We start from the raw sequence: 57,080 nt of genomic DNA, 5'->3' as shown, positions 1-57,080 counted from the left end.
GGACGTGCAGGTGCTGCTGTCGATCACTCGGCTGGATTCGGGCAAGGATCAGCCGGCCATTCTGGATGCACAGTGGCGCCTGCTGGATCGCCGCGGCAACGTGCGTGACAACCGCATAGTGCACCTTGAGCAACCGCATGAGGGCAGCGAGTCTTCCCAGGTGCAGGCGCAAGGGCAGTTGTTGCAGAAGCTGGCCGAGCAGTTGAGCAACGCGGTCAAGCCGCTGGCCAATCAGCCGGCCCTGGCTGAAGAAACCCGCAAGAAGCCGGCGGCGCCGGTGCAGGTCAAGAAGACCCCAGAGAAGTCGAAGATCCCGATTGCTTCGCCGGTGCGTACCGATATGGAAGTGTTCAGGTTCTGAGTTTGAATCGAGGCGCTTGCAAAGGCCGCCCCTGCAGATATCTGTGGGGGCGGCCTTTTTGTTTGTGCGGTTTATGGGAGCGGGTTCATCCGCTCCCACAGGGTGGACCAATCCTCAGGCCCGGCGCTCGTGCATGCGCGCCAGTTGCCGCTCCAGCATCGATGGGTACGGCTCCATCAACCGCTCGACACAGCATGCACCCTCAGGGCTGGCAATCGGGCGGATGCGGGCGCGTTGGCGGACCAGCGCATCATCGGTGATCTTGCGCTCGACCAACAGCAGGTTGCGGCTGTGCTGCGACAGGGCCAGGGCATCCTGGGCTTTTTCGGTCATCAGCAGATCGACCTGCTCGAGTCCTTGCAGGTCATCACCCACGGTCAGCCCCAGTTGCAGCTGCAAGGTGATGCCGCTATCGGCCACTTCGATCTGCAGGGCATGGCCCAGGGCGCGCAGCAGCTCGCCGCAGCAGATGGCATTGGTCAGGTAGTCTTCACCCGTCTCGCGGCTGTGGAACAGCAGCAAGGTGCTGCCGTCGGTCAGGGTGAAGGTTTCACCTTCATACAGCGAAGCAGCCTGCTCGAGGCAGTCGCGATAACGTTCGAGCAGCTCGGTCAGGCGCGTGCGCGGCAGGCGGCGCAGTTGCTCCTGCGAACCCAGCTGTACGGCCAGTACGGCGCTGTACTGCGGTTCGGTCGAGACGGGCGCGGCCACAACCGGCTTGGCGCTGCTTTGCTCGACGTCGATCAGGCCGGCAAAGGCTTCATCGTCTTCCTCATCCTGCTGGGCAATAGCCCGGCTGCGGGCAGCGACACTGGTGGTTGCCGGGGCGTGATCAAGGTCGGCGAAGTCATGCTCGTCGTCGTGCTCTTCCTCTTCTTCCGGCTCAGGCGGCGGCGGTGGCGCGAGGCGGGCATGCAACTGACGGGCAAGGTCGCCGATCTCGTCCTGACGATCGATGGCCGGGGTGTACGGGTGCGGATCACGCAGCCAGACCCGCAGCTGCAGCAGCGGCGTGGAGATGTAGCGGCCCAGGCGCAGGCTCAGGGTCAGGGCCAAGACCAGCAGTATCCCCGCCAGAATACCCATGCTCTGCAAGCTGATCAGCATCGGTTGCTGGAACTCGCTCATGTCCAGGCTGATGCGCAGTTGCCCGGCGGTCACGTCCTGAAAGGTGATCTTGGTCTGGTACAGGCCTTCGGCTTCACCCAGCAGGGTGTTTTTCGGGCGCTGACCGGCCTCGGCGAGGATGCGGTTGTCGACGCTGTAGATGGCGGCGTGGGCCACCAGCGGGTTCTTCACCAGATTGCCCAGCAGCACGTTGAGGCTGAGGATGTCGTTGGACACCAGCAGCTCGGTCGCCGAGGTGGCCGTCTGGATGGTCAGGCTCTGCCCCAGGGCGTCCGCCTGCTCATGCATGGCCTGCTTGAACTGCAGGCCCATCACGCAGGCATAGATCACCAGCGCCATGGCCACCAGGAAAATATTGGTGCTGGCGATACGCAATGCCAAGGGTACGCGGCGTTGGCGCAGAGCATGGAACAGCATCAGGAAGAAGTTATCGGATTTAACTGGCGTGGGCCGGTTCACAGAGCGCGGCTCTTTATGACGAGAAAGTGCTGCGCAGTATAGCGACCCGGCATTTGTCGGCAAAGTGCAAGTGGCGCCCGATAGTTACCGAAAGTCGGTAGAATGCGCATTTTTCATCGAAGTCGGAGCCAGGTTGTGCGCGAAATCGTTCTGATCAACATCACCGGTGAAGACCGCCCAGGTCTCACTGCCGCCATCACCGGCGTCCTGCTCCAGGGCGGTGTGAACATTCTCGACATCGGCCTGGCCGTGATGCACGGCACTTTGTCGTTCGGCATCCTCGTCGATATCCCGGATAACGAAGTCGCCACGCAGTTGCTGCACAGCGTGCAGATCAAGGCCCACGAGCTCAATCTGCAGGCACGCTACACACCGATTTCCGAGGCTGACTACCAGCACTGGGCCGATGGCCAGGGCGACGCCCGGCAGATTGTCACCTTGCTCAGCCGCAAGGTCACCCCCGAGCAGCTGCAGCGGGTCAGTGCGATCATCAGCCAGTATGGCCTGACCATCGAGCGCATCGAACGCCTGTCGGCGCGGGTGGCGCTGAACGCCGACAGCGACCACGGCAAAGCGTGTCTGGAGATTTCTGTGCGCGGCGAGCCGAGTGATGCTCAGGCCCTGCGTGCCGCGTTCTTCACGTTGTCTGAAGAGCTGGCCGTGGATATCGCCTTCCAGAAGGATGACCTGTTCCGCCGCAACCGCCGGCTGGCGGTGTTCGACATGGATTCCACGCTGATCGAAGCCGAAGTCATCGACGAGCTGGCCAAGGCCGCCGGCGTCGGCGAGCAGGTTTCCGCCATTACCGAGCGGGCCATGCGCGGCGAGCTGGATTTTCGCGCCAGCTTCAAGGAGCGCATGGCGTTGCTCAAAGGCCTGGACGTCAAGGTACTGGACGAGATCGGCGCATCGCTGCGCTTGACCGAGGGCGCCGAAAACCTGTTCGCCGAGCTCAAGCGCCTGGGTTACAAGACCGCCATCCTGTCCGGTGGCTTTACCTACTTCGCCAAGCAGGTACAGGCGCGGCTGGGTATCGACTATGTGTTCGCCAACGAGCTGGAAGTGGTCGACGGCAAGGTCACAGGCGTGGCCATCGAGCCAATTGTCGATGCCCAGCGTAAAGCTGACCTGTTGCAGGAGCTGGCCAGCAAGGAAGGCCTGCAACTGGCACAGACCATCGCTGTAGGCGACGGCGCCAACGATCTGCCCATGCTGTCGCTGGCAGGGCTGGGCGTGGCCTTCCGCGCCAAACCACTGGTGCGCCAGTCGGCCAAACAGGCGATCTCGACCCTTGGTCTGGATGGTGTGCTGTATCTGCTCGGCTTGCGCGACCGCGACGCTCGCGGCTGATCTGAGCCCGTAAGGGGCCGCAGAGCGGTCCCGACAAACGAAAAGGCCCCGCATGGTTGCGCCATGCGGGGCCTTTTCGTAGGCGGCGGATCAGACTGCGGTCGGTACCGCCAGCAGTTCACCCATGCGCACGGCAGAGCCGGCACCGAGGCTTTCAGCCCACTTCACCTGCTCCGGGCCAAACAGCACGATGGCAGTGGAGCCGAGCTTGAAACGGCCCAGTTCGGCGCCTTTTTCCAGGTGGATCGGTGTGCGGCTGGCTTCGTCGTAGCGGAAGGTCTTCAGCTCACGCTTGGGCGGCGTGACCAGTCCCGCCCAGACGGTTTCGATCGAAGCCACGATCATCGCCCCGACCAGCACCACGGCCATCGGCCCGCGCTCGGTATCGAACAGGCAGACCACGCGCTCGTTGCGGGCAAACAGCTCCGGTACGTTTTCGGCAGTGGTCTGGTTGACCGAGAACAGCCGGCCTGGCACGTAGACCATCTCGCGCAGGGTGCCGGCTAGCGGCATGTGCACGCGGTGGTAATCCTTCGGCGACAGGTAGATGGTGGCGAACTCGCCGCCCATGAACGGTGCGGCCAGCGCCGGATCGCCGCCGAGCAGCTCCAGTGCGCTGTAACCATGGCCCTTGGCCTGGAAGATGCGGCCGTGCTCGATCGGGCCGAGTTGGCTGACGGCACCATCGGCCGGGCACAGAATGGCCCCTGGAGTTTCATCCAGCGGGCGCGCACCTGGCTTCAGGGCGCGGGTGAAGAAGGCGTTGAAGTGCTCATAGGCGCTGAGGTCTTCGACCAGCGCTTCGGACATGTCGACCTGATAACGCTTGGCGAACCAGGCGGTGAAGGCATTCTTGAACCAGCGCGCGCGGCACTCGGCAACGCAACCGGCCAGGCGTGACAGCAGATGGTGCGGCAGCAGGTACTGACTGATGATGAACAAACGCGATTTCATTGAATTTCCTTAAACCTCTACGGGCGTGTCCGGATGGTTGCCCCATTCGCCCCACGAGCCGGCGTACGCCTTGACCCGGGGGTAGCCGAGGGACTTGGCCACCAGATAGGTAAAGCCTGAACGGTGATGGGTCTGGCAATGGGTGATCACTTCCTTGTCGGGAGTGATACCCAGATTTTGCAGGATCTCGGCCATGTCCTTGCGGATGCGCAGGTGGTCATTCATGTCCATGCCTGCGGTCCACTCAAAGTTGACGGCGCCGGGGATGTGCCCGCCTTTGGCCGCGAGCACTTTCTCGCCCCGGTATTCACCCGGCGCGCGAGCGTCCCAGATGGCCAGGTCGGCAGCGCCGAGGCGGCTCTGCAGGTATTCGCGGGTGGCGGTCGGCTCGTCGTTTATGGTCAGGCTGACCGAGCCGGTGGCGCTGGCGGGCGTCTCGGTCGACAGCTGATCAGCCGGCCAGGCCTGGATACCACCGTTGAGGTAGTGATACTGCGCATGACCGATGACATCCAGAAGCCAGATGAAACGCCCGGCCCAGCCACCGCCTTCGTCGTCGTAAACCACATAGACGGCATCGTCACGATGGCCGAGTTCGGCGAACAGCTTTTCCAGGTCGGCGCGCGCCGGCAGTAGCCCAGGCGCCGGCGGTTGGCCCAGCTGGGTACGCTTGGGGTCGACGAAGCGCGCACCGGGTACGTGGCCACTGCCATAGCGGTTGGCGCTGGTCAGGTCGACCACGATCAGCGCGGGCGAGCCCAGGCGTGGCAACAGGTCTTGCGCTTCGATAACCAGCGGCAAGCCGGAAAAATCAGTCATCCACAGTCTCCAGGTGGAACGCGAGGGGGCGATTGTAGCGTAAGGCTCAGCTACTGCGGGTGGCGAAGGTAGCCAGAGCGCGCTCGATACACTGTGCAGTCTTGCCCAGTGCCTGCACGCTGACGTCGGCCAGCGGGCGGCCCGCCTGATCGGCAAGCAGCAGCATGATTACCTGGCCATTGACCGCCAGCGAGCGCAGCAGCAGGTGCTCGCTGGGGAACAGGGCATTGATCGGCGCTGGCAGCAGGGCGGCGAACTGGGCGTGGTTGTCCGGCGTCAGGCGCAATTGCCCGGCCTGACTGGTCAAGCGTTGTAACAGTTTGTTCTGTTTGACTGCCAGGTTCAGTGCAGCTGCTTCCTTGGGCAGGCCAGCAGTCTGCTGCACGCGCAAGGCATCAGTGGCCTTGTCGTAGGTCAGCAGCAGTACCCGCTGCATGCCGCAGGCGAGCAGTGCATCGCGGGCGTGGGTAGCCAGGTGCACGGCATTGCTGAAGCGGCTGGGCTGGGCCAGCATTTCGGCGCACAGCGAGCGCCAGCGCTCCAGGTTTTCTGCAGGCGGCGGCGGTGGTGTGAGCATGTCCGGGTGCGGGCGGCGCTGCTGCCATGGCCAGATCAACGCTTCGGCCGGGTGGAACAGGGCGTGGCGGGCGTGATGGCGGGCACTCGCTGCGGCTTGCTGGTGAACCTGCTGCTGGACGTCGTCCAGCGAGGTCTGCAAATACAGCGCGGTCAGCAGTTGCCAGCGCAGCAGGTGCGGGTTGTCCCAGCCGACTTGCGCCGCCAGTGCCAGGCCGTTGGCCAGCAATACGGTGTTGGCCGGTTGGTTGAACCAGCGGCGCAGGCCTGGTTCTTCATCCAGCCGATGCTGCTGCTCGAGGCTGTCCGTCTCGCGGGCAATGTTGAATACCTGAGCCAATTGTTCGCGTTCGCTGGTAAGCAGGCGGTAGCCCTGGGTTACCCACTCCGGCAGGCGCCAGTGCAGGGCGACCGCCTGGCACAGCTCCATCAGGCGTACGCCAAACAGCTCGATCTCGACCTCGGCAGCGTTTTCGCCCTTGTGGATAACCCGCAGCTCCCAGGTGTCGAGCAGCTTGGGGTAGGTCACGGCCATCGGCCACAGCGGCGACAGGAACAGCAGGCTGCCCCAGTGAATCTCCTGCCACAGCCGCGCCAGGCGGCTGGCGAACAGGCCACTGGCCTGCTGCGCGGCATGCTGGCTGATCAACAGAAACTGGCGCAGTACCGGCGGGATGTCATCGCCGGGCAAGGCCGGCAGGCGCGCCAGCAGCTGTGCGCTGCGCTCAAGTCCGAGGCGATTGAGGGCAACTTCGAGGCTCTCGGCCGGCTCGGCCTGGCTGGCGTTGGCCGAGTGATTGGCCTCACGCATGACCGACAGTACCAAGGCGGGGCTGTCCTGCATCAGTTCGGCGATGTCGCGCAATGATCGACGGTTGTCATTGATGGCCGCCAGTACCCGGTCGTGGCTTTCCTTGGGCACGGGCAGGCGCACGTCATCCAGCAGTTTTATCCAGCGGTCTAAAGTGCGTGGCGTCTGACTTGGTACCTTGGTTTCAATTGGCATTTTGACATCAGTCCGAACTGGCTTTTCACTTGGAGTGGCTATAGTCTGGCGCAGTTCTGCCGATAAGTAGAAGAAGAGTTTTCAAGCTCCCGTCCCCGACCCTGACCTCGACTTCAAGTGCTTTGAACCTATGGCTAAAATTATCGGCATCATCGTCGTCTTCGCGAGCGTGATCGCAGGCTACGTGCTTTCCCACGGCAAGATTGCGGCGCTGATCCAGCCGTTCGAAGTGCTCATCATTGGCGGGGCTGCGTTTGGCGCGTTCCTGCAGGCCAACCCTGGCTACATGACCATGCACGTGATCAAGAAGTCGATGAAGATGTTCGGCTCGCGCTTCACCCATACCTTCTACCTGGAGGTGTTGGGCCTGGTCTACGAGATCCTCAACAAGAGCCGCCGCGAAGGCATGATGGCGATCGAAGGCGATATCGAAGACGCCTCGGCCAGCCCGATCTTCGCCAAGTACCCGGCAGTGCTGGGTGATGAGCGCATGACTGCGTTCATCTGTGACTACCTGCGCATCATGTCCACCGGCAACATGGCTCCGCACGAGCTCGAAGGCCTGTTCGACATGGAGCTGCTGAGCCTCAAGGAAGAACTCGACCACCCTTCGCACGCGGTCACCGGGATCGCCGACGGCATGCCTGGCTTTGGTATCGTTGCGGCGGTACTGGGTATCGTCGTCACCATGGCCTCGTTGGGTGAGGGCGACCAGGCTGCCATCGGCATGCACGTAGGTGCGGCGCTGGTGGGTACCTTCTTCGGTATTCTTGCTGCGTACGGCTTCTTCGGCCCACTGGCTACCTGCCTGGCTCACGATGCCAAGGAAGAGGTCAATCTGTACGAGTCGATCAAGGCGTCGCTGGTGGCTTCGGCCTCGGGCATGCCGCCGTCACTGGCCGTGGAATTCGGGCGCAAGGTGCTGTACCCCAAGCACCGTCCGAGCTTCGCCGAGCTGGAACAAGCAGTTCGCGGTCGCTGATTCATGGAAAACAATCAGCCGATAATCATCAAGCGCGTCAAGCGCTTTGGCGGCGGTCACCATGGCGGCGCCTGGAAGATCGCCTTTGCCGACTTCGCGACGGCGATGATGGCGTTCTTCCTGGTGCTGTGGCTGATGTCGACGGCCACCCCAGAGCAGAAGATCGCCATCGCCGGCTACTTCAAGGACCCGATCGGCTTCTCCGAAAGCGGTACGCCCTATGTGATTGACCTGGGTGGCTCGCCGGAGCTGGCGCCGGACAAGACCATCAACCCTGAGGTGAAGTCCGAGCCGACGCCCGACACCAGCGTGCAGCTGGACAAGGATCAGGTCGAGACCATGGCCGAGCAGGTTGAAAAGGAACGCCTGAACCTGCTCTTGCAGGAGCTGCAGAACAAGGTCGAAGAAAACCCGCAACTGCAGAAGTTCAAGGATCAGATCCTGTTCGAGATCACCCAGGACGGCCTGCGTATCCAGATCATGGATGCCGAGAACCGGCCGATGTTCGACATCGGCAGCGCGCGTTTGCAGCCGTACTTCGAGGACATTCTGCTGGCCATGGCCGACACCATCAAGGCGGTGCCGAACAAGATCAGCGTCAGCGGCCACACCGATGCCAAGGCCTATGCCGGCAGCGGTGACTACGGCAACTGGGAGCTGTCGGCCAACCGTGCCAACGCTGCGCGACGTGCGCTGGTGGCGGGTGGCTATCCGGATGATCAGGTGGCGCGGGTGGTGGGTTATGCCTCGTCGTCGCTGTTCGATCGCAAGAACCCGTTCAACCCGGTCAACCGGCGCATCGATATCATCGTCCTGACCAAGAAGGCCCAGCGCAATATCGAGGGCGAGCAGGGCACTCCGGATGCACCGCCGGCATCTGACGCACCCGCGGCGCCAGGCTCGGCAGCGCCAGGTGCAGCAGCGCCCGCTGGTGCCGGCGAGGCGCCGATGCAGCCGCGTGAGCTACGGCAGAAGCTCAATATCTTCGAGGACGGTACCTTGAAGATGGACGAGCCGAAGGAATAACCGCCTGCGGCACAGCAAAAAAGGGCTGCAATGCGGTAATGCCAGTCAGTTAGGCCGATTGGGGCTGCAAAGCAGCCCCGACTTACCTGCCCCAGCTGTTAATAGCTGTCTTCGGTCAGGCTGGCGATGATCGAGCGGTAGCTGTGCATACGCTGTGGCTTGATCCGGCCTTCGTCCAGCGCCTTGAGCAAGGCGCAGCCTGGCTCGCGGTCGTGCTTGCAGTCGCGAAAGCGACAGGTGCCGAACAGTTCGCTGAACTCGATGAAGCCGGCTTCGACATCATCGCGGCTGACGTGCACCAGGCCGAATTCACGGATACCGGGGGAGTCGATCAGGTCACCGCCGTTGGGGAAGTGATAAAGCCGCGCCGTGGTGGTGGTATGGGTACCCTGGCCAGACCACTCGGACAGATCACCCACCCGCGTGTGCGCCTGCGGCAGCAGGCTGTTGACCAGCGACGACTTGCCGACACCGGACTGGCCGACAAACACGCTGACGTGGCCATCGAGCATTTTCTGCAGCTGCTGCATGCCGTCGCCGTGGTGCGCCGACACCTCCAGCAGGGGGTAGCCCAGGTCGCGGTAGACCTCGAGCAAGGCATTCAGCGCCGGTGCATTTTGCTCGTTGATCAGGTCGGCCTTGTTCAGCAACAGCAACGGGCGAATGCCGGCGTGCTCGGCGGCGACCAGGTAGCGGTCGATCAGGTTGGCGTGGGGCTCAGGGGCGGGGGCAAAGACGATCACGATCAGATCGACGTTGGCGGCTACCGGCTTGAGCACGCCCTGGTTGTTGGGGCGGGTCAGCTCGGTCGAGCGCGGTAGTTGCGCGACGATTACGCCGATGCCCTGGTTGCCTGCTCGCCATACCACGCGGTCACCGGTGACCAGTGCAGGCAGGTTGGCGCGCAGGTGGCAGCGGAAGATCTGGCCAACTGTGTCGCCGTCCTGGGCTTCGACTTCGACTTGGACGCCAAAGTGGGCGATGACCAGGCCGAATTGCTCGGGTCCGAGGTCGCCGCCTTCCAGTTCCTGCAAGACGTGCTGCTCGCGTTTGGCGGCGCGTTCGGCGCGTTCGCCCTGGATTTTTTCGATGCGCCAGTTTTGGCGGCGGTTGAGCTGGCGTTTGGCCATGAATGTTCCGTGGTGGCTTGCGGTTGGAAAACGGCTGACAGTTTAGCATGCTCCTGTTGTGGCCTATTCGTTAACCTTGGTTGGGGAGGTGCCTGTGGAATCGTTGAACACAGTGAATTAGCGAGCAAAGCCAATTACCCGGTCGGGCCACTAAGCTACTATGACGGCCTATCTCAGGAGCCCTTCATGGACAACACACAGAACCTGATCTGGATCGATCTGGAAATGACCGGTCTGGATCCGGACAGCGACGTCATCATCGAGATGGCGACCATCGTCACCGACAGCAACCTCAACACCCTGGCCGAAGGCCCGGTGATCGCCATTCACCACAGCGATGAAGTGCTGGCGCGCATGGATGAGTGGAACACCCGAACCCACGGCGGCTCGGGCTTGACCCAGCGTGTGCGTGACAGCCGTATCAGCATGGCCGAAGCCGAGGCCCAGACCATCGCGTTTCTGCAGCAGTGGGTGCCGAAGGGCAAGTCGCCGATCTGTGGCAACAGCATCTGCCAGGACCGGCGCTTCCTGTACCGCCACATGAAGTCGCTGGAAAGCTACTTCCACTACCGCAACCTCGACGTTTCTACCCTCAAGGAACTGGCTGCACGCTGGGCCCCTGAGGTGCGCGACAGCTTCCAGAAGGGTGGCACCCACCTGGCGCTGGACGATATTCGCGAGTCGATTGCCGAACTGCGCCACTACCGCGAACACTTCATCAAGTTTTAAGCCTGCTGCGCCGGCTGACGATAGTCGGTGCGCCCCCTTCTGGTGCGGGGTGCAACTGGGTAGACTGCGCGCCTTTCTCGCACGGACTCGCACCATGTTGCTGATGCTCTACCTCGTCGCTATCACCGCCGAAGCCATGACCGGGGCCTTGTCCGCCGGCCGTCGCGGCATGGACTGGTTCGGTGTGGTGCTGATCGCCTGCGTGACGGCGCTGGGTGGTGGCTCGGTGCGCGACGTGCTGCTGGGGCACTATCCGCTGACCTGGGTGAAACACCCCGAGTACCTGGTGCTGACCAGCTTTGCCGCACTGCTGACGATCTTTATCGCGCCACTGATGCGCCATCTGCGCTCGCTGTTTCTGGTGCTCGATGCGCTGGGGCTGGTGGCGTTTACCCTGATTGGCTGCATGACTGCGCTGGAGATGGGCCAAGGCCTGCTGGTGGCGTCGATCAGTGGGGTGATCACCGGGGTCTTCGGCGGGATTCTGCGCGATATCTTCTGCAACGACATCCCGCTGGTGTTTCGCCGCGAGCTGTATGCCAGCGTGTCGTTTGCGGCGGCGTGGTTCTATCTGGGCTGCGTGCACTTCAATCTGCCGGCCGAGCAGGCCACGCTGCTGACTCTGTTTGGTGGTTTTCTGGTGCGTTTGCTGGCGATCCGCTTTCACTGGGAAATGCCCAAGTTTCACTATAACGACCAGCAGTAGTCACCAGCTCGCTGGCTGCGCCTGCCGTTCTGCGTGCTGGGCCAGCGCCCACTCGACATGCTCGCGGACCAGTTCGGACGGGTGCTCGCGGCGTGCCTGCAGCGCCTCCAGCACCGGAATGGTCGACGGTGCGTTGCCCAGCCCGACGGCCAGATTGCGTAGCCAGCGTTCGTAGCCGGCGCGGCGCAGCGGCGAGCCTTCAGTATTGCCCAGAAAGGTCGCCTCATCCCACATGAACAGTTCGGCCAGGCCGGCATTGTCCAGGCCGTGACGCGGCTTGAAGTCGTTTTCCTGGGTGGGGCGGGCGAAGCGGTTCCACGGGCAGACGATCTGGCAGTCATCGCAGCCAAACACCCGATTGCCGATCATCGCGCGCAGCTCGACCGGGATCGCCTGCTTCAGCTCGATGGTCAGGTAGGAAATGCAGCGCCGTGCGTCGAGTACATACGGGCCGACGAAAGCATTGGTCGGGCACACGTCCAGGCACGCCTGACAGCGGCCGCAGTGCTCGCTGGTCTGGGCTTCATCCACCGGCAGCGGCAGGTCGACGAACAACTCAGCCAGAAAGAAGTAGCTGCCGGCCTTGCGGTTGAGCAGCAGGGTGTTCTTGCCGATCCAGCCCAGCCCGGCCTCCTGCGCGATGGCTTTCTCCAGCACCGGCGCGCTGTCGACAAAGGCACGAAAGCCGAACGGGCCGATGTCTGCCTGAATGCGGTCGGCCAGGTGCTGCACGCGTTTGCGCACCAGCTTGTGGTAGTCGCGGCCCAGCGCGTAGCGCGACACGTAGGCTTTTTCCGGCTGTGCGAGCACCTGCGCCATGCGCGTATCGCCGGGCAGGTAGTCCATGCGCAGCGAGATCACCCGCAGTGTCCCCGGGATCAACTGCTCGGGGTGGGAACGTTTGCTGCCATGCGCGGCCATATAGTCCAGCTCGCCGTGATAGCCGGCGGCAAGCCAGCGCTCCAGGTGCTGTTCATGCTCGCCCAGGTCTACACCAGCGATACCGACGTGGGCGAAGCCGAGTTCGCGGCCCCAATCCTTGATCGATTGGGCCAGCGCGGCGAGGTCAGGAATACAAACGGACATGGATGGGCAAGGCATTACAGGCTCAGGTGCGTATAATTCTGCCAGACATCGGAGCCTTTGACCCCATGCCCCAGACCAAACACCCCGACAACGCGGTAAAAACCCTCAGCCGAGCCAACCTCGCCCGGCTGCCGGCGCGCCGTGCAGACTCGCACAAGACCGACTTCGGCCATGTGCTGGTGGTCGGTGGCGACCTCGGCACCGGCGGCGCCGCGCTGCTCAGTGGCGAGGCCGCGCTGCGCTGTGGTGCTGGCCTGGTCAGCATCGCCACGCGCCCTGAGCATGTTTCAGCGGCGCTGACCCGGCTGCCTGAGACCATGTGCCTGGGCGTGTCATCGGCCAATCAGTTGATCGAGGTGCTGGCCCGCGCTTCCGTGCTGGTGGTCGGCCCCGGGCTTGGCCAGGCCGCATGGGGGCGCAGCCTGCTGTCGGCTGTGGCCAACAGCGATGTGCCGCAGGTGTGGGATGCCGATGCGTTGAACATGCTCGCCAGCAGCCCGTTGGCCGTGCCCGGCGCGAGCATCCTCACCCCGCACCCAGGGGAGGCGGCGCGCTTGTTGGGGATTTCCACCGAGGCGGTGCAGGCTGACCGTGCCGGCGCTGCGCGCAAGCTGGCGCGCAGGTACGCCAGCATCTGCGTGCTTAAAGGCGCGGGTACTCTGGTGGCTGATCCGGACGGACAGTTGGCGTTGTGCCAGCGAGGCCACCCGGCGATGGCCGGTGCAGGGCTGGGCGATGTGCTCACTGGTGTGCTTGGCGCATTGCTGGCGCAGGGTCTGGATGGCTGGTCGGCGGCATGCCTGGGCGTGTGGCTGCATGCCTGCGCTGGCGAGCGCCTGGGCGTGAAGGGCAGGGGCCTGGCAGCCAGTGATCTGCTGCCGGTCATTCGTGAATTATTGGAGGAGCATTCAGCGTGTCAGGTGTAACCCTGTTTCTGCCCGACGAAGAAGCCACTGTGGCCTTCGGCGCGCGACTGGCCGAAGTGACCGGCGGTCATGGCGTGATATTTCTCGAGGGTGACCTCGGCGCCGGCAAGACCACCCTGTCGCGTGGCCTGATCCGTGGCCTGGGCCATACCGGGCCGGTCAAGAGCCCGACCTTTACCGTGGTCGAACCCTACGAAATCGGCGATGTGCGGGCGTTTCACTTCGACCTGTACCGGCTGGTCGATCCGGAAGAGCTGGAGTACCTGGGCATTCGCGATTACTTCGAAGGCGACGCCCTGTGCCTGTTCGAATGGCCCGATAAAGGTGCGGGCGTTTTGCCAAAGCCCGACCTGACCATTACCATAAGCCCGCAAGCGGGCGGACGCTCGCTTAACCTGTTGCCGCAGGGCGCTCGTGGCCAAGCCTGGTGCACCGCGCTGGCCAACAAAATTCAACAGTAAATGGGGTTAGGTATGCGCATACGCGCACTGGTCGTCGTTGTCGGTCTGCTGCTCAGCGCAGTGACTGTCAACGCTCTGGCCGCCACACAAGTAAAAAGCATGCGTCTGTGGCGCGCGCCGGACAACACACGACTGGTGTTCGACCTCTCCGGGCCCGTGCAGCACAGCGTGTTTACGCTGAGCGCACCGGATCGGCTGGTTATCGATATCAATGGTGCGACCCTCGGCGCGCCGCTCAACGTGGCCACCTCCAACACCCCGATCAGCAGTGTCCGCTCGGCGCAACGCACGCCGACCGACCTGCGCGTGGTCATCGACCTGAAAAAGGCCGTCACCCCGAAAAGCTTCGTTCTGGCGCCCAATGCCCAGTACGGTAACCGCTTGGTGGTCGACCTGTACGATCAGGAAGCCGACGCCATCGCGGCCACTACGCCGACGCCCGCGCCGACGCCGGTGCAGCCGCCGGCCAACACGCCGGCCATCCCGGTAACGCCGACCCAGCCCGCGATCAAGCTGCCGCCAGCACCGAGCGGCAAGCGCGATATCGTGGTTGCCATCGACGCCGGTCACGGCGGCGAAGACCCGGGCGCTTCCGGCTCGCGCGGTCAGCACGAAAAAACCATCGTGTTGCAGATCGCTCAAGAGTTGCAGCGCCAGATCAACAGCGAGAAAGGCTACCGCGCCGAGCTGACCCGTACCGGCGACTACTTCATCCCGCTGCGCAAACGCACCGAGATCGCCCGCAAGAAGGGTGCAGACCTGTTCGTTTCGATCCATGCCGACGCCGCGCCGTCGAAGGCCGCCTTTGGTGCTTCGGTGTTCGCCTTGTCTGACCGCGGCGCTACCTCGGAAACCGCGCGCTGGCTGGCCGACACGGAAAACCGCTCCGACCTGATCGGCGGTGCCGGCAACGTCAGCCTCGACGACAAGGACCGCATGCTCGCCGGGGTTCTGCTCGACCTGTCGATGACCGCTACGCTCAGCTCCAGTCTGGATGTCGGGCAAAAAGTGCTGGGCAACATGGGCCGCATCACCTCGCTGCACAAGCGCCGGGTCGAGCAAGCGGGCTTCATGGTGCTGAAATCGCCGGATATTCCGTCGATCCTGGTCGAAACCGGATTTATCTCCAACGCCAACGAAGCCGCCAAGCTGGCTACCAAGAGCCACCAGCAGGCGCTGGCGCGCTCGATCCACACCGGCTTGCGCCAGTACTTCCAACAGAGCCCGCCGCCTGGCACCTACATCGCCTGGCTGCGTGACAGCGGCAAGATTGCCCAAGGCCCGCGTGACCATACCGTGCGTCCGGGTGAAACCCTGGCGATGATCGCTGTGCGTTACCAGGTCAGCGTGGCTGCCCTGCGCAGCAGCAACAGCCTGAAAACCGATGAGCTGAAGGTCGGCCAGCATCTGGATATTCCGGGTACCACCCTGGCGTCGCAGCAATGACCGGTGGTTCGCGCATCGAGCTGCTCAGCCCGCGGCTGGCCAACCAGATTGCCGCCGGCGAAGTAGTCGAGCGACCTGCGTCGGTAGCCAAGGAGCTGCTGGAAAACAGCCTCGACTCCGGTGCCCGGCGCATCGATGTCGAGGTCGAGCTGGGTGGCACCAAGCTGCTGCGTGTGCGTGACGACGGCAGCGGCATCTCCCCGGATGACCTGCCGCTGGCCCTGGCCCGGCACGCCACCAGCAAGATTCGCGAGCTGGAAGACCTTGAAGGCGTACTCAGCCTGGGCTTTCGGGGTGAAGCACTGGCGTCGATCAGTTCGGTTGCACGGCTGACCCTGACCTCGCGCACCGCCGATGCCAGCGAAGCTTGGCAGGTCGAGACCGAAGGCCGCGACATGACCCCGCGGGTACAGCCTGCGGCGCACCCGGTCGGCACCTCGGTAGAAGTGCGCGACCTGTTCTTCAATACCCCGGCCCGGCGCAAGTTCCTCAAGGCCGAGAAAACCGAATTCGATCACCTGCAGGAAGTCATCCGTCGCCTGGCACTGGCACGCTTCGATGTCGGCTTTCACCTGCGTCACAACGGCAAGAGCATCCTCAGCCTGCACGAGGCCGCCGATGATGTGTCGCGGGCGCGGCGAGTCGGCGCGATCTGTGGCCCGGGCTTTCTTGAGCAGGCGCTGCCGATCGACGTCGAGCGCAACGGCCTGCGCCTATGGGGTTGGGTCGGCTTGCCGACCTTCTCGCGCAGCCAGGCTGACCTGCAGTATTTCTTCGTCAACGGCCGGGCGGTGCGCGACAAGCTGGTGGCCCATGCGGTACGCCAGGCGTATCGCGACGTGCTGTTCAACGGCCGCCATCCGACCTTTGTGTTGTTCCTTGAGCTGGAGCCGAATGGCGTCGACGTCAACGTGCACCCGACCAAGCACGAAGTACGCTTCCGTGAAGGGCGTACGGTTCACGATTTTCTCTACGGCACCCTGCATCGCGCGCTGGCCGATGTGCGCCCGGAAGGTCAGGTGGCCGCCCCTGCCGCAGCCGCCGAGCTGGTGCGTGCTGGTGGCCAGCTGGCTGGCGAGTTCGGCCCTCAGGGCGAGATGCGCCTGGCCACGCCTGTGCTCGAACAGCAGCAGCCTGCTCCAGCCGGCTCCGGCTCCGGCTCCGGCGCTGGTGCGGGTTACCAGTACCAGTACACGCCGCGCCCCTCGCAGCCACTGCCGGTGGCCGAAGCGCAGGCCGCTTACCGCGAATTCTATGCGCCGCTGAACAGCGCCGCGCCGGTCGCGCTGCCCGAAGGCCAGGGCGATATACCGCCGCTGGGCTACGCCATGGCGCAGCTCAAGGGCATCTACATCCTTGCGGAAAACGCCCAAGGCCTGGTGCTGGTCGACATGCATGCCGCCCACGAGCGGATCATGTACGAGCGGCTCAAGGTGGCCATGGCCAGCGAAGGCCTCAGTGGCCAGCCGCTGCTGGTGCCGGAAACCCTGGCGATGAGCCAGCGTGAAGCCGATTGCGCCGAAGAGCATGCACAGTGGTTCCAGCGCCTCGGCTTCGAGCTGCAGCGGCTAGGCCCGGAGACGGTCGCGATTCGCCAGATCCCGGCGTTGCTGAAACAGGCCGAAGCCAATCGGCTGGTGCAGGACGTGCTTGCTGACCTGATGGAATACGGCACCAGCGACCGCATCCAGGCGCACCTCAACGAGCTGCTCGGGACCATGGCCTGCCACGGCGCCGTGCGCGCCAACCGGCGCCTGGCGATCCCCGAGATGAACGCCTTGCTTCGCGACATGGAAAACACCGAGCGCAGCGGCCAGTGCAACCACGGCCGACCGACCTGGACCCAGATGGGCCTGGACGATCTGGACAAACTCTTCCTGCGCGGTCGGTGACATGAGCAGCAAACCTCCAGCGATCTTCCTCATGGGCCCGACTGCGGCGGGCAAGACCGATCTCGCCATTGAGTTGAGCAAAGTGCTGCCCTGCGAGCTGGTCAGCGTCGATTCGGCGCTGGTCTATCGCGGCATGGACATCGGCACTGCGAAACCGTCGAAAGACATCCTGGCGGCGTACCCGCACCGCTTGATCGATATCATCGACCCCGCCGAGAGCTATTCCGCGGCGCAGTTTCGCAGCGATGCCCTGGCGGCCATGGCCGAGATTACCGCACGCGGCAAGATCCCGCTGCTGGTCGGCGGCACCATGCTCTACTACAAGGCTTTGCTTGAAGGCCTGGCCGACATGCCGGCGGCTGACCCGGCCGTGCGCGCCGAGCTGGAAGCCCAGGCCAGCGCACTGGGCCTTGGCGAATTGCACCGGCAGTTGGCCGAGGTCGATCCGGTGTCGGCGGCGCGCATCCACCCCAACGACCCGCAGCGCTTGATCCGAGCGCTGGAGGTGTATCGAGTGAGTGGTGAGAGCATGACTGCCCACCGCCAGCGCCAATCAGCCGAAAGTAGCGGCGCAGACGCAGGCGCGGCCGGCCATTTGCCCTATACTGTGGCCAGTCTGGCGATCGCTCCTGCAGATCGTCACATTCTGCATGAGCGAATTGCGTTACGATTTTCACAGATGCTGGAACAGGGCTTCATCGATGAGGTCCGAGAGCTGCGAGCCAGAAGTGACTTGCACGCCGGGCTGCCGTCTATACGGGCAGTGGGCTATCGGCAGGTCTGGGATTTCCTAGACGGCAAGCTAGATGAGAATGAGATGCGAGAACGCGGTATCATTGCGACTCGCCAGCTGGCCAAGCGGCAGTTCACCTGGTTGCGCGGTTGGTCCGACGTGCACTGGCTGGACAGCCTGGCCTGCGACAATCTGTCCCGCACCTTGAAATACCTTGGGGCCATCTCCATATTGAGCTGAGTCCCTGCTAATTGCCGTCTACTCTTGCGAGTGGGCGGCGTAATCATAGAATTTTCTCGTTTTTTATTATTTATCCTTACAGGAGTGCGGCATATGTCAAAAGGGCATTCGCTACAAGACCCTTACTTGAACACCTTGAGAAAAGAAAAGGTCCCGGTTTCGATCTATCTGGTCAACGGGATCAAGCTGCAGGGCTCGATCGAATCTTTCGACCAGTTTGTAGTTCTACTGAAAAACACCGTCAGCCAAATGGTCTACAAACACGCCATTTCGACTGTCGTACCTGCACGTCCGGTTCGTCTGCCAAGCCCGTCCGATTCCGAGAACGGTGACAGCGAGCCAGGCAACGCCTGATTAGGAGCCTGCATTGTTCTTTGAGCGCCACGGTGGTGGTGAACGAGCGTTGCTCGTTCACTTGGAAGGTCAGAACCCTGAGGCGCGCGAAGACCCGCAGGAGTTCCAGGAGCTGGCCCTGTCGGCCGGTGCTGAAATCGTCTTGCTGTCTACGGTGACACGGCATCAGCCCAGCGCCAAATTCCTGATTGGCAGTGGCAAGGTCGAGGAGTTACGCGACCTGGTCAGTGCCGAGCATGTCGATCTGGTGATTTTCAATCACACCCTCACGCCCAGTCAGGAGCGTAACCTCGAACGTGTGTTCGAGTGTCGCGTGCTTGACCGTACCGGGCTGATCCTCGATATCTTCGCCCAACGGGCGCGTACCCATGAAGGCAAGCTGCAGGTCGAACTGGCCCAGCTTGAGCACATGAGCACGCGGCTGGTGCGCGGCTGGACTCACCTTGAGCGGCAAAAAGGTGGTATCGGCCTGCGCGGTCCGGGGGAGACCCAGCTTGAAACCGACCGGCGCCTGTTGCGGGTCCGCCTGCGGCAGATCAAGGCGCGTCTGGAAAAGGTCCGCAGCCAGCGTGAGCAAGCGCGGCGCGGGCGCAGACGTGCGGACATCCCGTCGGTGTCGCTGGTGGGTTATACCAACGCCGGCAAGTCGACCCTGTTCAACGCCCTGACCCAATCCGACGTGTACGCGGCCGACCAGCTGTTCGCCACCCTCGACCCGACCCTGCGCCGTCTGCAACTCGACGACCTGGGGCCGATCGTGCTGGCCGATACCGTGGGCTTCATTCGCCATCTGCCGCACAAGCTGGTCGAGGCATTTCGGGCTACGCTCGAAGAGTCGAGCAACTCCGACCTGCTGCTGCACGTGATCGACGCCCATGAGCCAGAGCGCATGGAGCAGATCGAGCAGGTGCTGGCGGTATTGGGCGAGATCGGCGCAGAAGGCTTGCCGATCCTCGAGGTCTATAACAAACTCGACCTGCTTGAAGATGTCGAGCCACAGATCCAGCGCGATGCCGATGGCAAGCCGGAACGGGTCTGGGTGTCGGCACGTGATGGACGTGGCCTGGAGCTGGTTGGCCAGGCAATTGCCGAGTTGCTGGGGGATGATCTGTTTGTCGCCACCCTGCGCCTTGATCAGCGTTTCGCTCGCTTGCGCGCGCAGCTGTTCGAACTGGGTGCGGTGCAGAGCGAGGAACATGATGAAGAGGGCAGCAGCCTGCTAAGCGTGCGCCTGCCGATGATCGAGCTTAATCGCCTGGTCAGTCGTGCCGGGATCGAGCCGCAGACGTTTATCGCGCAACACACTTTGCAATAAATGCCCGTCGAGGTCGCCGGGCAGCCGTGACAGGCATTCTGTAGCATTGGACGGCGCGCCGTGGGCGCGTCTTTGCTTTATCAGATGGAGAGCGCTATGGCTTGGAATGAGCCGGGTGGCAACTCGAAAGACCAGGATCCCTGGGGCGGTCGCCGTGGCGGCGGCGGCAGTGGTGGCGGTGGCGACAAAAAAGGCCCACCTGATCTCGACGAGGCCTTCCGCAAGCTGCAGGACAGCCTGAACGGCATGTTCGGTGGCGGCAAGAAACGCGGCGGTGGTGACCGCAATATCGGCAAGGGTGGCGGTTACGGCCTGCTGGGCATAGGCCTGGCGGTGTTGGCTGCGATCTGGCTGTACAGTGCCGTGTACGTGGTCGACGAGCAGGAGCAGGCGGTTGTGCTGCGCTTCGGCAAGTACTACGAGACCGTGGGTCCAGGCCTGAATATCTATTTCCCGCCGATCGATCGCAAGTACATGGAAAACGTGACGCGTGAGCGTGCGTACACCAAGCAGGGGCAGATGCTCACCGAAGACGAGAACATCGTCGAAGTGCCGCTGACCGTGCAGTACAAGATCACCAACCTGCAGGACTTCGTGCTCAACGTCGACCAGCCGGAAGTGAGCTTGCAGCATGCGACCGACAGTGCCCTGCGTCACGTGGTCGGCTCGACCTCGATGGACCAGGTGCTGACCGAAGGTCGTGAGCAGATGGCCGTGGACATCCGCGAGCGTCTGCAGCGTTTCCTCGACACTTACCGTACCGGTATCACCGTGACTCAGGTCAACGTACAGAGCGCGGCAGCCCCGCGTGAAGTGCAGGAAGCCTTCGACGACGTGATCCGTGCCCGTGAAGACGAGCAGCGTGCGCGCAACCAGGCCGAGTCCTACGCCAACGGCGTGGTGCCAGAGGCCCGTGGTCAGGCGCAGCGCATCATCGAAGACGCCAACGGCTACCGCGATGAAGTCATTGCCCGCGCCAAGGGTGAAGCCGATCGCTTCACCAAGCTGGTCACCGAGTACCGCAAGGCGCCGGACGTAACCCGTCAGCGTCTGTACCTGGAGACCATGCAAGAGGTCTACAGCAATTCGAGCAAGGTCATGGTGGCAACCAAGGACGGGCAGAACAACCTGCTCTACCTGCCGCTGGACAAGATGGTTGAAGGCGGTCGCAACACGTCGGCTTCTGCCGGCAGCAGCAGCGCGTCGCCGTCGGTCAACGACGCAGCCGTGCGCGCAGCGCAGGACCTGCAACAGCAACAACAGGCACTGCGTACTAGGGAGAGCCGCTGATGAGCAATAAATCGCTGATCGCCCTGATCGCCGCAGTCGTGCTGGCTGTCGTGGCCTGGAACAGCTTCTACATCGTGTCCCAGACCGAACGTGCGGTACTGCTGCAATTCGGTCGTGTGGTTCAGGCTGATGTTCAGCCCGGCCTGCATGTGAAGATCCCGTACGTCAACCAGGTGCGCAAGTTCGACGCGCGGCTGATGACCCTGGACGCACCGACGCAACGCTTCCTGACCCTGGAAAAGAAAGCGGTAATGGTCGACGCCTATGCCAAATGGCGGGTGAAAGATTCCGACCGTTTCTACACCGCAACCTCGGGCATGAAGCAGATCGCCGACGAGCGTCTGTCGCGACGTCTGGAAAGCGGCCTGCGTGACCAGTTCGGTAAACGCACCCTGCACGAAGTGGTATCCGGTGAGCGTGACGCACTGATGGCTGACATCACTGCATCGCTGAACCGCATGGCCAACAAGGAGCTGGGTATCGAAGTGGTCGACGTTCGCGTCAAGGCCATCGACCTGCCGAAGGAAGTCAACCGCAGCGTGTTCGATCGTATGAGCACCGAGCGTGAGCGTGAGGCCCGTGAGCATCGCGCCAAAGGTAACGAGCTGGCCGAGGGTATCCGTGCGGATGCCGACCGTCAGCGTCGAGTACTGCTGGCCGAAGCCTATCGTGAATCCGAGGAAACCCGCGGTGATGGTGACGCCCAGGCGGCCGCCATCTACGCTAAGGCCTACAACCAGGATGCGGATTTCTATTCGTTCCACCGTAGCCTGCAAGCGTACCGTGCGAGCTTCTCGAGCAAGAGCGACGTGCTGGTCCTGGATCCGAAGAACGAGTTCTTCCGGTACCTGGACAAGAGCCGGCCGTAAGCGACAAGGCCCCGCCTGGCAGGTAAAACTGCCGGCGGGGTGCATCCCGAAGGAAAAGGGGTGTATGATGAGTCAGCCGGGAAATTTCCCGGCTTTTTTGCGTCTGCAAGGTTGATTGGCTCGCATTGGGTCAGCCCGGCGCTAGTAATTCGAGGGTGTTGGTACGGCGGTAGCGCTGGGATTAGTGCTGCCTGTTGTTGTGTGCCAATGCCTGTATTCACGGCTCGCCTATGGGTTGGCCGCTCGGACCAAAGGGGAAAAGGCGTAATGGCAACGGTAGACCGCTGGCTGCTGCCAGATGGCATCGAGGAAGTACTGCCACCTGAAGCTGCGCGCATTGAAGTCGCGCGGCGGCAGGTGTTGGACCTGTTCCAGAGTTGGGGTTACGAACTGGTCGTTACTCCGCATATCGAGTACCTGGAATCGCTGCTCACCGGTGCCAGCCAGGACCTCGACCTGCATACCTTCAAGGTGGTCGACCCGCAGTCCGGTCGGCTGATGGGCTTCCGTGCCGACTTCACGCCGCAGGTAGCGCGCATCGACGCCCACACCCTGCGCCGTGAAGGTCCGAGCCGCCTGTGCTACGCCGGTAGCGTGCTGCATGCGCAGCCGCGCCAGCTGTCTACTTCGCGCAGCCCGATCCAGCTCGGCGCCGAGCTGTATGGCGATGCCAGCCCGACCAGCGATGTCGAAGTCATCAGCCTGATGCTGGCCATGCTGCGCCTGGCCGATGTGCCGGACGTGCATATGGACCTCGGCCACGTCGGTATCTACCGTGGTCTGGCGCGTGCTGCCGGGTTGTCCGGCGATGTCGAGCAGCAGCTGTTCGATGCGCTGCAGCGCAAGGCCCGCGATGAAGTGTACGCACTGACCGCTGACCTGCCGCAGGACCTGGGCGGCATGTTGCGTGCCCTGGTTGAGCTGTGCGGTGGCCGTGAAGTGCTGGCTCAGGCGCGTGTGCGTCTTGGCCGTGCCCCGGCCAGCGTCCTGGCTGCACTGGATGACCTGCTGGCGATCGCTGATCGGCTGGCAGCGCGCTTCCCGGAGCTGCCGCTGTACTTCGACCTCGGCGAGCTGCGCGGCTACAACTATCACACCGGTGTGGTGTTCGCGGTGTTCGTGCCTGGGGTCGGTCAGTCGATCGCTCAGGGCGGTCGCTACGATGACATCGGTGCCGACTTTGGCCGGGCGCGTCCGGCCACTGGTTTCTCCACGGATTTGAAGACCCTGGTCACACTGGGGCGAGCGGAGGTCGTATTGCCTTCTGGCGGCATCTGGATGCCCGACAGCGGCGACGCGGCCCTCTGGCAGATGGTCTGCCAGTTGCGCAACGAGGGCCAGCGAGTGGTCCAGGCATTGCCTGGCCAGCCGCTGAGTGCTGCCCTCGAGGCGGATTGTGATCGGCAATTGATTCAGCAAGAAGGGCGTTGGCAGATCCTGCCTCTGACCCATTGAGACAGCTCGCGCGGCCCGCATCAGGGCCGGCAACCAAGTTTGCGTGAATGAGGACAAGTGTTATGGGTAAGAATGTCGTCGTCCTGGGCACCCAATGGGGTGATGAGGGCAAAGGCAAGATCGTTGATCTGCTGACCGAACATGCTGCCGCCGTAGTGCGCTACCAGGGCGGTCACAACGCCGGCCACACGCTGGTGATCAACGGTGAAAAAACCGTGCTGCACCTGATTCCGTCGGGCATCCTGCGCGAAGGCGTGCAGTGCCTGATCGGCAACGGTGTAGTGGTTGCACCGGACGCCTTGATGCGGGAAATCACCAAGCTCGAAGAGAAGGGTGTACCGGTGCGTGAGCGCCTGCGCATCAGCCCGGCTGCACCGCTGATCCTGTCCTACCACGTAGCACTGGACCAGGCTCGCGAGAAGGCCCGTGGCGAAGCCAAGATCGGTACCACCGGTCGTGGTATCGGCCCGGCCTACGAAGACAAGGTCGCTCGTCGTGGCCTGCGCATCGGTGACCTGTTCCACCGTGAGCGCTTCGCTGCCAAGCTCGGTGAGCTGCTGGACTACCACAACTTCCAGCTGGTCAATTACTACAAAGAGCCGGCCATCGACTTCCAGCAGACTCTGGACGAGTGCATGGCCTACGCCGAGCAGCTCAAGCCGATGATGCTCGACGTCACCGCCGAGCTGCACAACCTGCGTCGCGCCGGCAAGGACATCATGTTCGAAGGCGCCCAGGGTTCGTTGCTGGACATCGACCACGGTACCTACCCGTACGTGACCAGCTCCAACACCACCGCCGGCGGCATCTCCACCGGTTCCGGCGTTGGCCCGATGTACCTGGATTACATCCTCGGCATCACCAAGGCGTACACCACTCGTGTCGGTTCCGGTCCGTTCCCGACCGAACTGTTCGATGACACTGGCGCAACCCTGGCCAAGCGTGGCCACGAGTTCGGCTCGACCACCGGCCGTGCCCGTCGTTGCGGCTGGTTCGATGCGGTCATCCTGCGTCGCGCCATCGACGTCAACAGCATCTCGGGCATCTGCCTGACCAAGCTGGACGTGCTCGACGGCCTTGAAACCATCAACATCTGTGTGGGTTACAAGAACGCCAACGGCGCAGTGCTCGAAGCGCCTTCCGACGCCGACAGCTACATCGGCCTGGAGCCGGTGTACGAAGAAATGCCGGGTTGGAGCGAGTCGACCCTGGGCGCCAAGACCCTCGAAGAGCTGCCAGAAGCGGCTCGCGCTTACATCAAGCGCATCGAGGAGCTGACCGGCGCGCCGATCGATATCATTTCGACCGGCCCGGATCGCAACGAGACCATCGTGCTGCGTCATCCGTTTGCCTGATGAGCCTGCCAGGCTGATCCAGCGCCGCGTTCCCGCAAGGGAGTGCGGCGTTTTTTTTGCACACGTTGTATCGTCGGTGAATAAACTTGGCGTTTATGCCTGCTGCGACGGCACAACCCTTGCTGTAAGAATGCCCTTGTCGATGCCATCAAAATAGTGGCGCCAGAAACACGAGGGTTCACCGTGTCTGCCATTCTTTCATTGTTACGAAGCCGCCTGTTGCGGCCTGTGTTTGTTGCCTTGGGTATCGCCCTTTTGGTGCAGGTGCTGGTGGCCGTTGCGCTGACCCGGAGCACAGTGACGGCCCTTGAGGCTGATCTTGGCGAGCGTCTGGGCAGCGACAGCCGCAAGCTTGCGGGTGAACTTGAATTGGCCGGGCAGGACGTCCGCGCCGGCCTTGAAGGCCTCTCCAGCAGCACTCGGCAGCGTTTGAGCAGCGGTTTGTCGACGCGCCTGCAAAGCGAACAGCAGCAATTGCGTGCCACCCTGGAGAAGAACCTCAAGGACTCGGCCAACGACATGGCCGAGTTGCTCGCCTCGGTTGCCCCGCGAGCGATCTGGGACAACGACGTGCCGGTGCTCTCCGACTTTGCCCGCCGTGCCCAGCGCAATCCCAATGTATTGTTCGTGATCTATGACGATGCTCAGGGCCAGCACCTGACGCGCTACCTCAACCGGCAAAACCCGATCAACCAGGCGCTGATGGACAAGGGCGAGGGTGAGCGGGCGCTGGACAAAGTGCTCAACGCTGCGCGCAAGGACCCTTCGGTGTACTTCGTCGAAGCACCGATCAGCCCCAACGGTGCCGAGATAGGCAAGGTGCTGATGGGCGTTTCCACCGCATCCGTCGAACAGGAACTGAAGGCCCTCGATGAACGCTTCGCGGCATTGATCGGCAGCAGCGAGCAGTTGGTCGGCGACAGCCTCGGGGCGGCCGCCGCAGACAGCGGCAAGGCCCTGCGTGCGCGTCTGGAAGCTGCGCAGAACAGCGCCACCGCGATGCAGGCCAACACCGCCGAAACCGTCCGCGATGCGGCCGCCGAGCTGCGCTGGCGGATTGGCCTGGGCCTGGTGCTGGTGGGGCTTGGCGTACTGCTGGTAGTGGCAGTGGTACTCGGCCGGCGCGTGGTCAACAAGCTGCGCCTGCTGATTGCGGCACTCAATGACCTGGCCGCGGGCGACGGTGACCTGACCAAACGGGTCAGCCTCGACAGCCGTGATGAAATCGGCGACATGGCGGCAGCGGTCAACCGCTTTGTCGACAAGCTGCAGCCGATCGTCCGCGAGGCGGGTGAAGTCGCCCAGCGCACCGGCGTCGAAATCGGTGTCATGACCCAGCGCAGCGCCGGTGCCGACGCTGCCGCAGCCTTGCAGCGTGACGCAGTGGCGGCCAGCTTGCGCGACCTGTCCGGCATGGCCGACGAAGCCCAGGCCGAGAGCCATGCGATGCAGGCTGCCTTGCAGCAGGTGGTCGACATCCGCCAGGCCACTGACGAAAACAGCCGCACCTCGACCCAGCTTGCTGGCTTGATCGAAAACCTCGCGGGCCAGGTCGATGCCGGCTCGCAGGTGATCGAGCGGCTGGCCAAGCAGAGCGAACAGATCGAGGTGGTGCTGACGGTAATCCACGGCATTGCCGAGCAAACCAACCTGCTCGCCCTCAACGCGGCAATCGAAGCCGCCCGCGCCGGCGAGACCGGGCGTGGCTTTGCGGTGGTGGCCGACGAGGTGCGGGCGTTGGCGAGCAAGACCCAGAGTTCGACCGGGGACATTCAGGCGCATATCGTTGCCCTGCAGCAAGGCGCCAAGCAGGCGGTGGCAACCATTAGCCAGGCCGGGCGCCAGGCCAGCGAAGGCTTGCTGGTGCTGCGCGATAACGAACGCCGCCAGCAATCGGTGCAGGCCGCCGTCGAGCAAGTGCATGCGGCGATTGGCCTGGCGACCCGTGCTGCCGAGCAGCAGGCACACGGTGCGCAAGCGGTACGCGGCAGGGTCGAGACGATTCATGCCCAGGCCGAGCGCTCGGCCGAGGTGGTGATGCAGACGACCGCCAGCGGCAAGGTGCTGGATGATCTGGCGGCGCAGCTGCGCGCCAGCCTTGGTCAGTTCCGGGCGTAAGAGTCATCCCTTTCAAGGTGTTCTGAAGCTGCACGTGTAGTGAGATCGTCGGGGGCCGCTACGCGCCCCTTTCGCGACACGAGGCCGCTCCTACGGGGTCCGCGCTAGTCGATCATGCGCGGTCACCTGTAGGAGCGGCCTTGTGTCGCGAACGGAGCGCGCAGCGGCCCCAGCAAACTCACGACAAGCGCAATTTCAGAAACCTCAGGCCCGGTTCAGGTACATCCGCGTGGTCAGCAGATACACCGGCAGGCCCGAAACCACGATCAACAGCGCGGCATAGGGCGCTGCCGCGGCGAACTCGACGTTGGCCGTGTGCGCCCACACCTCGGTGGCCAGGGTGGTCATTCCGGTCGGGCTGAGCAACAGGGTCGCGGTCAGCTCTTTCATGGCATCCAGGAACACCAGCGCAAAGGCCGCTGCCAGCGCCGGGAAGATGATCGGCAGAGTCACCCGGCAAAACGCGCTGAAGCTGCTCGCACCCAAGGTCCGGGCCGCCTCTTCAAGCGTCGGCGAGGCCTTGTTCAGCGCCGTGCGCACCGGCGCCTGGGCCAGAGGCAGGAACAGCAAGGCATACGCCAGCAGCAACAACGCCGTGGTCTGGTACAGCGCCGGCACGTAGTGCAGGGCAAAGAACACCAGCGTCAGGGCAATCACCAGGCCCGGCAGGGCATGCAGCAGGTACGGTAGGCGCTCGGCCCAGATCGCCAGGCGGCCCTTGTAGCGCACCACCAGGAAACTGATCGGCAGTGCCAGCACGACGCAGAACCCGGCGCCGCCCAGCGACACCGACAGCGAGGTGAACAGCGCCTGGCTGATCTCGCCCACAGGAAACGCTGCCGACGAGCCGACACTCAGCCAGTAGCCGAGCATCGCCAGTGGAATACCACTACCGAGCACCGCCAACGCCAGGCAGAACAACTGGCCGACAGCCGTGAAGCTGCCCAGCTTGATCGGCTGCGCCCGCCGCGCCACACCCTGGCCAATGCGCACATGGCGCGCCTTGCCGCGCACGCGCAGCTCCAGCGTGAGCATGATCAGGCACAGCGCCAGCAGCACTGCCGAGAGCATCGCCGCGTTGGCGTTGCTGAACTCCAGTTCGAACTGCTGATAGATCGCCGTGGTGAAGGTCTGCAGGCCAAGAATCGACAGGGCACCGAACTCGACCAGCATGTGCAGCGCGATCAGCAAGGCGCCACCGAGCATCGCCGGCCACAGCAGCGGCAGGGTGACCTTGCGATACACCCCCCAGCGGCTGCAGCCGAGGGTCCTCGCCGACTCTTCCAGCGAGCTGTCGACATTGCGCAAGGTCGCCGCAACCGGCAAGAAGATCAGTGGGTACTTGGACAGTGCCATGATCATGATTGCCCCGCCCAGGCCCTCGAAGTCCGAGCTCAGCGATACCCAGGTAAAGCTGCTGACAAACGACGGCACGGCAAACGGCAGGCACAGCACCACGCCCCACATGCGCCGCCCTGGCAGGTCACTGCGCTCCAGCAGCCAGGCCAGGGTCAGGCCGAGCACCATGCAAACGGCGGTGACTCCAACCATCAGCAGCAGGGTATTGCGCAGCAAGCCCCAGACGAACGGCCGCCAAAGCAGATGCAATGCCTCCTGCCAGCCGGCTTCCCAGGCTTTCATGGCGACGTACAGCAACGGCAGCAAGCTCATCGCCACCAGAAACAAGACCGGCAGCAGCACCCAGATCGATGGGCGCTTGCGGCGAGGCACGAAACGCGCCTGGGCCGCTTGGGGCAGGGCGGCAGTCATCAGAGCAGACCGACCTCACGTTCCAGCTCCAGCGCTTCCTCGGCATTGCCCAGGTCGGCGGGGGTGATCTGCGGCGGGCGCAGCTCTTCGAACGGCTTCAGGCCGCGGTCCGAGACCATGCCTTTGTGCAGCGGGTATTCGGCGGTGGTCTGGGTGATCACGCGCTGGCCTTCTTCGCTGGCCATCCAGTTCAGCAGTGCCTGGGCTTCCTTGGGATGCTTGCTGGCTTTCACCGCGGCAGCGCCCGAAATGGTCACCAGGCCGCCGGCATCGCCATCGGCCAGGTAGTACAGCTTGGAGTCGAGCTTGCCGCGCTCGCGCTCAAGCGCGTACCAGTAGTAGTTGTTGACCAGCACCGCGGCGACTTCGCCTTTTTCCACGGCCTTCAACGCGACCATGTTGTTGGTGTAGGTCTTGCCGAACGCCTTGAGGCCGGTCAGCCATTCTTCGGCCGCTTCACGGCCGTGCATTTTCAGGATGGCGACCGCCTGCTCCTGGAACGCGCCGCTGGTGGGCACGAAGCCGACGCGACCGTCCCACTCAGGGTCAGCGAAGTCCATGACCGATTGCGGCAGGTCTTTCTCGTCGATTTTCTTCGGGTTGAACACCACCACGCGGGTGCGCGCAGTCACGCCCATCCAGGTGCCGTTGCTGGCCACGTATTCCTTGGGCAGCATGTTCAGGGTGGCGTCGTCGATCTTGGCCAGCAGGCCGAGCTCGCCGAGGTTGTTCAGCGGTGGCGACTCTTCGGTATAGATGACATCGGCGGGCGAGCGGTCGCCTTCTTCGATGATCTGGCTGGCAAGCTGGTTGCTGCTGCCCTTGCGGATATTGATATGGATGCCGGTCTTGGCCTCGTAGGCCTTGGCGATGGCTTCGCCGATTTCCTTGTGCTGACCGTTGTACAGGGTCAGGCTGACCGGCGCGTCTGCCATGGCGGCCGGTGCGCCAATCACCAGGCTCAGAACAGCGGCGGCCAGGGTGCGCATCAGCGGTTGCGGACGGATCGTCATGCGGGTACTTCCTCGCTTACGGCTACATATTTGGAAACAATGGTAAACGAAATCGTTTCTCATGTGGCCGAGTGACGAGAAATTCATTCATTCGATTGCAGTGTCGTGCGGGCCAGCAGGCGGTTGAAGTAGGCGTGTTCAAGGTGATCGACAAACAGCCGCAACAGATCAGCCCGGCGCAGCGCCTGGTCGGCGTGTGGCACCCTCAGCAGGCGGTTGCCGCCAAGCCGGTTGAGCCAGTGGCCAAGATCGTCTGCGTTACACAGCAGCAGCGCAGAGCTTGGCGAACGTTTGGCTTGGGGCTGGGCTGCGAGCAGTTCGAGCAACGGGTCGCTGGCTGGTTGCGGCGCCAGCTGGCGCGTATCGAACAGCACATAATCGCTGTCGCTGGCATGCTCGCTGTGCAGGGCCGAGCGTGCCGCCTCGGCATTGCCGAATACCTGCAGATCCAGATACAAGCCATGGCTCTCGGCATGCTCGCGAACGTACGCCTGAGCCTGCTCGGCGACCTGGCGGTACAGGCACTGTGGGTCGTTGTCCGGCCATGACTGGCTGGCGGCGGGAGTCTCGTGGCCTAGCCAGTGGTTGAGCCGATCCAGCACAGCTTGCACATCGTCGCGCAGCGCGCTGTCGCCGCTGACCAGGCAGATGCCGACGGTTTGCTGCTTCATGCTTTGCCCTCGCTGATGCCGCGAGCCAGGCCCGCTGCGGTGTGACGCTCGCTCGCCAGCACAGCGGCGGTGCTGCCGGCGATGCTGTGACGCACCCGCCAGGCCAGCAGCAGCGCCACCAGCAGACCTGCGCTGAGGCAGGCCAGCATGCCGTGCTGGCCCAGCCGATCAAGCAGCAGCCCGGCGGCAACCGGCACAGCCAGACGGCTGATGACAAATAGGCTGGACTGCAGGCCGTAGTCGCTGGCGGTGTTGCCGCGACGGCTGAAGCACAGGGTCAGGCCGAACATCAGCGCGGACACCGCGCCCATGCTTGCCGCGAGCAGCAGCACGCTGGCGGTCAGCCAGGCAGGCCCCAGTCGCAGCCATACGCTGACGGTCAACAGCAGCAGCGCCAGCAGGGCGGCGAGCAGGTAGCACAGGATCGCCCGGGCCGGGCCAAGCACCGGTATCAGCCGGCCAAACAGCAGGCTCGATATGGCGCCCGTGGCGCCGCCGGCGATGCCCACCAGCCAGGCTACCTGTTCCATGGCCATGCCCTGATCAAGCATCAACGGCTTGAGGTACAGCCAGGCGGCGCCGATGAACGGGAACGCGCTGAGCAACACCCAGCTCCATTGGCGTGCACCGGGCTGAGCGAAGAAACTCATCCACTCGGCGACCAGGCCAGGTGGCTCGACAGGTTCGCTGGTAGCCGCCTGTGCCCGTTTGCGCAAGACCAGCAATGGCAGCAGGCCCAGCACCAACGCAGCGGCCATCAACAGAAACGGCGCCTGCCAGCCCAGCCGGGACTGAACCAGCAACATCGCGCCACCACCTACGATCGCTCCGATGAACAATGCCGCCGAGCGAATGCTGCCGGCGCGCAGCTGTTCGCTACGTGGCAGCCACTGCACGGCCAGGGCGTTCAGCGGGATGTCCATCCAGGTGGCGATGATGCTGATGGCGAAGGTCATGGTGAACAGCGCCAGACGCTGTTCGATCAGGTCATGCCGACCAATCAGCCAATACAGGGCCAGCAGCAGGGCGCCGAGCAACAGCATCCAGTGCACCAAATGTCCGTTGCCCAGGCGCATCCGCTGTACCGGTACGGCGAGCAGGAACTTGAACACTGCCGGCAGCCCAGCCAGTTGAAACAGGCCGATCTCGGTGCCACTCCAGCCGTACTGGCGCATTACCAGCGGCATGCCGAACATCAGGTAGATGCTGGGCACCGCCAATGCCAGGTTGAGCCAGCCAAACAGCAGTTGCAGGCCGGCGATTCGAGTGCGATTCATCACGTTATCCCTGAGGTCTGCGAGCGATGACGGCGTTCACCGGGGTGACCGGAAAACGCAGCCCGTTGAGTTGCTGTACCGCGCTGAAGCCTGCGCCCTGAAGCAGGTGCGCCATTTCACCCTCGGCCAGTACGTGGCGCCCTTGCAGGCGCATGTGCAGGTAGTACGGCAGGACCTGCGCTGCCGCAGCGCGCTCGCTGGGCACCTCGGCCTGGCAGCACACCAGCAGCCCGCCGGGGCGCAGGGCGGCGTGCAGGCGGCGCAACATGGCGGGCAGGTTGTGGACAAAGTGCAGCACCGACGAGCACCAGATCAGGTCGAAGCCGCTGCCGATGTCGTCGTCGTTGAGGTCGCCGCCAAGCGCCTGCAAACGCTCGCCAAGCCCGGCGCGCTGGATGTTGTCGTCCGCCACGGCGGCCGCCTCGGGGTACTCGAAGACCACTCCGGTCAGGTTCGGCAAGCGTTCGGCGAGTGCGATGGCGACCAGCCCCGGCCCCCCGCCGAGGTCGAGCACACGTTCCAACTGGGCGCATTCGGGCAGGCGCTCGATCAGCGCGCAGGCCAACTCGGTGGTGACTGCGCGTTGCTCCTGAGCGATCTGCAGGCGAGCGGCGTTGGCCCAACTGCGAGCGATCGCCTGTGGGCTGGCGGACGGCGTCGCCATACCGTTGCGCAGGTAGTCGCCGAGCTGGCTGCCGGTCTGGCGCAGTACCTGATGGCGGAACAGCAGGGCATCGCCGCAGTAGTCGTCGGCCTCGGCCCGCAGGTGGCGTTCGGCGGTGGGCAGGTTGCGATACAGCGCAGGCTGCTGCTCGTTGCGCTCGAGCAGGCCCTGGCACCACAGCAGCTCCAGCAGATAACTGGTGGCTTGCTGGTCCAGTGCCAGCGCCTCTGCCGTGTGCCGGGCACTGGTGAACTGGCGCAACTGATCGAACACGCCGTACTCAAGGGCTACCCGCAGGGCATCGGCGCCAAGGCCGCCCAGTTGCAGGTCCCAGCAGGCCTGGAGGGGGTGACTGCTACGCAGGTCCTGGTAGTTGCAAGTCATCGGTCACCCGCTGGCTTGCTCAGGTGTACGCGGCAGCAGTGTGGCTTCGCAGATTGAGGCACGGTAACTCCCTGTAGTGGCCGCTTGTATGAAACGAAACAAGGCATGGCCGAAGCACTGATAAAGGTGATATATATTAAATGAGAATCATTCAGTATAAGTATGCGAGTCGGAGCCGTTCCTATGCGACGCGAGCTCGCGGACCTTCAGGGAAGTCAGCATGAGCACATTGAAAGGGAGTTGCCGTCTCGGTCTGGATCAAGCGCGCGAGCGCAGCGTGTTGGCTGATGGGCGCCTGCGCATGCAGCTGAGCGAGGACCTTGGCCAGTGCCACTCCGAGCTGTTGCAGTTGGAGCGGGGCCTGTCACTGGGGCGCTTGCATTACCACCCGCTGCGCCCCTTGATCGAAGAGACCTGCGGCCCGCATGACGGCCATGTGATGGTGGTGACGATTGGCTTGCAGGGTAAATCGGGGTTCACTGGCAAGGATGGCAACCACCTCGCTTTCGAGGCTGGCCACACCACCATCACGGCGTTCAAGGCGACCCCCGGCGAGCGCCGCTATCAGGCCAATCAAACCGCCTCGCAGCTGCGCCTGGTGATCGATGAGCAGACCCTGCGCAAGTACGTCGGCGAGGAGCGGGCGGCGCAGGTGCTGGGTACCGGGCATCTGCATCGCCTCGACTTTCGCCCAAGCTCGCAAGCCGCGCAGGCGCATGCCGCGGCGTTGGTGCGCTACCTGCAGCCAGGCCTGCTGAACCCGGCCAACCGCCTTGATCTGCACATCCATACGCTGAGTCTGTTGGCCGAACAGTTCAATCTGCTGGCGCCGCAGGACAGCATCAGCTCGGCGCTGAGCAGCAGCGACGTCGAGCGCATCGAGCGTGCGCGCAACCTGCTCTGCGAGCAGTTGCATCAGCCTCTGACGGTCGAGTACTTGGCCACGGCGGTGGGGATGAACGAGCACAAGCTCAAGGAGGGTTTTCGTCACCTGTTCGACTCGACCCCGGCGCGCATGCTCCTGGACATGCGCATGCGCAAGGCGATGACCCTGCTCGAGTCCGGCCAGCAAGTGGCCCAGGCCGCCTGGCAGGTGGGCTACAAATATCCGAACAATTTCACCGTGGCTTTTACCCGCTACTTCGGCCGGGCGCCGAAGTCGATTTTCGGCAAGAAGCGCTAGCGACGTGGTCGGGCTGTGCGCATAGGTTTTTGTTGTTTTCGCATATCAATCTAAACGAGATTCATTTGCATTTATCGTTAGTATCACTGCGCCGCGAGTCAGCGGCCATGAAACTGCCATGTCACGATAAATACAGGTCTCGCCATGTCTTTGCTCACCCCACCGCCATCGCCAATGCGCCTCAAGCCATTGGCGTGGTCGATCCTGCTGACACTGTCCAGCCCCGCAGCGCTGGGCGAGGAAAACGCCCCAGGAGCTCAGGCGCCCTCGCCGAATATGGGCGCCATCGAGATCGAGCTGCCGGCAGGTTTCGAGGATGAGCTGAGCAGGCCAGGTACTTCGCAGCAGGGGCTGCAGGTGCTGGAGGCGTTGGAGGTCAAGGGTGAATGGGAGGACCAGACCGAGAAGGGCGAGAACGACGTTTACCGCAAGGACGTCTCCAACGTTTATGTCGGCAAGGAAGACATCGAGCGCTACAAGGGCACCAGTGTTGGTGACCTGTTCAAGGGCTTGAATGGCGTCTATAGCGGCGAGTCACGCAACAGCGGCGCGCTTGATCCGAACATTCGCGGCATCCAGGGCGAAGGTCGGATTCCGGTCACCGTGGATGGTACCGAGCAATCGACCTCGGTGTGGCTGGGCTCGGCAGGGGTCTCCAACCGCAACTACGTCGATCCGAACATGATCGGCGGCATCTCGGTGGAGAAAGGGCCATCGCTGACCGCTGGGGTCAAGAGTGGCATCGGTGGCTCGGTGGAGATCCGCACGCTGGACGCCGAGGATATCGTCCGGCCAGGCGAGACCTACGGGCTCGAGCTCAAGAGCGAAACCGCAAGCAATTCGGTAGCGCCCAATGAAGACGGCATGCGCAGCTTCGGCCGCGACTACCGCGATATCGAAGGCGCGTATACCGGCGGCACTTCCGTTTATTTCGCCAATGGCGGCGGTACCCGTTACACCCCGCATACCGACTCCCGGTCGGATGACTTCGACTTCGAGGACAATGCCTACCGCATTGCCGCCGCGACCCGCCAGGACAATTTCGACCTGCTTGGCGCTTACAGCTATCGCAAAAAGGGGAACTATTTCAGCGGCAAGAAGGGCAGCAAGCGTTACGAATCCGAAAGCGGTTATGAGGGCGTTACAGCGGAGAATGCGCCGGTAGTGGGCGACACCTCCGCCAACTACCTGGCCAGCTTCTACAACCCGGGTGGCGAGGTAGCGGGCACGTCCAACGAGATGCGCACCACGCTGCTCAAGGGCACGCTGTACTTGCCTGATGAGCAGCGCATCAAACTCTCTTACATGCACAGCGATCTCGAGTTTGGCGAAACCATCCCTTACATGATCAACGAGGTCATCAAGCAGGTCCCCAGTGGCAGCAATTTTGGGTTTCAGCTGCCGTACAGTGAAGTCAAGCAAGACACGTTTTCAATCAATTACAGCTGGAGCCCTGAAGATAATCGCTGGGTCGACCTCCAGGCTGGTTTCTGGCTGACCAAGAGTGACTCCAAGCGCTACCAGAATGGCGAGCAGATATATGCCATCAATGGTATTGACGGTAGGGGCGATGCCGCCTGGGACAACTATGTGCAGTGTCGCTACAGCCTGTTCGGCTGCAATGGCGATAGCGCCATGCCGGACAAGTTAGCCAACACCGACGGGCGCTTCAACTTGTTCTCGCGCGCGCTGCAAGTGACCCAGCACGACCGTTGGGGGGTGACACTGGGTAATAAAATGCAATTGACAGACAGTTGGATGCTGACGCTGTCCGGGGACTTCAGCAAAGAAAAACTGGAGCAGGGCAACAATCTCGATCAAGAGAGTGGTGGTGTGGTTGCCTACGCCATCAACTACTTGGGGCCGCGCGGCGGCAGGCGGGAGCAGTATAACTTTAGTTTTAATAACGAGTGGGCTGCAACGCCGTGGTTGACGTTTACGGCGGGGGCGCGTTACAGCGATTACAACTCGTTCGATACGACGCTGGATGAGAATCGCAAAGGGCAAGTTGAAGGTTGGGGTGTTAACAGTTATCAGACCATCCGTGACTTTGGATATGTCAAGCTGCTCAGCGACGAAGAGGCCAAAAATTATGAAGCCTCGGTGAGGGACATGGTGGAGAGTTGGGGGTTGGACAACCCAGCTGAAATTGAGGAAGCTGTTGCCGGCGAACTGGCGAATGCTACTGTAGATGGAGTTTATTACGGTCCCGTCGAGGTGGCGCAGGTTCCGCTCAAAGGCACGCGGTTGGACAGCAGTGCAAATCCATTCACCAACGGCACCATTAACTTTAGTGAACAGGTAGCCAACGCTCAAGGCAGTGGCCGCACGGTTGCCCGTTATTTGAAAGCACCCTCAAGTGGTGGGGTATACCAGCAGATACCCGAGGATGAGCGTTGGGCCAAGCCGAAGAAACGCAGAGACAGCGCTTGGGCGCCGATGGCAGGGGTGACCCTCAAGCTGAGTGACAGTGCCAGGGTGTACGCGCGGTATGTCGAGTTCATTCGCTTTCCCACAATCTACGAAGACACTCAAGCGTTCTCGGGTAGCCGTTCAAGCATCACATCCAATCAGCCGAGTCCAGAACATGCGTATAACTGGGAAGTCGGTTACGTTCAGGACCTGCTAGGGTTTGTACCCGAGTGGAGGAACGCGGATTTTCGCATCAATTATTACAAGAGTGACATCAAGGATTATATCGACAGGGATTTTTCCTACAATATTATCCAGTACGAAAAAAAGCTGCTGTCAGGCATCGAGTTGCAAACACGCTTTGATACCGGCAAGTATTTCAGCAGTTTTGGTGCCAGCTATCGACTGGATCAGCGCCTGTGCGACAAAGACATGGCCAGCACCGTTGATCCCTATTATGGTCGGGTCAAGGAGTGTGTAACCGGTGGCTTCCCGACGACGTTCTCCAGGACCAGCTTGCAGCCTCACTATTCTTTGAACCTGGACAGCGGCATGCGCCTGTTCGATGAGCGCCTGGAGATCGGCGCACGCATGGTCTATCACAGCAGCGCGAAGAACAAGGAAGAGGCTAAGTGGATCAAGCAGAATCTTGATATGGTCAAAGGCATCAATCAGCCTTACGAGTGGCACCCTATTTGGGTATTCGATACGTATGCGACGCTGCATATCAATAAGAATATTGATGTCGACTTCGGCGTCAACAATATAACCAATCGATATTATCTTGACCCGTTGGCGCGCACGGTCATGCCAGCGCCCGGGCGCACGCTCAAGATGGGGCTGACTGCACGTTTCTAGATTTTTTGCTGTTTTTTGTAAAACAGCGTTGTTCATAAACTATGACAAGGAGAGTGTTGTGAAAAAACTATTTGTAATGACAGCGTTGTCGTTGGTGACCTCCGGTGCATTTGCCGCTACGGTCAGCGGTGGTTCCTCTTCGACTTATGTGCAGGCAGTGCCTTCGAACTTGATGGCAGTAGGCACAGCGGGTATCGCTATGCCAACGGTAGCCGGCGCTACCGCGAACACCTCAGCCGTTGTCAGCTTCAAGGCAGGGCCTATTGCTCAAACCAATGCGCTTCTCAGCGGCTATGGCACCACCTCGGCGCTCATCACCAACCCCGGTACAGGCGTAATTACCTCGCAGACCTGGAAAAACAAGGCTGCCTACAATACCGAGGTTTATGCCTATCGCCAGATCGCAGCGCCGTCCCCCGGCTTCCCGCAATTCGGCGGTGAAGTCATCGCCAAGGTATCGGGTGCCGAGGTGTACTTCGGCGAGTGGGCGCCAGCCAAGAGCGGTGCTCAGCCGACCAACAGCACTGACCTGAACCTGTCGCATGCCAACCGTACGGTCTGGTTCGTTGGCGAAAATCCAACTACCAGCATGCCGGCCTTGGTCAATGCCAAGTACAACGTCGTGGGCATCAACCAGTACAACCCAGGTACGGCCGCCGGCGTGACCAGTGGTGTGCTGACCGCCAACTATGGCAGCGGCTCCGGCACGCTGGCGGGTAGCGTAGGATCTATCAACTTCGCGGGCACTACCATCGCAGCCAATGGGTCATTCGCTCGTTCCAATCAGATCAAAGGCCAGTTCTACGGCAACAACGCCGAGGCCCTGGCGGGTATCTACACCAGCGGCACCACCAAAGTCGCCTTCGGCGGCGCCAAGCAGTAATACCCCTGTGCAACGGAGGGGGCGCTGCGGCGCCTGCCTCCCACTTTTTGTCCCTGTCTCTGGATCGATCACCATGCTGCCGTCCATGCGGGTGCACGTCGCCCTGCTGTGTCTCTCGACCTTGTTCTCCCCCGTACTGCTGGCCGACGATGACGACACCCGTCTGCTGCTGAACAAGATTGACCGCCGCGCCGAGGCGCGGGAGCGGGCCAACCTGGGCGCACCGGACCCGGCCGAGAATGACGCATCCTTGATCACCATCGAGGGGCAGACGTACAACGTGCAGAACAGCCTCGCAGACCTCGGCCCGGCTATCTATGTGTCGATCAACCTGCAGCAGTGGAGCAAGGTGCGCCAGTTTGTCGAGCGCTACCGGCAACTGCCCGGGCACGAACAGGCATTGGTGGAAATGGCCGAAGGCCTGATCGATCGCCAGGCGCGCAGGTACAAACAGGCGATCGCTCACCTGCGCCGCGCCGATCAACTGCAGCCCGGCTTCGTCCGTGCCCGTCTGGAGCTGGCGCGTACGCTGTTCGAAGACAACCAGACCGCTGAAGCCGAAGCGTTGTTCGCTGAGGTCGCCAGTGCTGAAGTGCCCGAGGCGGTGCTCGAAGTGCTTGGTCAGTACCGCAGTGCCATCGACAGCCGGCGCGAGTGGCACGGCTCGGCATCGCTGGGGTTTGGCTACAACAGCAATATAAACCAGGGCAATGGCATGCTCACCACCACCCAGGTATGTACGATCTTCTTCGAGTGCTTTGATTACTCGCGGCAGATGCCCAAGCCGATCAAGTCAGCCAGCACGGTCTATGACATGGCTGCCGAGCGGCGCTTACAGCTGGCTGGTAACCACCACCTGCTGGTGCGCGGGCTGAGCTATGGCAACAGCTATGACAAACATAGCGAAACGCAGGAGAACCAGACCTGGTACGACGACAACACCAGCGTGCTCTACGCCGGCTACAACTTTCAGAGCGCGCTCAACGATGCGTCGCTGACGCCGTTGTTCGAAAACTACTACAGCGACCACCACACCAAGTACCAGGCCAGCGGCGTACGCGGCGAATGGAAGCACCACCTGAGCAAGCGTCTGCAGCTCAGCCTGCAGCTGCAGAACAAGCACTTTCGCTTTCAGGGTGAGCAACGCGATTATTTCGATGACTACGACGAGCGGCAGGTCGGTACTTCGCTGTCGTACATGCTCGATCCACGGACCCTGGTATTTACCGGAGTGACCTATACCCGGCGCAGCCAGGACGCTGCCAGTGCCAGCAATCGCGAGTACCTGGCCAGCCTCGGCGCCTATCACAGCTTTGATGCCGGGCTGAATCTGAGCGTCGTCGGTCTCTACCGCAAGACCCGTTACGACCAGCCCGATGCGTTTCTCGGCGGCTTGCGCAAGGATCGCCAGCAGATCTATATCGCCACGCTCAGCGTTCCGCGGCTGGCGTTCGCTGGCGTGGTACCGAGCCTGTACGCCAAACGCACGGTGACTGACAGCAGCATCGACTGGGCCTATGCCTATCGCCAGACCGAAGTGGCGCTGAAATTCGAGAAGAGTTTTTGAAGGAGGAGGGCTGCTCAGGCCGGTCATGGCGGGGCATACCAAATCGCAGGCAAGAAAAAACCCACTAGCAAGCTAGTGGGTTTTTAATTTGGTGCCCAGGAGAAGACTCGAACTTCCACGACCTTGCGGTCACTGATACCTGAAACCAGCGCGTCTACCAATTCCGCCACCTGGGCAAAGCTTTACATCTACAGCGTACTGCGATGAATCTCTTGCTGAATCACAGACAGACCTGCTATCTATGCTTCGAAATATTTGGTGCCCAGGAGAAGACTCGAACTTCCACGACCTTGCGGTCACTGATACCTGAAACCAGCGCGTCTACCAATTCCGCCACCTGGGCACACTGTCAAGATTAGAGGATGCTTTACAACATCGCTTATCTCAACTACAACGGCGGTGTCCGTCGTTGTGGTGCGCACTATACGGACGCCATTGGGGGCTGTAAAGCCCTCGTATCAAAAAAAAAGTAAAAAACTCAACACGTTGATTCTGTTGAGCTTCCCTCGCCAACAAGACTGTCAGACGGGGGCTGTCCAACGACGACATTTCCGGTTTCAATAGGCCTATGCCAAACTTCTACTCTATATATACCAAGGTGAACCCCTCCTGATGGCCGATTGGCAATCCCTCGATCCAGAGGCCGCTCGCGAAGCGGATAAATACGACAACCCTATTCCCAGCCGTGAGCTGATCCTGCAGCGCCTTGCCGATCGTGGCGAGCCAGCCGCGCGCGAGGAGCTGGCCGCAGAGTTCGGCCTGCTCGAAGAAGACCAGATCGAAGCCCTGCGCCGCCGCCTGCGCGCCATGGAACGTGACGGTCAGCTGATCTATACCCGGCGTGGCACCTATGCCCCGGTAGACAAACTGGACCTGATCTGCGGCCGCGTGTCTGGCCACCGCGATGGTTTCGGCTTCCTCATCCCGGATGATGGCAGCGCTGACCTGTTCCTCAGCCCGTCGCAGATGCGTCTGGCGTTCGACGGTGACCGTGCCCTGGCACGGGTTTCCGGTACTGACCGTCGTGGTCGCCGCGAAGGTGTGCTGGTCGAGATCATCTCCCGCGCCCATGAGAGCGTGGTTGGCCGTTACTTCGAAGAAGGCGGCATCGGCTACGTAACCCCGGACAACCCGAAGATCCAGCAGGAAGTGCTGGTCACTGCCGGGCGTAACGGTGGCGCCAAGATCGGCCAGTTCGTCGAAATCAAAATCACCCACTGGCCAACGCCGCGGTTCCAGCCGCAGGGTGATGTGGTCGAGGTGATCGGCAACTACATGGCGCCGGGCATGGAAATCGACGTTGCCCTGCGTAGCTACGACATCCCGCACGTGTGGCCGCAGGAAGTGGTCAAGGAAGCGCGCAAGTTCCGCTCCGAAGTCGAAGAAAAGGACAAGGAACGCCGCATTGACCTGCGTCACCTGCCGTTCGTCACTATCGACGGCGAAGACGCCCGTGACTTCGACGACGCCGTCTATTGCGAGCCGCAAGGCAAGCTGCGGCTGTTCTCCGGCGGCTGGCGCCTGTACGTGGCGATTGCCGACGTGTCCAGCTACGTGCGCCTGGGCTCGGCCCTGGATATCGAAGCGCAGCAACGCGGCAACTCGGTGTATTTCCCTGAGCGGGTGATCCCGATGCTGCCCGAGGAGCTGTCCAACGGCCTGTGCTCGTTGAATCCGCACGTCGATCGCCTGGCCATGGTCTGTGAAATGACCATCAACAAGTCCGGGCAGATGGTCGACTACCAGTTCTGCGAGGCGGTGATCCACTCCCATGCACGCCTGACCTACAACAAGGTCAGCAGCATGCTCGAGCACTCGCGTACCCGTGAAGGCAAGGCTCTGCGCGATGAGTACAGCGAAGTCGTGCCACACCTGAAGAACCTGCACGCCCTGTACAAGGTCCTGCTGGCGGCGCGCCATACCCGTGGCGCGATCGACTTCGAGACCCAGGAAACCCGGATCATCTTCGGTGATAACCGCAAGATCGAAGAAATTCGCCCGACCGTACGTAACGAAGCGCACAAGCTGATCGAAGAGTGCATGCTCGCGGCCAACGTTGCGACCGCTGCGTTCATGCAGAAGCACGAAGTGCCGTCGTTGTACCGTGTGCACGACGGCCCGCCACCGGAACGTCTGGAAAAACTGCGCGCCTTCCTCGGCGAGCTGGGCTTGTCGCTGCACAAGGGCAAGGAGCCTTCGCCGAAGGACTATCAGGCCCTGCTGGCGAGCATTTCCGGGCGTCCGGACTTCCACCTGATCCAGACGGTGATGCTGCGCTCGTTGAGCCAGGCGGTGTACAGCACCGACAACAATGGCCACTTTGGTCTGAACTACGAGGCGTACACCCACTTCACCTCGCCGATCCGCCGTTACCCGGACCTGCTGGTGCACCGTGCCATTCGCAGCGTGATCCGCTCCAAGATCGACACCCCGCACGTCAAGCGTGCCGGCGCCGTGGCAATCCCCAAAGCGCGCATCTACCCGTACGACGTTGCCACCCTGGAGCAGATGGGCGAGCAGTGCTCGATGACCGAGCGGCGCGCCGACGAGGCCACCCGCGACGTGGTCAACTGGCTCAAGTGCGAGTACATGAAAGACCGTGTGGGCGAAGTCTTCCCGGGCGTAATCACCGCTGTGACCGGTTTTGGTTTGTTCATCGAACTGACCGACATTTACGTCGAAGGCCTGGTCCACGTCAGCGCGCTGCCGGGCGACTACTACCACTACGACGCCGTGCATCATCGCCTGTCGGGCGAACGCACCGGTCGCAGCTTCCGCTTGGGCGACACGGTTGAAGTCAAGGTCATGCGGGTCGATCTCGACGAGCGCAAGATCGACTTCGAAATGTCCGAAGCCACCGTCAATGCGCCGGTTGGCCGCAAGCAACGTGGCGCCGCCGAGACGGCTCCGGCGGGCAAGTCCGCGCCGGCAGGCAAAGGTGCTGGCACGGGCAAGCGTGACGTGAAGCAGGACAGCAAGCGCGAGGCCACGTCGCAAGCCAAGCCAGAAGCCAAGGCCGAGCCAGCACCGCGTCGGCGCAAGAATGAAAGTTCGGATGCCTACTTCCCGAGCGATGCCGTGCAGCGCAACGCCGAAGTACGCAAGAGCCGTGAAGTGAAAAAGGCGCTGATGGGCGAAGCCCGCAATGCGCCGACGGCAAGCAAGTCCGGCAAAAGTTCGAGCAAGCCCGCCAGCGACAAGCCAAGCAAACACCGTAAAGGGCCGTCCAAGTCCGGCGCGCCACGCAAGAGCAAGAATAAGTCATGAGTCAGTTGGAAAAAATCTACGGCGTGCACGCCGTGCAGGCGCTGCTGCAGCACCATCCCAAGCGGGTCAAGCAGATCTGGTTGTCGGAAGGGCGCAGTGAGCCGCGTCTGCAAACCCTGCTGGCTCTGGCCGCAGAAAACCGCGTAGCGGTCGGCCAGGCCGAGCGTCGCGAGATGGACGCCTGGGTTGAAGGCGTGCATCAGGGCGTGGTGGCTGAAGTCAGCCCGGCGCAGGTGTGGGGCGAGTTGATGCTCGAGGAGTTGCTCGAGCGCACCGAAACCCCGCCGCTGATTCTCGTGCTCGATGGCGTTACCGACCCGCACAACCTCGGCGCGTGCCTGCGCACCGCCGATGCTGCCGGTGCCACCGCAGTGGTGGTGCCCAAGGACAAGTCGGCGACCCTGACTCCGGCTGTGCGCAAGGTTGCTTGCGGCGCTGCCGAGGTGATCCCGCTGGTCGCCGTGACCAACCTGGCGCGTACCCTGGAGAAGCTCCAGCAGCGCGGCCTGTGGGTGGTCGGCACTGCCGGCGAAGCCGACAAGGAGATCTACCAACAGGACCTGACCGGCCCGCTGGTGGTGGTCATGGGTGCTGAAGGCAAGGGCATGCGTCGTCTGACCCGTGATCATTGCGACTTCCTCGTGAAGCTGCCGATGGCTGGCAGCGTCAGCAGCCTGAACGTGTCGGTGGCTACCGGTGTGTGCCTGTTCGAAGCCGTACGTCAGCGCCAACTGAAGCGCTGATCCAGTCGTCTGCAGCGATCCCGGCGTAGCTATTTGCCCGCCGGGATCAGTCTGCACCCTGGCGATTTGGGCAGATCCCTGCCGCTGTTCAAATAATCGCCAATCACCTTGCTTGTGCGTCCCGCCTTCTCTACAATTGCGCCCCTTGCCCAGCAGGCAGGCGCGCATGTGCCTTCTGCACAAGGCAAGTCATACAGTGTCATTCACTCCTTGTCTGACCAGATTCCCTGGCAGGCTTCTAACCCGTAAGGAGCATTCATGCGTCATTACGAAATCATCTTTCTGGTCCACCCGGATCAGAGCGAGCAAGTCGGCGGCATGGTTGAGCGTTACACCAAGCTGATCGAAGAAGATGGTGGCAAAATCCACCGTCTGGAAGATTGGGGCCGTCGTCAACTGGCCTACGCAATCAACAATGTTCACAAGGCTCACTACGTGATGCTGAACGTTGAGTGCACTGGCAAGGCCCTGGCCGAGCTGGAAGACAACTTCCGTTACAACGATGCCGTGATCCGTAACCTGGTCATCCGTCGCGACGAAGCCGTTACTGGCCCGTCCGAGATGCTCAAGGCCGAAGAGAACCGCAGCGAGCGCCGTGAGCGTCGTGAACGTCCTGAAGCTGATGGCGCCGATGGCGACGACAGCAATGACAGCGACGCCAGCGATAGCGCTGACGAGTAATCCACGGACCTTTTGAGGAGCCTATTACATGGCACGTTTCTTCCGTCGTCGTAAATTCTGCCGCTTCACTGCTGAAGACGTGAAAGAGATCGACTTCAAAGATCTCAACACCCTGAAAGCTTACGTATCCGAAACCGGCAAGATCGTTCCAAGCCGTATCACCGGTACCAAAGCTCGTTATCAGCGTCAGCTGGCTACCGCTATCAAGCGCGCCCGCTTCCTGGCCCTGCTTGCCTACACCGACAGCCACGGCCGCTGAGGCCTGGCTTTCGACAAGTAGCAAGGGATAAGCATGCGAGCGTTGGCTGATTTCATCATGCGCGGTCGCGTGCAGGCCGCTGTAGTAGTGGCCGGTTGTGCGGCATTGCCGCTGTTGTTCTGGTTGTGTGCCGCCGCTGGGAGCCTGGTGTTCCTGCGGCGCGGTTTCAAGGACGCTTCCTCGGTCATCGTCTGGGGCATTTTGCCGGCGTTGGTCTGGTGGGTCTTCGGCGAGCCGCGCACCTTGATGGTGTTGCTGGGTACGCTGGGGTTGGCTGCGCTGTTGCGCGCCGGGCATTCCTGGAACCGGGTGCTGTTGTCCAGCATTGCACTGGGCCTGTTGTATGGCCTGATTCTCAGTTCGGTGTTCCGTGAACCGATTGAAGCTCTGGCGCGAGCGCTTGAAAAAGCCCTGCCGCAGATGCTCGACGGTCTCTACCAGCAGTTATCGGTAGAGGAGCAGGCACGCCTTGGGAGTCTTGTCGTACCGGTGCTCAATGGCCTGATTGCGGCTTTGCTGCAGGTTGTCAGTGTGTTGTCCCTGATGTTGGGGCGCTACTGGCAGGCCTCGTTGTACAACCCGGGAGGTTTCGGCCGCGAGTTTCAAGCGGTACGGATTCCCTTGGTGCCAACGCTGGTATTGCTGGGGTGCATGGTGTTGGGTCCGAACCTCGGTTCTGCCCTGGCGCTGCTCACGCCGCTTTGCAGCGTACCGCTCATGTTTGCCGGGCTTGCCCTGCTGCACGGGTTGGTGGCACAGAAACGTCTGGGCAGATTCTGGCTGGTCGGGTTGTACGTGACGCTGGTGCTGTTCATGCAGCTGACTTATCCGCTGCTCGTGGTCCTGGCCATTGTCGATAGCCTGGTTGATTTTCGCGGTCGCAAGTCGCCTCAGGGTGACGATTCCGCGAACGGTGAAGGTTAAAAGTTAAGAGGTTTTACCAAATGGAACTGATCCTGCTGGAAAAAGTCGCTAACCTGGGCAACCTGGGCGACAAAGTTAAAGTTAAAGCCGGTTACGGCCGTAACTTCCTGCTGCCGTTCGGCAAGGCCACTGTTGCCAATGCCGCCAACGTCGCTGCGTTCGAAGAACGTCGCGCCGAGCTTGAAAAAGCTGCAGCTGACAAGAAATCTTCGGCTGAAAGCCGTGCTGCCCAACTGGCCGAGCTGGAAGTGACTATCACTGCCACCGCTGGCGACGAAGGCAAGCTGTTCGGTTCGATCGGCACCCACGACATCGCTGATGCCCTGACTGCCTCCGGCGTTGAAGTGGCTAAAGCTGAAGTTCGTCTGCCGAACGGCACCATCCGTAACGTTGGCGAATACGACGTAGCCGTGCACCTGCACAGCGACGTTGAAGCCACCGTTCGCGTGGTTGTCGTTGCAGCCTAAGCTGTAGCACTCGGCTGGCTCCCTGTGGGCTAGCCGGTTAACATTGGGCGCGGCTCTGCTTTGCAGGCCGTGCCCTTTGTTTTTCTCATCACCCAGAATTCTATTGTGGCCATGAACGAGATCACCCATCCAGAACAGCTCGACCTGCAAACCGCCGCGCTGAAAGTGCCGCCCCATTCCATCGAGGCCGAACAGGCCGTGCTCGGTGGTCTGATGCTGGACAACGAAGCCTGGGAGCGGGTGCTGGATCAGGTCTCGGATGGCGACTTCTACCGGCATGACCACCGCCTGATCTTCCGTGCCATCCACAAGCTGGTTGATCTCAACCAGCCGTTCGACGTGGTCACCCTGCACGAACAGCTCGACCGCGAAGGCCAGTCGAGCCAGGTCGGCGGCCTGGCGTATCTGGCCGAGCTGGCCAAGAACACCCCGTCGGTTGCCAACATCAAGGCTTATGCGGCGATCATTCGTGAGCGCGCCACGCTGCGCCAGCTGATCAGCATCAGCACCGATATCGCCGACAACGCCTTCAACCCGCAAGGGCGCAACGCCGCCGAGATTCTTGACGATGCCGAGCGGCAGATCTTCCAGATCGCCGAGGCGCGGCCCAAGACCGGCGGCCCGGTCGGGGTCAACGACCTGCTGGCCAAGGCCATCGACCGCATCGACACGCTGTTCAACTCCGACAGCGACATCACCGGTATCTCCACCGGCTATACCGACCTGGACGGCAAGACCAGCGGCCTGCAGGCGGCCGACCTGATCATCGTTGCCGGCCGTCCGTCGATGGGTAAAACCACCTTCGCCATGAACCTGGTGGAAAACGCCGTGCTGCGCAGCGACAAGGCGGTGCTGGTGTTCTCCCTCGAGATGCCAGGCGAATCGCTGATCATGCGGATGCTCTCGTCGCTGGGTCGCATCGACCAGACCAAGGTGCGTTCCGGTCAGCTTGATGATGACGACTGGCCGCGGTTGACCTCGGCGGTCAACCTGCTCAACGACCGCAAGCTGTTCATCGACGATACCGCCGGCATCAGCCCTTCGGAGATGCGCGCGCGGACCCGCCGCCTGGCCCGCGAACACGGCGAGATCGGCATGATCATGGTCGACTACCTGCAGCTGATGCAGATCCCGGGCTCCAGTGGTGACAACCGTACCAACGAGATTTCGGAGATTTCCCGCTCGTTGAAAGCCCTGGCCAAGGAATTCAACTGCCCGGTCATTGCCCTGTCGCAGTTGAACCGCTCGCTGGAACAGCGCCCGAACAAGCGCCCGGTCAACTCCGACTTGCGTGAATCCGGTGCAATCGAGCAGGACGCCGACGTGATCATGTTTGTCTACCGGGATGAGGTCTATCACCCCGAGACCGAGCACAAGGGCGTCGCCGAGATCATCATCGGCAAGCAGCGTAATGGCCCGATCGGGTTTGTCCGCCTGGCGTTCATCGGCAAGTACACCCGCTTCGAAAACCTGGCGCCGGGTGCGTATAACTTCGACGACGACGAATGATTGTGTCGTTCGCTCAAAGTCGCTTGGTATGGCGCTGCCGAGCCTCTTGGTTTGAAGGAATGTAGGTCAGCTACCGATAGGTTCAAACTGCATGGATAGAGGCTGAGGCTGGCCGGCGCGTCGTTCGGAGCGCCTTTTGCCGAAGAGGCGCAAGCAAAGTCGGGTAAACGTAGCCGCTGTGCCCATAGGTTTGATCAGATGCTGATGAAAACCATTGTCCTCTTCGTGACTTCGCACGCTGATGGCGGATTCTCCCATCGTCTCTGTGCCGGATGCGCTCAGGCAAAATCCGACCATTACCGTCGGATGTGATCAAAATTTGTGCTATTTTCCGCGCCCGCGATTTCCCTGCACACCAAGAACCGGTCACTTCATAAAGCTCGGCGAGCCGAACCTGTTCTTCGGTGTCGCTGCAGGCAACATGAACTCTAACCGTCCTCACCGCGCCAGCCTGGTCTACAGCCAGCGCTGAAGGAAGCCTACAAGCACGCGTCGATTGTCCTCGGTGGCATTAAGGCGTCGGTGCGCCGGATTACAACTAGACGTAATCTTCGTCAAGGTGCCGCTGAGGATCTCGAATGCCCCCTGACCTGGTTTTCGTCGATGTCATTCCATGGAATGGCATAACACGGAGCTTCTGCACCTGATATTCGTTTCCTAGTCTCGTTTCGACCAGGGAGACTGTGGTCGCGTATCCCGAGGACTGTGCGCCGGTCATGCTACTCATGTCCTGCGTCATGGATCTACCTGTCCGGGAGTTAGGCAGGCTTGAGTCACACGATAGGAAATGGGTTTGCCGCCCGGTCATGTCGACTTTATTTGCGATCAGCCTTTTGTAAAGACTCAAGCCATCGTGGATCGCGACGTTACTACCGCCTATATAGCCCGCGCTGCCGTGAGAAGTGATATAGAGGGTTGGCAAACGGCCATCTTGACGCGGGGGTGCGGTGAATACGATAACTCCCTCAAACTCCGCAACAATGGGGCCCCTGTAAGTCTTTTTCGTGAAAACGCGACTGAGCATTGAGCTGAAGAACTCACCAAAGCGCCCGGAAGGGTCTCTGCCATTAATAGGGTCGTTGAGTACAAACGTGTAGGTATTGATACCTCCTCTCGCGAAGGGGCTCTCGCGATCAGGGCTATTGAACCGCATCAAGACAGGATTGTAAGCACGATAGCCGTTTCCAAGTAGATAGTGACGGGTTGTCGAATCTTGAAGCTCTCCCTTGAAGCCGACCGTGAGTTTTTTCTCTGGGGTTGACCCGTAGGCACTGAAAACAACGGCATCACGCTCTTGCGGTGATATGAGTGAGGTGGGGGACTCGTTTGCCTCGCTGGCAACCAGATGGCAGTCGAGCTCCTCGCATACAGCCATGATGCCTGCAGGGCTCGCAAGCAAGCGCGTCCGTCCGCCCTGCTGTAGCAACGTGCTGACTCTTCGTTGGTGGTAAAAAAATTTCTTCATTCTGCTAGCTTCGATGATGGCCTTCTCCGGCAGCCTACCCCCCAGTGAGGGTCTCCAACACTGTCAGAATTTATAGTAAGGCCCGCTCGCTTCAGGCGTGCCCCATGCCGTTTACTGAGGTCAGCTTGGCGTTTAGAGGATTGCGATGATTCTGAAGGGTCGCTGATGCGGCCGTGCGCCCAATGCCTTCAGGCAAAATCCGACCATTACCGTCGGATGTGATCAAAATTTGTGCTATATTCCGCGCCCGCGATTTCCCTGCACACCAAGAACCGGTCACTGACATGCACGCAGCCAAACCACTTTACGACTATCCCAAGTACTGGGCCGAATGCTTCGGGCCAGCGCCTTTCCTGCCGATGAGCAGGGAGGAGATGGATCAGCTCGGCTGGGATTCCTGCGACATCATCATCGTGACCGGTGATGCCTACGTCGACCATCCGTCGTTTGGCATGGCCATCATCGGCCGCCTGCTCGAAGCCCAGGGCTTCCGGGTCGGCATCATTGCCCAGCCGAACTGGCAGTCCAAAGACGACTTCATGAAGCTTGGCGAGCCGAACCTGTTCTTCGGCGTCGCGGCCGGCAACATGGACTCGATGATCAACCGCTACACCGCTGACAAGAAGATGCGCTCCGACGATGCCTACACCCCTGGTGGTCTGGCCGGCAAGCGCCCTGACCGTGCCAGCCTGGTGTACAGCCAGCGCTGCAAGGAAGCCTACAAGCATGTGCCGATCGTGCTCGGCGGCATCGAGGCTTCGCTGCGCCGCATCGCCCACTACGATTACTGGCAGGACAAGGTCCGCCATTCGATCCTGATCGACGCCTGCGCCGACATCCTCCTGTTCGGCAACGCCGAGCGTGCGGTAGTTGAAGTCGCGCAGCGCCTGTCCAACGGCGAAACCATCGAGCAGATCACTGACGTGCGCGGCACCGCCTTCGTACGCCGCGACACCCCGGCGGGCTGGTTCGAAATCGACTCGACGCGCATCGACCGTCCGGGCAAGGTCGACAAGATCATCAACCCGTACGTGAATACTCAAGACACCCAGGCCTGCGCCATCGAGCAAGCCAAGGGCGAGGTCGAAGATCCGAACGAAGCCAAGGTGGTGCAGATCCTCGACAGCCCGGGCATGACCCGCGACAAGACCGTGCTGCGTCTGCCCTCGTTCGAGAAGGTCCGCAATGACCCGGTGCTGTACGCCCATGCCAACCGCGTTCTGCACCTTGAAACCAATCCGGGTAACGCCCGTGCGCTGGTGCAGAAGCACGGCGACGTCGACGTCTGGTTCAACCAGCCGCCGATTCCGATGACCACTGAAGAAATGGACTACGTGTTCGGCATGCCGTATGCCCGTGTGCCGCACCCGGCCTACGGTAAGGAGCGCATCCCGGCTTACGAGATGATTCGCTTCTCGGTGAACATCATGCGTGGTTGCTTTGGCGGCTGCACCTTCTGCTCGATCACCGAGCATGAAGGCCGCATCATCCAGAACCGCTCGCACGAGTCGATCCTCAACGAGATCGAGGAGATGCGCGACAAGGTGCCGGGCTTCACCGGCGTGGTCTCCGACCTTGGCGGGCCGACCGCCAACATGTACCGCATCGCCTGCAAAAGCACCGAGATCGAGAAGCACTGCCGCAAGCCGTCGTGCGTGTTCCCGGGCATCTGCGAGAACCTCAACACTGACCATACTTCGCTGATCGAGCTGTACCGCAAGGCCCGTGCCTTGCCGGGGGTGAAGAAGATCCTGATCGCTTCGGGCCTGCGCTACGACCTCGCGGTCGAGTCGCCGGAGTACGTCAAGGAATTGGTCACCCACCACGTCGGCGGTTACCTGAAGATTGCCCCGGAGCACACCGAGCGTGGCCCGCTGGACAAGATGATGAAGCCGGGTATCGGCAGCTACGATCGCTTCAAGCGCATGTTCGAGAAGTACTCGAAAGAAGCGGGCAAAGAGCAGTACCTGATCCCGTACTTCATCGCCGCGCACCCGGGCACCACCGACGAGGACATGATGAACCTCGCCCTGTGGCTCAAGGGCAACGGCTTCCGTGCCGACCAGGTGCAAGCGTTCTACCCGTCGCCAATGGCCTCGGCCACGGCGATGTACCACTCGGGCAAGAACCCGCTGCGCAAGGTCACCTACAAGAGCGAAGGCGTCGAGATCGTCAAGAGCGACGAGCAGCGTCGGCTGCACAAGGCATTCCTGCGCTACCACGATCCGAAAGGCTGGCCGATGCTGCGTGAAGCACTGGAGCGCATGGGCCGCGCCGACCTGATCGGCCCGGGCAAGCACCAGTTGATCCCGCTGCATCAGCCGCAGACCGACGGCTACCAGAGTGCACGGCGCAAGAACTCCACGCCGAGCGGCAGCCACAAGGTCGGCAAGGAACAGAAGATCCTTACTCAGCACTCCGGGTTGCCACCGCGCGCCAGTGACGGCAGCAAGCCGTGGGACAAGCGTGAGAAGGCCAAGGCTGAGGCGTTTGCGCGTAACCAGCAGGCGGCCAAGGAGCGTAAGGAAGCGGCCAAGGGCGGCGGCAAGAAGAAGCCGCGTCAGCCAGCGGTTCCGCGTTGATCTGAAGGTTGATGGGGCCGCTTTGCGGCCCTTTCGCGACGCAAGGCCGCTCCCACATGGTCAGCGCCGCCTTCGAGGCGTGCACCGGATCTGTGGGAGCGGCCTTGTGTCGCGAAAGGCCCGCGCAAGCGGGCCCAGATGCACGGTCAGTCAGGTGCGCGATCGACCCACTTGGGCACCACCGGCGCGACGAATTCATCCATCCCGTCCAGCAGCGCATCCGCCTGCTGCCCGAGCAACAGCATCGCCCGGTGCTGCGGCCGCACAAAACCTTCTTCGACAATATGGTCGAGGAACCCGCCCAGCTTGGTATAGAAGCCGTTTACATCGAGCAGTCCCAGCGGCTTGGCGTGGTAGCCCAGTTGCCCCCAGGTCCACACCTCGAACAACTCCTCAAGCGTCCCCAAGCCACCCGGCAGGGCAATAAAGGCATCGCTGAGTTCGGCCATACGGGCTTTGCGTGCGTGCATGCCGTCGACCACTTCCAAGCGGGTCAGCCCACTGTGGCCGACTTCGGCGTCGACCAGGCTCTGCGGGATGATCCCGACCACCTCACCGCCGGCCGCCATCGCCGCGTCGGCAACCACGCCCATCAGGCCGACCGCGCCGCCGCCGTAGACCAGGCGTAGGCCACGCCGGGCAATCGCTTCGCCGAGGGCAACGGCCGCTGCGCGGTAGGCGGGGTTGGCGCCGATACTGGCGCCGCAGAACACACAAACGGAACGTACAGGCATTGCTTCTCTCCCTTTACAGACGTCCAAGGGTAAAGCGCATGCCTGTCGCTTCCAAGATCGGATTTATTCGGGACGGGAAAACTCGCAGGCCGCGCCAGTGGTGCCATGGGCGTAAGCGGCGAGCAGGCTATTCATCAAGCTACCAAGGGACATGTCGTTTGCTCCTAAATGAGAGGTTGTCCCATCGTCGGTTATGCAGGCATGATGTGCACTTAGATTGGTTGTATACAATCCATAGAACAAATTTACTGGCTGCCAGCCGAACACTGCCTTGATGCATATCAGGCACGCTCGTTCCGCTTTCAGGCAGACTCGCAATTGATAAACCCTGCCAAGGAGATTCACGATGTTTGCGAAAGCTGTAGCGGTATCCCTGCTGACCCTCGCCAGCGCTTCTGTGTTTGCAGCCGAGTGCGCGGTGACCATTGATTCGACTGACCAGATGTCCTACAACAGCAAAGAATTCACCGTCGACAAGAGCTGCAAAGAATTCACCGTGACCCTGACTCACTCCGGCAACCTGCCGAAGAACGTCATGGGCCATAACCTGGTGGTCAGCAAGACTGCCGACATGCAGGCCATTGCCACCGAAGGCATGACCCAAGGCATCGACAAGGGTTACCTGAAGGAAGACAACGCCAATATCATCGCTCACACCGCGATGATCGGTGCGCCAGAGAAAGAAACCAAGGTCACCTTCGACACTTCCAAGCTGGAAGCTGGCGGCGACTACAGCTTCTTCTGCACCTTCCCAGGCCACATCTCGATGATGAAAGGCAAGGTCGTGGTCAAGTAAGCCACGCCACAAAAAAAGCCCGGCCGCGATCAACGTCGCGGTCGGGCTTTTTTTATCGCCGCCGATTACGGCGCGAACGGCAGCTCGCGCTTGTGCTGAGTCTTGCGGTAGGTGCTGACGATGATATCGAAAGCATGCTGGTCGACAGGCTCACCGTGCAGGAAGGCATCGATCTGCTGGTAAGTGATGCCGTGCGCTGCTTCATCTGGCTTGCCTGGCTCAAGGTCTTCGAGGTCCGCGGTCGGTACTTTCTCGACCAGTGACTCAGGCGCACCAAAGGCACGAGCAATGGCACGTACCTGGTTCTTCACCAGGCCGCTGAGCGGCGCCAGATCACAGGCGCCGTCGCCGAACTTGGTGAAGAAGCCCATTACCGCCTCGGCCGCATGGTCGGTGCCGATCACCAGGCCGCCACGGGCGCCAGCGACGCTGTACTGGGCCACCATGCGCATGCGCGCCTTGATGTTGCCGACCACGAAATCGACCATGGCCGGTGCGCCGTCCTGCAGCACATCGACCTTGCTCTTGAGCCCAAGTACGGCGGGAGCGATGTCGATGGTGTGCACTTCATCGGCCTTGATCACATCCAGGCAAGCCTGCGCGTCGTGTTCGTCGTGCTGCACGTTGTACGGCAGACGCACGGCGATGAAGCGATAGCCGTCGTCGCCGCTGCTGGCGCGCAGTTCGTTGACGGCGCGCTGGGCGAGCAGGGCGGCGGTCAGCGAGTCGACCCCGCCACTGATGCCCAGCACCAGGGTCTTGAGCCGGGCGTTGGCCAGGCAGTCCTTGATGAAGGCCACACGCCGGGCAATTTCGGCTTCGAGCGCGGCGGCATCGGCGAATGGCGGCTGCACCTTGAGCTGCTGCGCGATCTCTTGCTGAACGGCTTGCATGGGTTACTCCTTGTGGGCAACTTTGAATACGTGACGCAGGTAGGCGACGAAGTTTTCATCGCGGCACTGTGTCTTGGCGGCCTCGTCGGAAATCTTCGCTACCGGCGAGCCATTGCAGTCGGTCATTTTAAGCACGATGCTCATCGGCGCTACTCCCGGCAGGTCGCAGGTGAGGTTGGTGCCGATGCCGAAGCTGACATTGATGCGACCACGCAGGGCACGGAATATCTGCAACGAACGCGGCAGGTCGAGACCGTCGGAGAACACCAGGGTCTTGGTCATCGGATCGATGCCCAGTTGCTGGTAATGGGCGATAGCCTTTTCCGCCCAGGCCACCGGCTCGCCGGAGTCGTGGCGCAGGCCGTCGAACAGCTTGGCAAAGTACAGATCGAAATCATTGAGGAAGGCATCCATGGTGATGCAATCGGTCAAGGCGATGCCGAGCAGGCCGCGGTACTCGCGGACCCAGCAGTCGAGCGCGGCGATCTGGCTGTCGATCAGGCGCGGGCCGAGTTGCTGATGGGCCATCAGCCATTCATGGGCCATGGTGCCCAATGGTCTGATATCCAGTTTCCATGCCAGATCGACATTGCTGGTGCCGACGAAGCGCCCCGGGAAGTCATCGCGCAGGACCCGCACGACTTCTTCCTGGACGCGGCTGGAGAAGCGCCGCCGGGTGCCGAAGTCGGCTACCTGCAGTTCGGCCAGTTCGTCCTCGCTGGCGTTGGCCCTGAGCCAGTCGAACTTGCGGTAGAGCTGATCGCGGGCAGCCGCCAGCTGCATGTGCGGGTGCAGGTGACGGTTGCGCACCTCGCTGATCAGCGCCAGCAGCGGCACCTCGAAGAGGATCACATGCAGCCACGGGCCTTTTAGACGCAAGCACAGCTGATCGTCTTCGATGCCCAGATGGACATAGCGCAGGTTGAAGCGGAACAGGCGCAAAAAGCGCAGAAAGTCTGGCTTGAGAAAGCTGATGCGCTCAAGAAACGCCAGCTGGCCGTCGTCCAGGGTCAGCTCGCTGAGCAGCTCGATCTGGCGGCGAATCTCGCCCAGATAAGGGCGCAGGTCTTCGCCGTTGCGGCAGCGAAACTCCCACTCGACATCAGCATCGGGATAGTTGTGCAGCACCGCCTGCATCATCGTCAGCTTGTAAAAATCGGTGTCGAGCAGGTTGTGCACGATGCGCTCAGAGAATGCGCTCTCGCTCATTGAAAGCTCCAGGTCGGCGGCGCTCGCTGAAACGGCGCAAGCGCGCGGGAATGGCGATCATTGTGCCAGCCTTTGCGCTTCACAGGGCACTCACAGTTGACCGCATTACCTTTACCTCGCGCGGAGCCTCTGTAGGAGCGGCCTTGTGTCGCGAAAGGGTCGCGTAGCGGCCCCAGCATTTGTGCTGCACCGCAAAATCGCCGGGCCCGCTGCGCGCGCCTTTCGCGACACAAGGCCGCTCCTACACCTGACCGTGTCGCGGCTGCTGCGGGCAGGCTTCGCGCAGCCCTGCAACGGGGCTGTAACTGCCAAAACCCGGACGTTTTCGCGCGCAGCGACTAGCCTTGAAACAGTGCCCCCGTAGCAGTCACGCACCAGCGGTGTGCACTTCGGTGACGTCGACAGTTACCGGCAGGTTGCACGTTGACACTGGTGCTGGTTGCAATGATGGCACTGCTCGGTTGCGCCTATATTGGAGGAATGGTGGCGCCCGCTTCGTTGTAGACGGTTGCACGCTCAATGAACGATGCCCGGCGCCGGCCTCCAGACGGCCAGCCAGGCGTGTTTGCTCGAAATGCAAAGTCAGTGGCACGGCGCTTGCTCTGATCAGCAAGCAGAACGTTGTAGTGCCAACCAAAAAAAAGACTCTAGGAGCACCACCTCATGTCGCAGACGTTTTACAAGAAAGGCTTCCTGGCTCTGGCCGTGGCAACGGCACTGGGTGTTTCTTCGTATGTTCAGGCCGACATCAAGATCGGCGTCGCGGGGCCAATGACCGGGGCCAACGCAGCGTTTGGCGAGCAGTACATGAAAGGTGCGCAGGCTGCGGCCGACGCGATCAACAAGGCCGGTGGGGTCAACGGCGAGCAGATCAAACTGGTAGCCGGCGATGACGCCTGCGAACCGAAACAGGCCGTAGCGGTAGCCAACAAGCTGGTCGACCAGGAGAAAGTGGTTGGCGTGGTCGGGCACTTCTGCTCGTCCAACACCATCCCAGCCTCCGAGGTGTACGACGAGGCCGGCATCATCGCGATTACCCCAGGCTCGACCAACCCGCAGGTCACCGAGCGGGGCCTGTCGGCCATGTTCCGCATGTGCGGGCGTGACGACCAGCAAGGCATCGTTGCCGGCGACTACATCGTTGATGTGCTCAAGGGCAAGAAGGTCGTGGTGCTGCACGACAAGGACACCTATGGCCAAGGCCTGGCCGATGCGACCAAGGCGCAGCTGGAAAAACGCGGCGTCAAACCGGTGCTGTATGAAGGCCTGACCCGCGGCGAGAAAGACTTCAGCGCGGTGGTCACCAAGATCCGTGGCGCCGGCGCCGATGTCGTCTACTTCGGCGGCCTGCACCCGGAAGCCGGTCCGCTGGTACGTCAGCTGCGTGAAGCTGGCCTGAAAGACGTCAAGTTCATGTCCGATGACGGTATCGTCACCGACGAACTGGTCACCACCGCAGGCGGCGCGCAATACGTCGACGGCGTGTACATGACCTTCGGCGCCGACCCGCGTCTGCTGCCAGACAGCAAGGCGGTAGTGGATCAGTTCCGCAAGAACGGCACCGAGCCTGAAGGCTACACCCTGTATGCCTACGCCTCGGTACAGGCCCTGGCTGCTGCATTCAATGGCGCCAAGTCGAACAAGGGCGAAGACGCCGCCAAGTGGCTCAAGGCCAACCCGGTGCAGACCGTCATGGGCGAGAAGACCTGGGACGCCAAGGGTGACCTGAAGATCTCCGACTACGTGGTCTACCAGTGGGATAAAGACGGCAAGTACCACCAGCTGGAAAAACAAAAATAACAACGGCGCAAGGCCCGGGCACAGACCCGGGCCGACGCCCAGGCGGTATCTGTCTTTATCCGTAGATCTGCACCTGTGCTGCACCACGCGGGCCGCCTGACGGCAGCCCCGCTGTGGCCAGCGCAGGGGCGATCTCACTCAGCGAGATTGCGTTATGGATGGTATTTTCCTGCAGCAACTGGTCAACGGCCTGACCCTCGGGTCGGTCTACGGCCTGATCGCCATCGGCTACACAATGGTCTATGGCATCATCGGCATGATCAACTTCGCGCACGGCGAGGTGTATATGATTTCCGCCTACCT

The 57,080-nt window shown here is 62.0% G+C and carries 48 protein-coding genes, 2 tRNA genes and 1 pseudogene (2 of these 51 cut by a window edge); 34 read left to right on the top strand and 17 right to left on the bottom strand.

All coding sequences use genetic code 11. From position 1 onward, the window contains the following. Positions 1–361: the 3' portion of a membrane integrity-associated transporter subunit PqiC gene (locus ACIOAU_RS08405; protein ID WP_101315879.1), read on the top strand. 350 nt of this gene lie to the left of the window's left edge; 361 of the gene's 711 nt are visible here — the last part of the coding sequence; the start codon falls outside the window, past its left edge; the stop codon is at positions 359–361. Positions 362–475: 114 nt separating this feature from the next. Here ACIOAU_RS08405 and ACIOAU_RS08400 read toward each other — a convergent pair whose 3' ends face one another. After that, positions 476–1,948 carry a histidine kinase gene (locus tag ACIOAU_RS08400; RefSeq protein ID WP_101315881.1) on the bottom strand — a complete coding sequence of 491 codons (1,473 nt, stop codon included), beginning with the start codon at positions 1,946–1,948 and terminating at the stop codon, positions 476–478. A gap of 135 nt (positions 1,949–2,083) precedes the next feature. On the opposite strand from ACIOAU_RS08400, the gene serB reads away from it, so the two are divergent. Next, positions 2,084–3,298 (top strand): phosphoserine phosphatase SerB, encoded by a 1,215-nt coding sequence (serB, locus tag ACIOAU_RS08395; RefSeq protein ID WP_401181316.1) that lies wholly within the window; start codon positions 2,084–2,086, stop codon positions 3,296–3,298. A gap of 90 nt (positions 3,299–3,388) precedes the next feature. Here serB and asd read toward each other — a convergent pair whose 3' ends face one another. The 3 genes from asd to ACIOAU_RS08380 are packed head-to-tail and all read right to left on the bottom strand — an operon-like array spanning position 3,389 to position 6,653. Next, a complete protein-coding gene (gene asd / locus ACIOAU_RS08390; protein ID WP_186700664.1) occupies positions 3,389–4,252 on the bottom strand; it encodes an archaetidylserine decarboxylase in 864 nt (287 codons plus the stop codon). Positions 4,253–4,261: 9 nt separating this feature from the next. Then, positions 4,262–5,071, bottom strand: coding sequence for a rhodanese-like domain-containing protein (locus tag ACIOAU_RS08385; protein ID WP_219855678.1), 810 nt, complete (start codon positions 5,069–5,071; stop codon positions 4,262–4,264). 46 nt (positions 5,072–5,117) lie between these two features. After that, positions 5,118–6,653, bottom strand: coding sequence for an HDOD domain-containing protein (locus ACIOAU_RS08380; protein ID WP_181107302.1), 1,536 nt, complete (start codon positions 6,651–6,653; stop codon positions 5,118–5,120). Between the two features lie 130 nt (positions 6,654–6,783). On the opposite strand from ACIOAU_RS08380, the gene motA reads away from it, so the two are divergent. Together motA and motB are read left to right on the top strand one after the other, a co-directional pair. Then, the gene (gene motA, locus ACIOAU_RS08375) at positions 6,784–7,635 is read left to right on the top strand and encodes a flagellar motor stator protein MotA (protein ID WP_101315887.1); all 852 of its coding nucleotides are present in this window, start codon (positions 6,784–6,786) and stop codon (positions 7,633–7,635) included. A gap of 3 nt (positions 7,636–7,638) precedes the next feature. Then, on the top strand, positions 7,639–8,661 hold the full coding sequence (motB, locus tag ACIOAU_RS08370) for a flagellar motor protein MotB (RefSeq protein ID WP_259074421.1): 1,023 nt from the start codon (positions 7,639–7,641) through the stop codon (positions 8,659–8,661). Positions 8,662–8,759: 98 nt separating this feature from the next. Here motB and rsgA read toward each other — a convergent pair whose 3' ends face one another. Further along, the gene (gene rsgA, locus ACIOAU_RS08365; RefSeq protein WP_101315891.1) at positions 8,760–9,791 is read right to left on the bottom strand and encodes a small ribosomal subunit biogenesis GTPase RsgA; all 1,032 of its coding nucleotides are present in this window, start codon (positions 9,789–9,791) and stop codon (positions 8,760–8,762) included. A gap of 186 nt (positions 9,792–9,977) precedes the next feature. On the opposite strand from rsgA, the gene orn reads away from it, so the two are divergent. Together orn and ACIOAU_RS08355 are read left to right on the top strand one after the other, a co-directional pair. Continuing rightward, positions 9,978–10,520 (top strand): oligoribonuclease, encoded by a 543-nt coding sequence (gene orn, locus ACIOAU_RS08360; protein ID WP_103435846.1) that lies wholly within the window; start codon positions 9,978–9,980, stop codon positions 10,518–10,520. Positions 10,521–10,614: 94 nt separating this feature from the next. Further along, on the top strand, positions 10,615–11,226 hold the full coding sequence (locus tag ACIOAU_RS08355) for a trimeric intracellular cation channel family protein (RefSeq protein WP_101315895.1): 612 nt from the start codon (positions 10,615–10,617) through the stop codon (positions 11,224–11,226). Here the strand turns inward: ACIOAU_RS08355 and queG are convergent, their stop codons facing one another. Next, entirely contained in the window at positions 11,227–12,312 is a 1,086-nt protein-coding gene (gene queG / locus ACIOAU_RS08350; RefSeq protein ID WP_401181308.1) for a tRNA epoxyqueuosine(34) reductase QueG, read from the bottom strand. A 65-nt stretch (positions 12,313–12,377) separates the two neighbouring features. Between queG and ACIOAU_RS08345 the strand changes: the two genes are divergently transcribed. The 12 genes from ACIOAU_RS08345 (at position 12,378) to ACIOAU_RS08290 (ending at position 26,766) form a co-directional block, all read left to right on the top strand. Next, the gene (locus tag ACIOAU_RS08345; protein WP_401181305.1) at positions 12,378–13,238 is read left to right on the top strand and encodes an NAD(P)H-hydrate dehydratase; all 861 of its coding nucleotides are present in this window, start codon (positions 12,378–12,380) and stop codon (positions 13,236–13,238) included. Beyond that, complete coding sequence (gene tsaE, locus ACIOAU_RS08340; RefSeq protein ID WP_101315901.1) at positions 13,226–13,699, top strand: tRNA (adenosine(37)-N6)-threonylcarbamoyltransferase complex ATPase subunit type 1 TsaE; 474 nt, start codon at positions 13,226–13,228, stop codon at positions 13,697–13,699. The genes ACIOAU_RS08345 and tsaE overlap by 13 nt, the downstream gene beginning before the upstream one ends. Then, positions 13,700–15,145, top strand: coding sequence for an N-acetylmuramoyl-L-alanine amidase (locus ACIOAU_RS08335; protein ID WP_401181302.1), 1,446 nt, complete (start codon positions 13,700–13,702; stop codon positions 15,143–15,145). Then, positions 15,142–17,037 (top strand): DNA mismatch repair endonuclease MutL, encoded by a 1,896-nt coding sequence (mutL, locus tag ACIOAU_RS08330; RefSeq protein ID WP_401181300.1) that lies wholly within the window; start codon positions 15,142–15,144, stop codon positions 17,035–17,037. The genes ACIOAU_RS08335 and mutL overlap by 4 nt, the downstream gene beginning before the upstream one ends. A gap of 1 nt (position 17,038) precedes the next feature. Next, the gene (gene miaA / locus ACIOAU_RS08325) at positions 17,039–18,010 is read left to right on the top strand and encodes a tRNA (adenosine(37)-N6)-dimethylallyltransferase MiaA (protein WP_101315907.1); all 972 of its coding nucleotides are present in this window, start codon (positions 17,039–17,041) and stop codon (positions 18,008–18,010) included. 93 nt (positions 18,011–18,103) lie between these two features. Beyond that, complete coding sequence (gene hfq / locus ACIOAU_RS08320) at positions 18,104–18,364, top strand: RNA chaperone Hfq (protein ID WP_060480687.1); 261 nt, start codon at positions 18,104–18,106, stop codon at positions 18,362–18,364. A gap of 13 nt (positions 18,365–18,377) precedes the next feature. Beyond that, entirely contained in the window at positions 18,378–19,679 is a 1,302-nt protein-coding gene (gene hflX / locus ACIOAU_RS08315) for a ribosome rescue GTPase HflX (RefSeq protein ID WP_101315909.1), read from the top strand. A 96-nt stretch (positions 19,680–19,775) separates the two neighbouring features. Next, positions 19,776–20,969: an FtsH protease activity modulator HflK gene (gene hflK / locus ACIOAU_RS08310; protein ID WP_101315911.1), complete on the top strand. Its 1,194-nt coding sequence runs from the start codon at positions 19,776–19,778 to the stop codon at positions 20,967–20,969. Then, complete coding sequence (gene hflC / locus ACIOAU_RS08305; RefSeq protein ID WP_150571120.1) at positions 20,969–21,838, top strand: protease modulator HflC; 870 nt, start codon at positions 20,969–20,971, stop codon at positions 21,836–21,838. The genes hflK and hflC overlap by 1 nt, the downstream gene beginning before the upstream one ends. 267 nt (positions 21,839–22,105) lie before the next feature. Next, positions 22,106–23,293, top strand: coding sequence for an ATP phosphoribosyltransferase regulatory subunit (locus tag ACIOAU_RS08300; RefSeq protein WP_101315915.1), 1,188 nt, complete (start codon positions 22,106–22,108; stop codon positions 23,291–23,293). 62 nt (positions 23,294–23,355) lie between these two features. Next, the gene (locus ACIOAU_RS08295) at positions 23,356–24,648 is read left to right on the top strand and encodes an adenylosuccinate synthase (RefSeq protein WP_101315917.1); all 1,293 of its coding nucleotides are present in this window, start codon (positions 23,356–23,358) and stop codon (positions 24,646–24,648) included. Between the two features lie 183 nt (positions 24,649–24,831). Next, a complete protein-coding gene (locus ACIOAU_RS08290) occupies positions 24,832–26,766 on the top strand; it encodes a methyl-accepting chemotaxis protein (protein ID WP_401181293.1) in 1,935 nt (644 codons plus the stop codon). Positions 26,767–26,970: 204 nt separating this feature from the next. Here ACIOAU_RS08290 and ACIOAU_RS08285 read toward each other — a convergent pair whose 3' ends face one another. The 5 genes from ACIOAU_RS08285 to ACIOAU_RS08265 all read right to left on the bottom strand — a co-directional run bounded on the left by ACIOAU_RS08285 (position 26,971) and on the right by ACIOAU_RS08265 (position 32,545). Further along, on the bottom strand, positions 26,971–28,536 hold the full coding sequence (locus tag ACIOAU_RS08285; protein ID WP_401181290.1) for an ABC transporter permease: 1,566 nt from the start codon (positions 28,534–28,536) through the stop codon (positions 26,971–26,973). Then, the gene (locus tag ACIOAU_RS08280) at positions 28,536–29,549 is read right to left on the bottom strand and encodes an extracellular solute-binding protein (protein ID WP_101315923.1); all 1,014 of its coding nucleotides are present in this window, start codon (positions 29,547–29,549) and stop codon (positions 28,536–28,538) included. Before ACIOAU_RS08280 ends, ACIOAU_RS08285 begins: the two co-directional genes overlap by 1 nt. Positions 29,550–29,632: 83 nt before the next feature. Then, positions 29,633–30,220 (bottom strand): hypothetical protein, encoded by a 588-nt coding sequence (locus ACIOAU_RS08275; RefSeq protein ID WP_191622861.1) that lies wholly within the window; start codon positions 30,218–30,220, stop codon positions 29,633–29,635. Continuing rightward, positions 30,217–31,497 carry an MFS transporter gene (locus ACIOAU_RS08270; protein ID WP_401181286.1) on the bottom strand — a complete coding sequence of 427 codons (1,281 nt, stop codon included), beginning with the start codon at positions 31,495–31,497 and terminating at the stop codon, positions 30,217–30,219. The genes ACIOAU_RS08275 and ACIOAU_RS08270 overlap by 4 nt, the downstream gene beginning before the upstream one ends. 4 nt (positions 31,498–31,501) lie before the next feature. Continuing rightward, positions 31,502–32,545 carry a class I SAM-dependent methyltransferase gene (locus ACIOAU_RS08265; protein ID WP_150572877.1) on the bottom strand — a complete coding sequence of 348 codons (1,044 nt, stop codon included), beginning with the start codon at positions 32,543–32,545 and terminating at the stop codon, positions 31,502–31,504. 220 nt (positions 32,546–32,765) lie between these two features. Here ACIOAU_RS08265 and ACIOAU_RS08260 point away from each other — a divergent pair, with 220 nt between their 5' ends. The 4 genes from ACIOAU_RS08260 to ACIOAU_RS08245 all read left to right on the top strand — a co-directional run bounded on the left by ACIOAU_RS08260 (position 32,766) and on the right by ACIOAU_RS08245 (position 39,448). Continuing rightward, positions 32,766–33,728, top strand: a complete 963-nt coding sequence (locus ACIOAU_RS08260; RefSeq protein ID WP_401181282.1) for a helix-turn-helix domain-containing protein — start codon at positions 32,766–32,768, stop codon at positions 33,726–33,728. A 144-nt stretch (positions 33,729–33,872) separates the two neighbouring features. Further along, positions 33,873–36,998, top strand: a complete 3,126-nt coding sequence (locus ACIOAU_RS08255) for a TonB-dependent receptor domain-containing protein (protein ID WP_401181279.1) — start codon at positions 33,873–33,875, stop codon at positions 36,996–36,998. A gap of 58 nt (positions 36,999–37,056) precedes the next feature. Then, the gene (locus ACIOAU_RS08250) at positions 37,057–37,881 is read left to right on the top strand and encodes a Slam-dependent surface lipoprotein (RefSeq protein ID WP_401181277.1); all 825 of its coding nucleotides are present in this window, start codon (positions 37,057–37,059) and stop codon (positions 37,879–37,881) included. Positions 37,882–37,954: 73 nt separating this feature from the next. Further along, positions 37,955–39,448: a surface lipoprotein assembly modifier gene (locus tag ACIOAU_RS08245; RefSeq protein ID WP_401181275.1), complete on the top strand. Its 1,494-nt coding sequence runs from the start codon at positions 37,955–37,957 to the stop codon at positions 39,446–39,448. Positions 39,449–39,537: 89 nt separating this feature from the next. On the opposite strand, the gene ACIOAU_RS08240 is transcribed toward ACIOAU_RS08245, so the two are convergent. Together ACIOAU_RS08240 and ACIOAU_RS08235 are read right to left on the bottom strand one after the other, a co-directional pair. Further along, positions 39,538–39,624 (bottom strand) — tRNA-Leu (locus tag ACIOAU_RS08240). A gap of 80 nt (positions 39,625–39,704) precedes the next feature. Then, positions 39,705–39,791 (bottom strand) — tRNA-Leu (locus tag ACIOAU_RS08235). Between the two features lie 269 nt (positions 39,792–40,060). Between ACIOAU_RS08235 and rnr the strand changes: the two genes are divergently transcribed. The 8 genes and pseudogenes from rnr to ACIOAU_RS08195 all read left to right on the top strand — a co-directional run. Further along, complete coding sequence (gene rnr, locus ACIOAU_RS08230) at positions 40,061–42,715, top strand: ribonuclease R (protein WP_150572873.1); 2,655 nt, start codon at positions 40,061–40,063, stop codon at positions 42,713–42,715. Beyond that, a complete protein-coding gene (gene rlmB / locus ACIOAU_RS08225; RefSeq protein ID WP_101315960.1) occupies positions 42,712–43,458 on the top strand; it encodes a 23S rRNA (guanosine(2251)-2'-O)-methyltransferase RlmB in 747 nt (248 codons plus the stop codon). The genes rnr and rlmB overlap by 4 nt, the downstream gene beginning before the upstream one ends. A 258-nt stretch (positions 43,459–43,716) precedes the next feature. After that, entirely contained in the window at positions 43,717–44,139 is a 423-nt protein-coding gene (rpsF, locus tag ACIOAU_RS08220) for a 30S ribosomal protein S6 (protein ID WP_101315962.1), read from the top strand. 28 nt (positions 44,140–44,167) lie between these two features. Continuing rightward, positions 44,168–44,398, top strand: a complete 231-nt coding sequence (gene rpsR, locus ACIOAU_RS08215; protein ID WP_101315965.1) for a 30S ribosomal protein S18 — start codon at positions 44,168–44,170, stop codon at positions 44,396–44,398. Between the two features lie 33 nt (positions 44,399–44,431). After that, positions 44,432–45,322, top strand: a complete 891-nt coding sequence (locus ACIOAU_RS08210; RefSeq protein WP_150571557.1) for a hypothetical protein — start codon at positions 44,432–44,434, stop codon at positions 45,320–45,322. 20 nt (positions 45,323–45,342) lie between these two features. Continuing rightward, complete coding sequence (gene rplI, locus ACIOAU_RS08205) at positions 45,343–45,789, top strand: 50S ribosomal protein L9 (protein ID WP_101315969.1); 447 nt, start codon at positions 45,343–45,345, stop codon at positions 45,787–45,789. A gap of 111 nt (positions 45,790–45,900) precedes the next feature. Next, positions 45,901–47,298, top strand: a complete 1,398-nt coding sequence (gene dnaB, locus ACIOAU_RS08200; protein WP_101315971.1) for a replicative DNA helicase — start codon at positions 45,901–45,903, stop codon at positions 47,296–47,298. 370 nt (positions 47,299–47,668) lie between these two features. Then, positions 47,669–47,832 (top strand): annotated as a pseudogene (locus tag ACIOAU_RS08195) (hypothetical protein); the annotation flags it as partial. 4 nt (positions 47,833–47,836) lie between these two features. Here the strand turns inward: ACIOAU_RS08195 and ACIOAU_RS08190 are convergent. Further along, positions 47,837–48,763: an RHS repeat-associated core domain-containing protein gene (locus ACIOAU_RS08190; RefSeq protein WP_401181268.1), complete on the bottom strand. Its 927-nt coding sequence runs from the start codon at positions 48,761–48,763 to the stop codon at positions 47,837–47,839. Positions 48,764–49,047: 284 nt separating this feature from the next. Here ACIOAU_RS08190 and ACIOAU_RS08185 point away from each other — a divergent pair, with 284 nt between their 5' ends. Next, positions 49,048–51,345 (top strand): YgiQ family radical SAM protein, encoded by a 2,298-nt coding sequence (locus tag ACIOAU_RS08185; protein WP_101315973.1) that lies wholly within the window; start codon positions 49,048–49,050, stop codon positions 51,343–51,345. A 146-nt stretch (positions 51,346–51,491) separates the two neighbouring features. Here ACIOAU_RS08185 and ACIOAU_RS08180 read toward each other — a convergent pair whose 3' ends face one another. After that, on the bottom strand, positions 51,492–52,079 hold the full coding sequence (locus tag ACIOAU_RS08180; RefSeq protein WP_150571559.1) for a TIGR00730 family Rossman fold protein: 588 nt from the start codon (positions 52,077–52,079) through the stop codon (positions 51,492–51,494). A gap of 346 nt (positions 52,080–52,425) precedes the next feature. Between ACIOAU_RS08180 and azu the strand changes: the two genes are divergently transcribed. After that, on the top strand, positions 52,426–52,875 hold the full coding sequence (azu, locus tag ACIOAU_RS08175; RefSeq protein ID WP_103435862.1) for an azurin: 450 nt from the start codon (positions 52,426–52,428) through the stop codon (positions 52,873–52,875). Positions 52,876–52,940: 65 nt separating this feature from the next. Here the strand turns inward: azu and nadE are convergent, their stop codons facing one another. Then, positions 52,941–53,768, bottom strand: a complete 828-nt coding sequence (nadE, locus tag ACIOAU_RS08170) for an ammonia-dependent NAD(+) synthetase (protein ID WP_150572870.1) — start codon at positions 53,766–53,768, stop codon at positions 52,941–52,943. A 3-nt stretch (positions 53,769–53,771) separates the two neighbouring features. Next, complete coding sequence (pncB, locus tag ACIOAU_RS08165) at positions 53,772–54,977, bottom strand: nicotinate phosphoribosyltransferase (protein ID WP_101315981.1); 1,206 nt, start codon at positions 54,975–54,977, stop codon at positions 53,772–53,774. Between the two features lie 663 nt (positions 54,978–55,640). On the opposite strand from pncB, the gene ACIOAU_RS08160 reads away from it, so the two are divergent. Further along, entirely contained in the window at positions 55,641–56,777 is a 1,137-nt protein-coding gene (locus tag ACIOAU_RS08160) for a branched-chain amino acid ABC transporter substrate-binding protein (protein ID WP_101315983.1), read from the top strand. Positions 56,778–56,931: 154 nt separating this feature from the next. Further along, positions 56,932–57,080: the beginning of an ABC transporter permease subunit gene (locus ACIOAU_RS08155; protein ID WP_101315985.1), read on the top strand. It continues 766 nt past the right edge of the window; the window shows 149 of its 915 coding nt (coding positions 1–149); it begins with the start codon at positions 56,932–56,934; its stop codon lies off the right edge, out of view.

This window comes from Pseudomonas sp. NPDC088322 (assembly GCF_044740745.1).
Classification (GTDB): Bacteria; Pseudomonadota; Gammaproteobacteria; order Pseudomonadales; family Pseudomonadaceae; genus Aquipseudomonas; species Aquipseudomonas shirazensis.
This window is presented reverse-complemented; position numbering and strand designations above follow the sequence as displayed.

What these genes read in the sequence shown, in the direction of transcription:
- asd (WP_186700664.1), bottom strand. Translation starts at nt 4,252, where the DNA reads ATGAAATCGCGTTTGTTCATCATCAGTCAGTACCTGCTGCCGCACCAT.
- ACIOAU_RS08385 (WP_219855678.1), bottom strand. Translation starts at nt 5,071, where the DNA reads ATGACTGATTTTTCCGGCTTGCCGCTGGTTATCGAAGCGCAAGACCTG.
- ACIOAU_RS08380 (WP_181107302.1), bottom strand. Translation starts at nt 6,653, where the DNA reads ATGCCAATTGAAACCAAGGTACCAAGTCAGACGCCACGCACTTTAGAC.
- motA (WP_101315887.1), top strand. Translation starts at nt 6,784, where the DNA reads ATGGCTAAAATTATCGGCATCATCGTCGTCTTCGCGAGCGTGATCGCA.
- motB (WP_259074421.1), top strand. Translation starts at nt 7,639, where the DNA reads ATGGAAAACAATCAGCCGATAATCATCAAGCGCGTCAAGCGCTTTGGC.
- rsgA (WP_101315891.1), bottom strand. Translation starts at nt 9,791, where the DNA reads ATGGCCAAACGCCAGCTCAACCGCCGCCAAAACTGGCGCATCGAAAAA.
- orn (WP_103435846.1), top strand. Translation starts at nt 9,978, where the DNA reads ATGGACAACACACAGAACCTGATCTGGATCGATCTGGAAATGACCGGT.
- ACIOAU_RS08355 (WP_101315895.1), top strand. Translation starts at nt 10,615, where the DNA reads ATGTTGCTGATGCTCTACCTCGTCGCTATCACCGCCGAAGCCATGACC.
- queG (WP_401181308.1), bottom strand. Translation starts at nt 12,312, where the DNA reads ATGTCCGTTTGTATTCCTGACCTCGCCGCGCTGGCCCAATCGATCAAG.
- ACIOAU_RS08345 (WP_401181305.1), top strand. Translation starts at nt 12,378, where the DNA reads ATGCCCCAGACCAAACACCCCGACAACGCGGTAAAAACCCTCAGCCGA.
- ACIOAU_RS08335 (WP_401181302.1), top strand. Translation starts at nt 13,700, where the DNA reads ATGGGGTTAGGTATGCGCATACGCGCACTGGTCGTCGTTGTCGGTCTG.
- mutL (WP_401181300.1), top strand. Translation starts at nt 15,142, where the DNA reads ATGACCGGTGGTTCGCGCATCGAGCTGCTCAGCCCGCGGCTGGCCAAC.
- miaA (WP_101315907.1), top strand. Translation starts at nt 17,039, where the DNA reads ATGAGCAGCAAACCTCCAGCGATCTTCCTCATGGGCCCGACTGCGGCG.
- hfq (WP_060480687.1), top strand. Translation starts at nt 18,104, where the DNA reads ATGTCAAAAGGGCATTCGCTACAAGACCCTTACTTGAACACCTTGAGA.
- hflK (WP_101315911.1), top strand. Translation starts at nt 19,776, where the DNA reads ATGGCTTGGAATGAGCCGGGTGGCAACTCGAAAGACCAGGATCCCTGG.
- hflC (WP_150571120.1), top strand. Translation starts at nt 20,969, where the DNA reads ATGAGCAATAAATCGCTGATCGCCCTGATCGCCGCAGTCGTGCTGGCT.
- ACIOAU_RS08300 (WP_101315915.1), top strand. Translation starts at nt 22,106, where the DNA reads ATGGCAACGGTAGACCGCTGGCTGCTGCCAGATGGCATCGAGGAAGTA.
- ACIOAU_RS08295 (WP_101315917.1), top strand. Translation starts at nt 23,356, where the DNA reads ATGGGTAAGAATGTCGTCGTCCTGGGCACCCAATGGGGTGATGAGGGC.
- ACIOAU_RS08285 (WP_401181290.1), bottom strand. Translation starts at nt 28,536, where the DNA reads ATGACTGCCGCCCTGCCCCAAGCGGCCCAGGCGCGTTTCGTGCCTCGC.
- ACIOAU_RS08280 (WP_101315923.1), bottom strand. Translation starts at nt 29,549, where the DNA reads ATGACGATCCGTCCGCAACCGCTGATGCGCACCCTGGCCGCCGCTGTT.
- ACIOAU_RS08275 (WP_191622861.1), bottom strand. Translation starts at nt 30,220, where the DNA reads ATGAAGCAGCAAACCGTCGGCATCTGCCTGGTCAGCGGCGACAGCGCG.
- ACIOAU_RS08270 (WP_401181286.1), bottom strand. Translation starts at nt 31,497, where the DNA reads ATGAATCGCACTCGAATCGCCGGCCTGCAACTGCTGTTTGGCTGGCTC.
- ACIOAU_RS08265 (WP_150572877.1), bottom strand. Translation starts at nt 32,545, where the DNA reads ATGACTTGCAACTACCAGGACCTGCGTAGCAGTCACCCCCTCCAGGCC.
- ACIOAU_RS08260 (WP_401181282.1), top strand. Translation starts at nt 32,766, where the DNA reads ATGAGCACATTGAAAGGGAGTTGCCGTCTCGGTCTGGATCAAGCGCGC.
- ACIOAU_RS08255 (WP_401181279.1), top strand. Translation starts at nt 33,873, where the DNA reads ATGTCTTTGCTCACCCCACCGCCATCGCCAATGCGCCTCAAGCCATTG.
- ACIOAU_RS08245 (WP_401181275.1), top strand. Translation starts at nt 37,955, where the DNA reads ATGCTGCCGTCCATGCGGGTGCACGTCGCCCTGCTGTGTCTCTCGACC.
- rnr (WP_150572873.1), top strand. Translation starts at nt 40,061, where the DNA reads ATGGCCGATTGGCAATCCCTCGATCCAGAGGCCGCTCGCGAAGCGGAT.
- rlmB (WP_101315960.1), top strand. Translation starts at nt 42,712, where the DNA reads ATGAGTCAGTTGGAAAAAATCTACGGCGTGCACGCCGTGCAGGCGCTG.
- rpsF (WP_101315962.1), top strand. Translation starts at nt 43,717, where the DNA reads ATGCGTCATTACGAAATCATCTTTCTGGTCCACCCGGATCAGAGCGAG.
- rpsR (WP_101315965.1), top strand. Translation starts at nt 44,168, where the DNA reads ATGGCACGTTTCTTCCGTCGTCGTAAATTCTGCCGCTTCACTGCTGAA.
- ACIOAU_RS08210 (WP_150571557.1), top strand. Translation starts at nt 44,432, where the DNA reads ATGCGAGCGTTGGCTGATTTCATCATGCGCGGTCGCGTGCAGGCCGCT.
- rplI (WP_101315969.1), top strand. Translation starts at nt 45,343, where the DNA reads ATGGAACTGATCCTGCTGGAAAAAGTCGCTAACCTGGGCAACCTGGGC.
- dnaB (WP_101315971.1), top strand. Translation starts at nt 45,901, where the DNA reads ATGAACGAGATCACCCATCCAGAACAGCTCGACCTGCAAACCGCCGCG.
- ACIOAU_RS08190 (WP_401181268.1), bottom strand. Translation starts at nt 48,763, where the DNA reads ATGAAGAAATTTTTTTACCACCAACGAAGAGTCAGCACGTTGCTACAG.
- ACIOAU_RS08185 (WP_101315973.1), top strand. Translation starts at nt 49,048, where the DNA reads ATGCACGCAGCCAAACCACTTTACGACTATCCCAAGTACTGGGCCGAA.
- ACIOAU_RS08180 (WP_150571559.1), bottom strand. Translation starts at nt 52,079, where the DNA reads ATGCCTGTACGTTCCGTTTGTGTGTTCTGCGGCGCCAGTATCGGCGCC.
- azu (WP_103435862.1), top strand. Translation starts at nt 52,426, where the DNA reads ATGTTTGCGAAAGCTGTAGCGGTATCCCTGCTGACCCTCGCCAGCGCT.
- nadE (WP_150572870.1), bottom strand. Translation starts at nt 53,768, where the DNA reads ATGCAAGCCGTTCAGCAAGAGATCGCGCAGCAGCTCAAGGTGCAGCCG.
- pncB (WP_101315981.1), bottom strand. Translation starts at nt 54,977, where the DNA reads ATGAGCGAGAGCGCATTCTCTGAGCGCATCGTGCACAACCTGCTCGAC.
- ACIOAU_RS08160 (WP_101315983.1), top strand. Translation starts at nt 55,641, where the DNA reads ATGTCGCAGACGTTTTACAAGAAAGGCTTCCTGGCTCTGGCCGTGGCA.